This window comes from Pseudomonas sp. SCT (assembly GCF_003864275.1).
GTDB classification, from domain to species: domain Bacteria; phylum Pseudomonadota; class Gammaproteobacteria; order Pseudomonadales; family Pseudomonadaceae; genus Stutzerimonas; species Stutzerimonas stutzeri_AE.
In genome coordinates this window covers 333,700-390,683 of sequence record NZ_BDJA01000004.1, presented here as the reverse complement: position 1 = coordinate 390,683, position 56,984 = coordinate 333,700, and the positions used below count along the sequence as shown (strand labels likewise).

Genomic DNA, 56,984 nt, shown 5'->3' with positions numbered 1-56,984 from the left:
GCGCCATCTTCACCTGACGCCTCGCGCCGCTCGTGACTGCCGAAACGCCCCGTCGATCTGACGGGGCGTTTTCGTTTGCGGGTCCCGCCGTGGCGCGTTTCATGCTTCACTGCAGGCTCGTTACGATTGCATCACGGAGGTAAGCGGTGCCTATTCCCTCGTTCAAGGAGCAGTTCGCGCAGCTCCTCGCGGCACCTTCGGTCAGCTGCACACAGCCCGGCTGGGACCAGAGCAATCGTCCGGTGATCGAGCTGCTCGCGGCCTGGCTCGGTGAGCTGGGCTTTGCCTGCGAGACGCCGGAAGTGGCGCCTGGCAAGTTCAACCTGCTGGCCAGCTACGGCAGCGGTCCGGGCGGTCTGGTGCTGGCCGGGCACAGCGACACCGTGCCGTTCGATGCCGGGCTGTGGACCTCCGATCCGCTCAAGCTGCGCGAGGCCGACGGCCGCTGGTACGGCCTGGGCAGTTGCGACATGAAGGGTTTCTTTGCCCTGATCATCGAGGCAGTGCGGCCGCTGTTGGAGCAGCCGTTCCGCCGTCCGTTGCTGATTCTCGCTACCTGCGATGAAGAGAGCTCGATGTCCGGGGCCCGTGCCCTGGCCGAAGCCGGCCAGCCGCTCGGCCGTGCGGCGGTGATTGGCGAGCCCACCGGCCTGCGCCCGGTGCGTCTGCACAAGGGCATCATGATGGAGCGTATCGACATCCTTGGGCAGAGCGGCCATTCGTCGAATCCGGCCTACGGCCACAGCGCTCTGGAAGCGATGCATGGCGTGATGGGCGAGATGATGACGCTGCGCCGGCAGTGGCAGGGCGAATACGATAATCCGCTGTTCGACGTACCCAAGCCGACGCTCAATTTCGGCTGCATCCATGGCGGCGACAACCCCAACCGTATCTGCGGCCAGTGTTCGCTGGAGTTCGACCTGCGCCCGCTGCCGGGCATGGATCCGCAGCAGCTGCGAACGATCATCCGTCAGCGCCTGCAGCCACTGGCCGAGCAGCACCAGGTGAAGATCGACCTGGCGCCGCTGTTCCCGGCCGTGCCGCCGTTCGAGCAGGCCGCGGAAAGCGAACTGGTGCGCCTCGCCGAGCGCCTGACCGGCCACCGTGCCGAGGCGGTGGCGTTTGCCACCGAAGCGCCTTATCTTCAGCAGCTCGGCTGCGAAACGCTGGTGCTGGGCCCGGGTGACATCGCCTGCGCGCACCAGCCCGACGAGTACCTGCAGCTCGACCGCATCGAGCCGACCCTGCAGCTGCTGCGCCGGATGATCGAGCACTACTGCCTGCAGCCGCAGACCGCCCCGAACTGATTACTTTCAGACGAACAAGACCGCCACGAAGGCTTTTCCATGCACGACTACGTCACCTGGCTTCGCGACTCCTCGCCCTACATCAATTCGCACCGTGACCGCACCTTCGTCGTCATGCTGCCGGGCGATGGCCTGGAGCATGCCAATTTCGCCAACATCGTCCACGACCTGGTGCTGCTGCACAGCCTCGGCGTGCGCCTGGTGCTGGTGTTCGGCTCGCGGCCGCAGATCGAGGCGCGCCTGGCCGCGCGAGGCATCGAGCCACGCTTCCATCGCGATCTGCGCGTCACCGATGCGCCGACCATGGAATGCGTGATCGACGCGGTCGGCCAGCTGCGCATTGCCCTGGAAGCGCGCCTGTCGATGGACATGGCGGCCTCGCCGATGCAGGGCGCGCGGCTGCGCGTGGCTGGTGGCAACTTCGTTACCGCGCGGCCGATCGGCGTGCTCGATGGCGTCGACCTGCACCACACTGGCGAGGTGCGCCGTATCGACCGCAAGGGCATCGGCCGGCTGCTGGACGAGCGCACCATCGTGCTGCTCTCGCCACTGGGTTATTCGCCGACCGGCGAGATCTTCAACCTGGCCTGCGAAGACGTCGCCACCCGTGCGGCCATCGATCTGCAGGCCGACAAGCTGGTGCTATACGGTGCCGAGCCGGGCTTGCTTGACGAAAGCGGCAAGCTGGTCCGCGAACTGCGACCGCAGCAGATTCCGGCCTATGTCGAGCGCCTCGGCAGCCAGTACCAGGCCGAGTTGCTCGATGCCGCTGCGCAGGCCTGCCGCGGCGGTGTGCGGCGCAGTCATGTGGTCAGCTATGCCGATGACGGTGCGCTGCTCAACGAGCTGTTCACCCGCGACGGCGGCGGCACGCTGGTGACCCAGGAGCAGTTCGAACAGCTGCGCGAGGCCACCATCGAGGACGTCGGCGGGCTGATCGACCTGATCACTCCGCTGGAAGAGCAGGGCATTCTGGTGCGGCGTTCGCGCGAGGTGCTGGAGCGGGAAGTCGAGCAGTTCAGCATCGTCGAGCGTGACGGGTTGATCATCGCCTGCGCGGCGCTCTATCCGATCGCCGACTCGGACGCTGGCGAGCTGGCCTGTCTGGCAGTCAATCCCGAGTACCGCCACGGTGGTCGCGGCGACGAGCTGCTCGAACGCATCGAGGAGCGCGCACGCAAGCTCGGGTTGAAGAAACTCATCGTCCTCACCACCCGTACCGCCCACTGGTTCCGCGAGCGCGGCTTCGAGCCGATCAGCGTCGATCGCCTGCCAGCAGCGCGCGCCTCGCTGTACAACTTCCAGCGCAACTCGAAGATCTTCGAGAAGCCGCTCTGAACCGAAGGCGGGGCCCATGGCCCCGCCTTTTTCGTCATCGCAGCGGCAGTTCGACCGTCCCGCTCAGCTGCACCGCGCTCGGTACACGGGAGAAGCTCAGCGTGTACTGCGGATGGAAGCCGTAGAGCATCAGCCCCACCTGATCGCCGTGGTTGAGCCGCGTGCTGACAGCGATCAGCTCGGTCTGCCGGCTGCCAACCCCGCGCAGCGGCAACACCTGATCGTTCAGCAATTCGGTGCGGCCGCTGCCCATGCGCTTCACACCGATGCCGACGAACAGTCGTGGGTCGAGCTTGCCCAGACCCTCCACTTTGAGATCTGCCAGGGGAATGCCTGCCAGAGTCTGTTCGCCGCTGGCCTGGTACAACGGTACGAAGCGCGGTGCCGTGCCGAGTTCGGCGATCAGATGCGGCGGCAGTGTGGTGACCAACTCGGTGAGGATCTTGGTGACCTGATCCGGGCTGCCGGAACCGATGCCGCTCAGCGCACCGAGCAGCACGCGCACCGCGTCTGCCGAGATGCGGCTGAGGACGTCCGACAGCGTCACCGGGTCTAGCTTGCGCAGCAGGTTCAGCACCAGATCGATGGACGGCGGACCGACCAGCAGACTGCCGCTCTGCGCGGCGAAGCGCTGGCCGCCGCGCATGACCTCATCACCTACCACGCCGTGCTCGTTGCCTTGGGTGAAGCAGACCCGCGGCATCTCGATGCGTTGTTGCAGCTTGCGCAGCTTGCCGTCGAGGAAGCCATACGCCAGATCAGCGACCTGATAGTCCTGCTCGCCGCAGCGTACCTGGGCGGCCACCGAGCCGATCTGGCCGATCTGCAGGCCCGGCAGCACGTGGCCGCCGTCGGACATCAGCAGATAGGCATCATTGCCGGCCTCGCGCAGGCAGTTGTAGTTCCACACCGCCTCGTTGCCGTTGAACAGGGTGTCGTTGATGCCCTGAATGATGAAGGCATCCACCCGCGGCGCGTTCGCGCCACAGAATGCCCCGAGACCATGTCCGGCCAGGCGCTGGCGGGTGCTTTCGTCGACGCTGCCGCCCAGCGACTGGGCGTAGGCCTGGGTGACCCAGGGCGCCTGGTCGTTGATCGCGATGGCGCTGAGGAAGGTCAGCCAGAGGGTTTTCGGCACGGTGCCGGGCGTCAGGCTGTAGGACAGGTCATTCCAGGTGATCATCGGGACCAGCGCATCGAAGCGTGGATCGACACTTGCGCCGATCAGCTGGAAGCCGCCGCCGTAGCTCAGGCCGATGCCACCCACCAGCGGATCACCCCGCAGATAGGCCAAGTGGGGCGTCAGCGCGCCCTCGGCCCAGTCGAGCAGGGTCTTGATGTCGCGTCCTTCGATCTGTGGATCCTGAACGTTGGCCCGCCCGCCGCTTTCGCCGAAACCGCGCTGGTCGAAAGTCATGACGAAGTAGCCGTTCTCCCAGGCCTTGCGTGCCGTGGCGGTGAGCGAATCGCTTTCGCTGAGATCGGTGGAACGACTGCCGCCCCAACCATGGCTGTACATCAGCAGCGGCGCGGCCTGGCCTTTGCTCAGTGCGGGCTGGAAGACGGTAACGGCTATCGGGGTGCCATCGAAGGATGTGATGGTCAGGTCGTAGCGCAGGGCCGACAGAGCCGGCCCGCCGCCACTGATCGCACCGGCGATCGGTGGGCTGGCGGCGTCGACGGTTGCAGGCTGGCTCAAACCCAGCAGGCTGCCAAACAGCACGGCAACGGATACGCCACGCAAGCGGCGCAGCATTGATTTCAGAGACATGGATGCACCTCTTTTGTTGTTGTTCTGGCTTGTTCGGTCGATCAGGCAGGCGCGGCGAAACGCAGCGGATGCACGCGTGACCGGGATTTAGAGCGAGGCGGGGCGGGGAAAATTTCGTCGAGCGGCATCGCCGCGCGGGGCAGCCCACGCGGCACTAGAAGCTAGAGCGTCTATGACGCCCTATAAGTCTGGTCGATGATGGCTGGCAGTCAGAGGCTGAGGCTGCGTTGGTATTCGGCGACGAAACTGTCGAAATCCAGCTCGTCCCCGGCTTCCATAGCCGCCTGTCGCTCCAGGGATTGCTGTGCGGCGGCTTCGAACTGCGCCAACTCGGCGGGGCTCGGTGCCCGGCTGCGGAAGTAGTCGGCATGCGCCTGGGTTTGGCGCATGGAGAACTGGCTGAAGCTTTCGCCGCTGCGGCGCAGCTCGTCGAGCACCCGCGCTGACGGCGTCAGGCTGCTGTCGGCGACCTTGGCCCGTTGCTCGGCCAGCGCCGTGGCGTGGCGCGCGTCGCCATGGCTGCGATCGAGGAGAGCGGCGACCTGGGCGATCTCATCAAGCAACTGCTCGGCCCAGTCGCTCAGCTGCACGTTCTCGCCGCAGCGTTGCAGTTCGAGTCCCGGCCGACGACCGTCCTTGACCACTTTGAGGAAATTCTCGGTGGCCACGCTGCATTCGCCGTCGGCCAGGCAGGGACTGTCGTTCAGGGCGCAGAACAGCAGGAAGGCATCGAGGAAATGCGCTTCGCTGGCATCGATGCCCAGCGGCAGGAATGGATTGATGTCCAGGCAGCGTACTTCGATGTACTGGATGCCGCGCGCGCGCAGCGCCTGCAACGGCCGTTCGCCAGTGGCGGTGACGCGTTTCGGGCGAATGTTCGAGTAGTACTCGTTTTCGATCTGCAGCACGTTGGTGTTGAGCTGCTGCCAGTTGCCGGCGGCATCCTTGATGCCCATCGTCTCGTAGGGAGCGTAGGGCGTGGAGACGGCGCGGAAGAGGCTTTCGGTATAGCTGTCCAGATTGTCATAGCAGGGCGTGAGGCCGGCCTGGGCGTTGTTCTGGTAGCCCAGGTCGCTCATGCGCAGGCTGGTGGCGTACGGCAGGTACAGGGTGTCGGCGCCGAGCGTTTCGAGCTGGTGCTGGCGGCCACGCAGGAAGCCGGCATCCAGCGCCGGCGAGGCGCCGAACAGGTACATCAGCAGCCAGCTGTAACGGCGGAAGTTGCGGATCACCGCGATGTAGCGCGTCGAACGGTAGTCCTGCGCCGAACTTGCGTCGCCGTCATCGGCCTGCAACACCGGCCACAGCGCCTCGGGCAGCGAGAAGTTGTAGTGGATGCCGGCGATGCACTGCATGGTCTTGCCGTAGCGCAGGGCCAGGCCCTGGCGGTAGACGTGCTTGAGCCGACCGATGTTGGAGCTGCCGTATTCGGCGATCGGAATGTCCGCCTCGCTCGGTAGCGGGCAGGGCATCGAAGGGCTCCAGAGGAATTCGTCGCCGAGCTTGGCATAGCTGAAGCGGTGGATCGCTTCGAGCTCGGCAAGCGTGTTCTGCGGGTCTTGGTCGGTACCGGTGATGAACTCCAGCAGCGCCTCCGAATAATCGGTGGTGATCTGCGGGTGAGTCAGCGCCGAGCCCAGTGCAGCGGGGTGCGGCGTCATCGCCAGCTGGCCGCGAGCGTCGACGCGCAGGCACTCGCGTTCGATCCCGTGCAGGCATTGGCTGAGCAGTGGCAGGTGGGTGGACTCGGCCAGCAATGCCAGGCGGTGGGAGAGAAGTGCGCTCAACTTGTGGATTCCTTCACGCGACAGTCGCCCCAATATGGGGATGGAAACGCCGCTTCACAAGAGGCGACGTTGCTTCGACCGCTGTCGACGCATGCCGACTCCTTGGGTGGCTAGAGACAGGCGAAGGTCGCCTGGGCCTTGGCGATCAGCTTGTCGCCCTGATGTACCTCGGCTTCCAGCACCTGGGTGCGCCGGCCGCCATGCACCACCCAGGCGCGGCAACGCAGCTCGCCGTCGCTCACCGGGCGGATGTAGTTGACCTTGCATTCGAGCGTGACGCTGTTCGGTGAGCCGTCGCCGAGGCTGTGGCTGGCCTGACCCATGGCGGTGTCGATCAGCGAGAACAACGCGCCACCGTGCAGCTTGCCGTGCAGGTTGCGCAGGCCATCGTGCATGCTCAGGCCGAGCACCGCCTCGCCGTTGCCGACCTGGTGAATCTCCAGGCCGAGCAGGCGGCCGAAGGCGCTGGAGCTGCCCACCGCCTCGACTTGAATGCTCATGCTTACTTCCTCAGCTGCTTGGCGTTGGCGAACAGCGCGGCCATGGCGGCGTTGGCCGGTGCCGGCTTGTCTTCCTTGGCATGGCGCTCGCTGCGCGGTGTGTTGCCCTGCGGCTTGCCGGCGCTGCCGCGCGCCTGGCCACCGCGTGGTCCGTCGGTCTTGGCACCGGGCGTATCGCTCATGCGCATCGACAGGCCGACGCGCTGACGCGGGATGTCCACTTCCATGACCTTGACCTTGACGATGTCACCGGCCTTGACCACCTCGTAGGGGTCCTTGACGAACTTCTCCGACAACGCGCTGATGTGCACCAGACCGTCCTGATGCACGCCGATGTCGACGAAGGCACCGAAGTTGGTCACGTTGGTCACCACGCCTTCGAGCACCATGCCCGGCTCGAGATCGCTGAGCTTCTCGACGCCTTCCTGGAACTCGGCGGTCTTGAATTCGGGGCGCGGGTCGCGGCCGGGTTTTTCCAATTCCTGAAGGATGTCGCTGACGGTCACCAGGCCGAAGCCTTCATCGGTGAACTGCTTGGGGTCTAGACGCTTGAGGAACGCCGAGTCGCCGATCAGCGAGCGGATATCGCGCCCGGTGTCCTGGGCGATGCGCTTGACCAGTGGATAGGTTTCCGGGTGCACCGCCGAGGCGTCCAGCGGGTTCTCGCCATTCATCACGCGGAGGAAGCCGGCGGCCTGCTCGAAGGTCTTCTCGCCCAGGCGCGGCACCTTCTTCAGCTCGCTGCGCGACTTGAACGCGCCGTTGGCATCGCGGAACTGCACGATGTTCTGCGCCAATGTCGAGTTGAGGCCGGAGATGCGCGCCAGCAGCGCGGCGGAAGCGGTATTCACATCGACGCCGACGGCGTTCACGCAATCCTCGACCACTGCATCCAGCGAGCGCGCCAGCTTGAGCTGGGACACGTCGTGCTGGTACTGGCCGACGCCGATGGATTTCGGGTCGATCTTCACCAGCTCGGCCAGCGGGTCCTGCAGGCGGCGGGCGATGGACACGGCGCCACGCAGGGATACGTCCAGATCGGGGAATTCCTTGGCGGCCAGTTCCGAGGCCGAGTACACCGAGGCGCCGGCTTCGCTGACCATGATCTTGGTGAGCTTGAGACCGGGCACTTTCTGGATCAGCTCGCCGGCCAGCTTGTCCGACTCGCGGCTGGCGGTGCCGTTGCCGATGGCGATCAGGTCGACGGCATGCTTGGCGCAGAGCTTGGCGAGGATCGCCAGGGTGCCGTCCCAGTCGTTGCGTGGCGCGTGCGGGTAGACCGTGGCGGTTTCCAGCAGCTTGCCGGTGGCGTCGACCACCGCGACCTTGCAGCCGGTGCGCAGGCCCGGATCGAGCGCCAGCGTCGCGCGCGGGCCGGCCGGGGCGGCCAACAGCAGGTCATGCAGGTTGCGGGCGAAGACGCCGATCGCATCATCCTCGGCCTTGTCGCGCAGCTCGCCGAGCAGATCGGTTTCCAGATGGGTGTAGAGCTTGACCTTCCAGGTCCAGCGCACCACTTCGCCCAGCCACTTGTCGGCGGCGCGGCCCCGGTTGGCGATGCCGAAGCGTTCGCCGATCATGCCTTCGCCGGGGTGCATGCTGCCCGGCGTCTCATCGCCGACCTTGAGGCTGACGCTGAGGATGCCTTCGTTACGGCCACGGAAGATCGCCAGCGCGCGGTGCGAAGGGGTGTTCTTCAGCACTTCGTCATGCTCGAAGTAGTCGCTGAACTTGGCGCCCTCGTTCTCCTTGCCCGGCACCACACGGGCGCTGAGGGTGGCGTTGTGCTTGAGGAAGTCGCGCAGCTTGGCCAGCAGGTCGGCGTCTTCGGCGAAGCGCTCCATGAGGATGTACTTGGCGCCTTCGAGCACGGCCTTCACATCGGCGAAGCCCTTCTCGGCGTCGATGAAGCGCTCGGCTTCCTGCTCTGGTGTGAGGTCCGGGTTGCCGAACAGCGCATCGGCCAGCTCACCGAGACCGGCTTCGAGGGCGATCTGGCCCTTGGTGCGGCGCTTCTGCTTATAAGGCAGGTAGAGGTCTTCGAGGCGGGTCTTGGTGTCGGCGAGGTCGATCTCGCGCTTGAGTTCGGGGGTCAGCTTGCCCTGTTCCTCGATGCTGGCGAGGATCGAGGCGCGGCGCTCGTCCAGCTCGCGCAGGTAGCGCAGACGTTCTTCCAGGTTGCGCAGCTGGGTATCGTCGAGGCTGCCGGTGACTTCCTTGCGGTAACGGGCGATGAAGGGAACGGTGGAGCCTTCGTCGAGCAGCGCCACGGCGGCGGCGACTTGTTGCGGGCGCACGCCCAGCTCGTTGGCGATACGGGAATTGATGCTGTCCATGTGATGTCCTGCGGGCGGAATGACGGCCGGCCGGCCAGAAAAGCGGGCAAGTATAACTGCGCCCGCTTCAACTGGGTCGGTCAGACGGCCGCTTCGTCAGCGGAAGTCCGCGTAGGGCGTCAAGGGTTCGACCGGCAGCGGCAGGTCACCGCGCCAGGGCATCAGGTTGTAGCGCAGGTAGAGCAGCGCGCGGCTGGGGGCGTAGTCCTCGCTTTGCAGCAGGCTGACGCCGCCGCCCAGGACGAAATGATCGGTTAGGCGCCGTTCGAACAATCCCTGCAGTCGATAGCTGATGCCGCGATTGGTCGAGCCTTCGCTTGCGCTATTGGCGATGTCTGGATCGAGCGCTTCCAGCTGGCGTCGGTGCGATCCAAGCGGATAGTCCGGGCCGCCATCGCTTTGCGATACGGACCAGCCGACGCTGCTTTCCAGCAGGACGGACCAATCTTCGTTACGCCAGGCATAGCTCACGGGCACGCTGATGGAGTTGTAGTTCTGCGGGCTCCAGTAACCGCCCTGACCGAGCGTGTAGCCGCTCAGGTCCTTGTCGTAACCGAAGTGGATGAACGTCAGGCCGGTACGCACGCGCTCGCTGGGGCTGTCGACCAGCTTGTAGTAGTAACCGGTCATTGCCGTGGTGCGACTGTTGCGCGCGACATTTTCGCCAAGCAGCCAGTGATAGCCCAGCGAGGCCCAGATGCCATGTGCGCCGCCCTGGTCCCAGCTCAAGCCAAGGCTGCTACCGTTCGCGGTCACCGCGCCCCACTGCTCGCCTGTCATGGGATCCCGGCTGCCGCCATAGGACAGCAGCGAGTTGCTCATCGGTCGGCGCGACGCACTCAGCGACAGGCCCAAAGGCCCGGCGTCGCCCCGGCCGGTGATGCCGCCGTAGAAGTTGTCGATCTCGAAACCCTGGCTCAGGCCCAGATCGGCTTCCCAGCGCTCGTCACGCCAACCGCCTGCCAGCACTGCGGCTTCGGCCTGCTGACGCTTGTCGGCGCATTTGCTGCCGTCGAACGCGCAAGCGCCAAAGGGAGCGTCGCGTTCGAGCGCGCCGGCATCCAGCGCCAGCCGCTCGGCGCGGGCAAAGCTGCGCCCATTTGCTGCCGGCCATTCCACGTGCAGCAGCGTGGTGTCGGTCAGCAGTTCGGAGATGCCCGGGGTGCCGTCGTCGTTGCGCCAGCCGTGGTCATGCAGCAGCGTAACGGTGACATCCTGCTGCCGGTGCAGGTTCGCCACATCGCTGCGCAGGCTGCGGATCAGCCAGTCGTCCGTTTCGTTCTCGCGGGTAGCCTGGGTCAGTTCGGCATTGCTAGCGCCTTCTGGCACCAGTTCAGCATCGGCCATGGCCTTGCGGTAGTAACTCATCGCACGGTCCGGATCGGTCCCGGCCAACAGGCGCGCGGTATCGCGGCGTAGCAGTGGGGCCGGCAGCTCGACCTGAGCCTCAAGGTGTTCGAGCATCTGCAGGGCCTTTGCCACTTCGCCGACGGCCGCCCAGCCATTGGCAAGGCGCCGAACGGCGTTCGGCTGATCGGTGCTGAACTGTGGCGGTGCGTCATGCAGGGCCTGGCTGGCTTCATTCACCTGGCCCGCGGCGAGCAGCAGTTCGATCTGGGCGAGCCGTGCTGCGGAGTTGTCCGGTTCGATGCGTAGCGCGCGTGCCAGATAGGACTGCGCCTCGCTTGGCTCGCCGCGCTCCACCGCCCAGTCGGCCAACAACAGGAGGTCGTCTACCGAATCTCCGAGGCTGCGCAGGCGCTGCTGCATCAGTTCGGTCGCCGCGGTTTCGCGCCCGGCCGCACGCAGCTTGGCTACGCGCGACATGAATTCGCGCCGCTCGACGCGTGTCGCAAGCACGCGGATGTCATCGCTCCAGTCGCTCGTCTTGACCTGCTGCAGGCTGGCCAGGGCCTGGGCATCGCGTTCGGCCGCAGCGAGGTAGAGCGCGTGCGCATAGCGTGTAGTCGGGTCAGCGGGCTTGCGTTCGAGCAAGGCGTCGAAGGTGCTGTCCGCCTCGTAGTAGGCGCCCTGCATACGTAGTGAGTTGGCCAGGCGGTAGGTCAGCCACGGGTCATTCGGATCGAGCTTGCGGGCCTGGCGTAGTGCCTCGATCGCCGCGGGCTGGTCGCCACGCTCCAGTGCCTGGTCGGCTTGCAGCTGATAGCGGGCCAGCAGCAAACCGTTGCGTAGTTCGTTGAATTCCTGGCGCTGGGGCGCTGCGAGGGTTTCGATGAAGTCCAGCGCGCGCTCCGCGGATTCTGCTCGATAGAGGCGCACCAGCCCGCGGATCGCTCCGCCGTTTGCCGGGTCACGCGCAAGCAGGCGCCGATAGGCGATTTCGGCTTCGTCGGTGCGACCTTCGGCTTCGGCGACCTGGGCCAGGCCGAGCGAGGCGAAGGGGCTGTCGGGTTGTTGCCTGAGCGCACGGGTATACAGCGCCGCCGCTTCGCGGGTCCGCTGCTTTTCCAGTGCCTGGTCAGCCTGCTCGAGGGTGAGCCAGTAGCGAGTCGAGCCGATCAGGTCGCTCCACTTGCTCAGGTTGTCGATGTCCGCCTCGTTGTCCTTGGCGCGCTGGAAGTACACCAGGGCTTCCTGGCGATGACCGGGGCGCATGAGGGCAAGGCCCAGGCCGCCAAGCAGTTCAGGATCCTTCGGGTAGCCACGCAACGCGAGGCGGAGTTTGGCTTCGGCGGCTTCGTCCTGCCCCTGATCGAGCAAGCGCAGACCGTCTTGACCGGCCCGCCAGAGCGGGTCGGCGAGCAGGCGCTGTTGCCGCTCCAGGTGTTGCCGGGCGTCACTGGCGAAGCGCCCGTTCGGATAGCGCTCCAGAAACGACTTCCATGCCTTGGGTCCGTTATCGTCGATCTGTCTGGTAGCCAGGTACTCGAACTCCCGCTGTGCCGCGGCGTCGGTCGCCACCGGGTTTCGGCCCAACTCGGCCAGCAATGCCAGCGCCGCCTTGTCCTGCCCATCGGCAAACAGCAGATTCGCCAGCAACTGGCGTAGCTGGGGGTTGCCCGGGTACTCGTCGTCCAGGCGGCGCAACGCATCGATCGCCGACGTGCGCTGCCCTGGCTGGGCGCTGCGCAGGCGCCAGTATTCGACGGCCAGCTCCAGTGTCGGTGGCTGGTCGCCATAGAGGGCTTTGAAGCCCTGCAGCGCGTCACCCGGCCGGCCAGCCAGGGCTGCCAGACGGGCCTGCTGCAGGCGCTGCTGGCCCGCTTCACTGCTCAGCTCTACGAGCATCCGCCCGGTGCGCTCGGCCTCGCTACCGGCAGCGGTCTGCTGCAGGTTCTGCTGCAGCGCCGCCAGCTGCTGCAGGTCTCGCTGGTGCAAGGCAAGCCGCATCTGCGCCAGCGTTGCCTGAGCATGGCTGGGCGCGACACGTTGCAGCCGTGTCAGGGCGTCACGAACCAGCTCGTCACGGTTGACGGCTTCGGCGGCATGTACCTGTGCCAGCAGCCACTGGGCCTGCTCGGCACGATCGGCCGGGATCTCGGCATGGCTCCAGATCGGCAGCAATGCCGCGAGCAGAAGAAGCGGGGGCTTGCGCATGGCGGATTACTCGGCATCGCTCAGGCGGCGCCCGGCAGCCCAGCGCAAGGCCCGCCACAGCACGATGGCGAACAGCACGACACTGGCTGCGGCCAGAAGCGCCAGCAGCACGGGGTGTGCGGAAAGGTGGAACCACAACAGCAGCCACCAGGGCAGCTTGCCCACGTAATAGGGTTCGCCCACGACATGGCTGCTGACGCCGCTGGTGCGAATCAGGGTAACGGCGCCAGCGAAGGCTTCCTGCTTGCCCGAATCGGTCAGCGCATCGCGCAACAGGCCGTAGTCCGTAGGCGTCGAGGCAAGCAGGGCGACGAGACTGCGCTGGGAGTTGAAGGGTGACTGCTGACCGACGACCGCCGCCAGAGGACCGTTGGCGCTCATGCCCAGCTTGCCGCCGGCGGACCGTTCGTCCGTGCCGGCAGCGCCGTGCTGCAACCAGCTGCGTGGCGATTCGAGCAGGAACGGCAGGGAGGCATCGTTGACCAGCTCATTGGGCAGAGGGCCCAGCAGCAACAGGTCGGCGTCGGCCTGCGCCGCAGACTTCCAGTTGTCGGTGATGCGCACGCGGAATGCCGGGTAGCCGGTATGAGAGCCGATCAGAGCAAGGGTATCGAGCAGGGTGCCGACCTGCGCCTCGTCGGGCTGGGCCGAGGTCAGCACCAAGGTCTCGGACAGATCAGCCATCCGGCTGAAGGGGAAGCCGCTGCGCGAGAAGGCCTTCAGGTCCGGCATGGCCATGTAGTGGTGATAGCCCGACAGATCGATCGTCGATTGCTCGTCGATGGCGGCCTGGATGTTGGTCGGCAGGTAGGTCTGGCAGCGATCGCGCTGGGCGTTGCCCAGTTTGCTGGCGAAGTTGAATTCGAAGCGCACCTTGTTGCGCATACCCATCTTCAGCGCAGGCACCAGCAGCTTTTCGCTTTCGGCTGTGGAGTCCGAGGCGAGAACGGTCAGGCGCAGGTTTTCCACGCTGTTGCGGCTGTCGCTGCCCTGCAGGGGGATGCTGCTGATGTACTGATCGTTGACGCTGATGTTCAGGCGGGACTCGTCCGTGGTCACCGGTGGTGTATAGCGATAGCGCGTCTGCAGCGGGATGCCCTGGTTGCGCCAGACGAACAGGTCCGGCGGCAGGTTGACATCCAGTGTGATGGGATAGGGCTGAAGGCCGCTTACCTGCAGTTGCTGCGGGTAGTCGATCAGCTCGGCGAGCTGTACGGCGCGGTCCGTGCGGATCCAGTTGGGGGCGTCGTAAGGCTTGCGTGCCGGCGGTTCGACCTGCTCCAGGCGAACCCGATTTCCGCGCAGCTGGCCGCGATCCAGTGCCAGCGCCGTCGCCGCGACCACCAGATCGTCGTCGTTACGGCCGGTAATCAGCAGCAGCTTGCTGTAGCGGTCCTGCGGATGGTCGATCAGCTCGACGGTCGGCCCTTCCGCTGCTGGATGCTCGGCGAGGAAAGACGGACGACGGTCGTTGGTGGCAAACACCAGCGCTGGTTGCGGACGCTCCTGCGTCGACGGCAGGGCATCGAACAACACCGGAAAGGTCGCGCTTCGCCAGGCGGCCAGGCTGCCGAAATAGGACGAGAGAATGCCTGCGGCCCGCTGCTCGCCAAGGGTCGGCGTGCCGGTGAAGACGACCGGCAGATTGAGCTGCTGGGTGTCGCGCTCGTCGAAGAAGGGCAGCGGGAACCAGGCCAGGTCGCCGGTGACGTCCAGCGCCTGCTCGTGCAGGCTGACCCGGCTCTGACGACCCAGGTTCAGCCACAGGCCGCTGTGCGCGGGGTCTTCGCAGACATCGCTGTAGTGGCCGACGAATTCGATCCGCACCCGGTTGAAATCGCCCAGCAGGTGCGGGTCCAGGGCCAGCTCTTGACGAACACGCTGGCCGACCTGCTCCTGGGTGATCGGCAGCGTGCCCATCAGCTCATCGTTCAGATACACGCGCAGGTGTGACAGCACCGGGATCAGCGCCGGCGATGGCGTGTAGTCCAGGTGCAGGGTGGCGGCGGTGGCTATCCGGTCATGACGCAGGCGGAACTCGACCTGCTCCGCGTTGCGTATGCCAAGCAGCAACTGGTCGCGGGTACGGCCCAGGTCGCTGAAGCTGCGACTGGAGTTCCAGCTCGGCGGCGTGCTGTCGGCGTCGAGGCTCGGCTCAGCGAAGGCGGCAGCGCTGAATGCCCACAGCAGGGCGGTGAGCAGCGTCCGGGAATAGGTTCGGGTGATCATGACGGGGTTACCAGGGATTTAGAGGCTGGAGTACGAGGGCAGTAGCTCAGTAGCCAGGCGGCTAACCGAAGAAACGGGCGAAGGGGTCTGCTCAGGACGCTCGGCAGTTGTTCGTAGAGGCGGTGGTAGCCGCGTCCGCCGATACGCAGCACTTCAATGAAGCTGTGCAGCGGCCGGTCCGTCTCGAAATCCTGGTGGCGGTTCAGCCAGACGTCGGCCCGGGCGAAGGTGCACTGGACCAGGTCGATCTGCTGGGCGAGGTCGAGATTGTCGAGGCGGATGCCCAGGCGCTCGCCGATCTGCCGGGAGGCTCGACCAGGAAACATGAACGAGCGATCCCCGCGCTGAAGGATCAGGGAGACCGGCTGATCCATGTCCACCTTGAGCCCCGCCGGGATCTGCAGGCCCGCACCGCCTTCGGCGAAGTCCAGCAGCGTGCAGGGGTAGGCGTGACCGTTGGCGAGCTTCAGCGAGGCCGGCAGCTGGGCCATGACACGGTGGGCGCGACGTATCTGCCGGACTTCAGATGCGACCGCCACCGCTGCGCCGATGATGAGCAGGTTGTAGATGACCCAGGCGGAGCTGACCAGAACCGTGCCGATTTCGCTGGCCGGGCCGGTGAACAGGCGCCAGACGGCGAATCCGAGACCGGCCACGTTCAAGGCCGCCAGGACCAGGTAGGGGCGCGCGATGCGCCAGTCGAACTGATCGTGATCGATCAGCCCGCCCTTGGCCGTGACGTTGAACTTGCCCTTGCCCGGGTTGAACAGCGCCACCGTGGTGGGCCGCGCGATGTACCAGGCCAGTACCGTCTCGTACACCTCGCCCCAGAACGAATGCCGGTACTCGCCCTGCATTCTGGCACTGGTCAGGCTGGCATGAATCATGTGCGGCAGCACGTAGAGCACGATCATCAGCGCCGGCGCGTAGATGATGTAGGCGTGCAGCAGGAGAAACGCGAGCGGTGCCGTCAGGTAGATCAACCTGGGCAGGCCCGCGAGAAAATGCAGCATCGCATTGGCGTAGCAGAGGCGCTGGAAGATCGTCAGGCCTGGACCGAGCAGCGGGTTGTCGGTGCGGAAAATCTGCGCCATGCCGCGCGCCCAGCGTATCCGCTGGCCGATATGCGCCGACAGGCTTTCGGTGGCCAGCCCCGCCGCCTGTGGCGTGCCCAGATAGGCTGAGTTCCATCCGGCACGATGCAGGCGCAGCGCCGTGTGGGCATCTTCGGTGACGGTTTCCACCGCGAACCCGCCGATGCTTTCCACTGCGTCGCGGCGCAGCACGGCGCAGGATCCGCAGAAGAACGACGCGTTCCACATGTCGTTGCCGTTCTGCACTAGGCCGTAGAACAGCTCGCCTTCGTTGGGCTTGCGACGGAATGAGCCCAGGTTGCGTTCGAACGGATCGGGTGAGAAGAAGTGGTGCGGCGTCTGTACCAGCGCCAGCTTCGGATCGCGCAGGAACCATCCGGTGGTGACCTGGAGAAAGGAGCGCACGGGTATGTGGTCGCAATCGAAGATGGCGATCAGCTCGCTGTGGGTCACGGTCAGCGCATGGTTGAGGTTGCCTGCCTTGGCGTGCTTGTTGTCCGGGCGGACGATGTAGCCCACGCCGACTTCCTCGGCGAACTGCTTGAAACTGTCCCGGCGGCCGTCATCGCAGATGTAAACGTTCAGCTTGTCGCGTGGCCAGTCCAGGCCCAGTGCCGCGAGCACCGTGGTGCGCACGACCGAGAGATCTTCGTTGTAGGTCGGGATGAAAAGGTCGACCGACTGCCAGCTGCCGCTGTCTTCCGGCAGCGGGGCGGGTTTGCGATCCAGCGGCCAGCAGGTCTGCACGTAGCCGAGGATCAGGACGATCCAGGAGTAGGTCTCCGCCACGAGCAGGGTGATGCCGCACGCCAGGTCGAAATAGGAATCCCAATGCAGCGTGGCGGTGTAACGCCACCACAGGTAGCGGCAGGAAATGATGGCTGACAGCACGATCAGCATCAGCACCGCGAAGCGCCCGGGGACGCGCCGGACCAGCAGGGCCAGGCCCCAGAGCAGGAGCACGAAGGTGACCTGCGCGGTATAGCCGAACGGTTCGGTGATACAGAGAATGCCAAGTAGTATGGCCAGTGCGCCGATGGCGATGTTGAACGCATAGCGGACGGGTTTCGATAGGCTGGAAAGCCAGCGCTCGGCCCGTCCGACGCGCGCTTCGGCATTGCGCAAGCCAGGCAGGTCGAACGTCCGCCTGTGCCGCAGGCGCGGCGGCCTGGGCAGCTGCTGCGCGACGCTGCGCAGTCGCTGCCAGGTCGAGCGGAGTCGATCGCCCAGCGAGCGCGCCGGCGCGGACCGGGGCGCGCGGGCGACGAGCAGCCAGATGCTCTGGATGACGATCCGCAGTGGGTCGCCGGCGGTGGGCCGCTTGCCCGCGACGTGCGGATACAGCCTGCTGCGCTCGGCCATGACCCACTGCCAGCCAGGGGCATCCAGGCGCAGCAGCAACCAGGCTGCCATGTAGGCGATCAGCCAGCTCAGCGCGGCAATCGGGCTGGCACCGCGCCGATAGCGGATGTACTGGTAGTAGGTCAGCGGGTTGGGCATATCAGCACTTCGCTCGCTGGGCCAGACACCATAGCGCCAGGCTGCGCAGGTCGCTGGCGGCGAGGCTTTTCGGTGCGTAATGACCTATCGGCAGCTTGTGCGCCAGGGCTTCCGGCAGCGCTTCGTCTTCGTGGATCAGGTGCGGTTGCCGGTTGCTCTTGGGCTGGCTGCGCCAGAGCAGCAGCAGATCGCGCTGCAGCTGGCTGGCCGGATTGAAGCGGTTGATCAGCAGGAGATCCGCATCCGGGCGTGGGCGCTGTTGCAGCAGCACGTGGCACCCGGGGTCGGGTGTAGCCAGATCGATCAGCACGTCGGCCCGATTCGCTTCCGACACAACTGCGCGATGGCCCGGCAGCCGCTGCGGCAGGTCGAACAGCACCCAGTCGTAGTTGTGTGCCACCAAGCCACAACGCTGCGCCCAGCAGGTCGAATCCACGCAGAGCTGGCCTTCAATCCGGGAAATCTCCGCCCCGCCAAGCTCGCCGTACGGCAACAGGTGCAGGTCCGGAAGCAGTTCCAGGGCGGTCTCGTGCCAGGGCGCTGCCTTCAATTGCGCGCGTGCCCAGCCGGCGGCGTGCGCAACGTCGACATTGAAATGCAGGCGCAGCATGTTGTCCGGGCTGAGATCGACCAGCAGTACCCGCTCGCCCTGTTCATGCAGGGCGATGCCGAGGCCGGCCAGCAGCGAGGTGGCGCCGATTCCGCCGCGCACGCCGCGCAGCACGAGCTGCTTCATGCCGGACGCCTGCTGGCCACGGCCACACTGGCGTTCTCGAGCGAGACGCTGTCGAGCGCGCTGTTCAGGTGCGCAACGACGGAAAGCTCGCTCAGCAGCGGCCAGCGCTGAACGGCCTTGTCCAGTGCCAGCGACGCGGAGATGTCCTGATAGTCGAGCTTCGGCATGCCCAGGTGGCGTTTCAGGTTGTCGACATCGTCTTGTTGCGACGGCAGGACCAGCGATTCCATAAGCGAGCTACTCGAACCGGTTTGGATAAGGAAGCCAGATGGTCTGGCCGCTGAGACGTACGTACGGTTTTCCTGCGCGCTCGATCACCTGTGCGCCGGCCGTTTCGGAGACCAGCTCGGTCTGCGGCAGGTCAGCTACCAGCGCGTCCAGGTCTGGGGTGCTGCCCTGCTGACGGGCGGCGTAGAGCCGGGAAACCAGCTCGGAAAGCGCGAGGAAGCTCGTTGGCTGCTGGATGTGCAGGGGCTGCGTGCCGTGGGGGGCGTCCATCCCGATCAGTTTCAGGCCGACGGGCACCTGGGTGATCGATGGCCGGGGGATCTCGCGCATGCCGGCGATCTGCATGCGGTCACCATGCAACGCCGCTCCGTGTTCGGGTACCAGCAGCAAGGCGACCGGCCGACCGCTGCGCTCCAGCTCGTCGATGAAACGGTTGAGGTCATCCAGCAGGCGCTGTGCGCGGGGCCGGTACGCCGCCGATTGGGCATTGCCATCCGCTCCGACGATGCGGTTCCCGTCGTGCAGGCTGATGCTGTTGTAGAAGAGGCTGACCTGGGGTTCCGGCAATGCCTGACGGCGCTGCCACCAGCCGTTGAGCACGTCGAAATCCCCGGCGATCGGCGAGCCGTCGAAGCCTGCCAGCGCACGCGCGAATTTCTGGCTTGCCAGCACCGGCTGGGGCATGCCCTGGGCTTCGATTTCACCGGCGAAGCCGTCGAACTTGCCGTTGTGGTTCATCAGGGTTTCGGCGTGGAAACCCAGGTTGGCCAGGTTCTGGAACAGCAGGCATTGTTCCGGCGCGGGTTCGTACAGGGCCTGGTGTCGGGGCTGACCGCAGCTGGCGCGCAGCAGCCGGATAGCTGCCGGCCCGCTGTAGGAGGTGGCGGAGTTGAAGCGGTCGAAGATGACGTCCATGCGTTTGAGCAGAGCGTTGTCGCGCAACTCGACCGCGTCCAGGTCGTCCCAGGCCAACGAGCAGACATTGATGAACAGCACGTCGAACGCCGCGGTTTGCTCGCTGCGCAGGGGGAACTGCGTCTGCCGCGTGGCCTCGGTGCGGAAAAAATTCTCCAGCCAGGTATCCAGCGCCACGTTGTCCTGAACCGGCGGCGCGTCGTTGCCTTGTGCGGACGCCACGGCGGGGGCGGCGTCTGCGCGCGGTGGTGATGCTAGCAGCGGAATGCTGCCCAGGTTCAGCCAGATCAGGCCGGCCAGGCAGATCGTGGACAGGCGAATCCAGTTCGCCATGTAGCTGTAGCCAATCACCAGCAAGGCGCAAAGGCCGAGCACGGTCCAGTCGACGAAGCGTCCGGCTAGCTCCACGAGATAGGCGGGGGAAAAATCCAGCACCCCCGGTTGCGCCAGCAACCGGTCGAACGGGGGGAGCCAGGTGTCGTGGTACAGCAGCGCGATACCCACGGGAATCGCGATCAGCTGCCGCACGACGCGCCACGGGGAGCCCGGAACGGGCGCGACCAGAAACGCCGCGAACACCAGATTCGGCAGTGCCTGGAAATTCAGCAGGCCAAGGCCCAGCAACAGGAACTTCAGCAGGAAATACAGATTCCACACACCCAGGCCCGGCCAGCGGGTAACCGGGGGCGCGGGTACGATCAGCCGCTCCGGCGCATTCATGGCAAGTCTCCCGATCCAGTGGAACGACGGCGTATCGCTGCCCTTTTCAGGTAGCGGGGCGGAAGCATTCGATCGAATGCACGCAGCGCCGTGGGGCCGTACCGGGTCAGCAACCAGCCGATACCGATGCCGATCGCCAGGAACAGACTGGCGACCTCGAGGAGCTGCTCGAGCGTCATGGATGCGTCACCAGCGAAAGGGTCAGGGGGCGTGGTTGAAGCTGTCGACCCGGCGCCGGTTCGTTGACAAGCGTCTCGTTGCCGGGCAATGACAAGCTTTCGCCATGGAAACCGGGGCTGGACAGAGGCTCGAGATCTGCCAGCTGTTCGAGGCCAAGGAACAGCTCCTGCCAGGTGACGCCAAAGATGTTGTCCAGCGCCGCCTCGAGCGACTCAGCGCGGCAGGCGAAAAGAAAAAGATACAGCGCTTTGTCGACGATGCAGGCGATGTCGCCGTTACGCCGCAGATGAGCCTGGCCAAGCACCTGCTCCAGGCTCAGGCCGGGTACGGGTTGCAGCCGAACCAGCTGATGGATGATCTCGCCCGTTGCGCTGCCGAGCCACATTTCCCGGGCGGCTTCGGCGAAGCTGCGAGGGCTCAGCTGGCCACGCAGGGGTAGCGGTTTTAGCTTGTCGAGGCTGGCGTCAATGTCGCTGAGCTGGCGCTGCCAGATATGCCCCTGAGCGCTCTCGATCATCGTCAGGAAGCGCGGCAAAGAAGTACCGAAAGGAACGACCAGCGACGCGCCGCCAGCCAGCAGCAGCTGTTCGTCCCGATAGCGCAGGCAGGGCGCCGTTTCCCGGATGACCAGCTTCAGTTGGTTGCCGCAGGTACGACGCAACCGATTGAGCTGATGGGCCAGCTCGTCGACCTGCTCGTTATCGGTGATCGCGAAGATGATGCTCGCTGCCCTGGCGGTTTCGGCATGCGCCAGTAGGGCCGCTCTGCTCTCGAACAGGCGCCACTGCGTGGATAGGTTGTGCACCCCTTCCAGCACGCTGCGTTCCGCATAGAAACGTCCCTGATCGGGGTGCTCGAGCACCTCGCCGAGCTCTCCGCCCGATAACTGGAACCCGTCCGTCTGGTGGCGGAGGGCGAATTGGCGGGCACTGGTCATCCCGCGCTCGCTTTGCCAGTGATGCATATACAGACGGGTCCCGGACGGCGTCTGAGTAAGCGAGGCGAAACCGGCCAGGCAATGGCTGAGTCGGAGCAAGCGCTCGCTCAGGGCGTCGCTGACACCGTCGCTGACGATCAGCAGTGTCGCGCGACGCTCGAGCAGCCAGGCGCCGATCTGCGTCAGCCAGCTTGAGAGGCGCGGCCCTGCAAGGCGCTCCCAGGCCTGGATGGGAAGGTTGAGCAGGATGTACCGGGCGCGCATGTTGCCCGAGCGATCCAGTTCGGAATCCAGGCGCTGCAGCGTCGCTTCGAAGTGGCCCGGCGTCAGGGTCAGAACCAACAGTTCGCCAGGGCCCGCGTCAGCCGGCAGATCGGCCAGGACGTGTTGCTGACGGCCAGCATCCGCTATCATCGCGGCCCGCTTGCTGGCTTCCATGTTCCCGATGGCTTGCCGGGTCAGCAGTGCCGCATCGCTCGCTTTTTCCGCCATGATCCAATGCAGGCGTCCTTCATTGAGCGCGAAAATCGGCCATTCGATACCGTCCAGTCCGAGCGGGGTCGGGAGCTGCCGGTTTGGGCGAAAGAGAAGCAAGAGTCACCTACGGTGGTTTCGGGCGCGACCTGTAGCGTCCTGAACAGTGTTTCGGCTAGGCGCTTGCACGCTTTAAACCGCCACACGACTGTTCGTCGGAAACCGAATCGTCCTTGATTGATATCAATATGATATCAAGAATGTCCAGCATTCGACAGTGGGTGTCGATGACCGGTCATGAGCCGGATGGGCAGTTCCTAACGAGCGGGTGAGAGATGAAAGTCGAAGCGACCAACGAGGCGTCTGCCTTCAAGAGCAAGCCAGGTTTCGGACGCATCGCCAAGGCGGTCGGCTATTCCTTTGCCGGCCTCGCCGCGGCCTGGCGGCATGAAGCGGCCTTTCGTCAGCTGGCTCTGCTTGCCTGCGTGCTCATACCCGTCGCCTTCATGGCTGGCAGCACGCCTGTGGAGCGCGCCCTGCTGGTCCTGCCGGTGCTGATGTCGCTCGCCATCGAGCTGGTCAATTCTGCCATTGAGGCGGTGGTCGATCGGGTGTCGCTGGAAATCCATCCCCTGTCCAAACGCGCGAAGGATCTGGGCAGTGCGGCTCAGCTTGTCGGACTGGTTTCCATTGCCGTCGTCTGGCTTGCCGTGCTGCTCTGAAGCCTGCGAGGCGCCCGGAGCGAGACGGTTGCGAGAAAAATCTGCTAACAATGGCTCGCAGTAGGGCCGATCCACACTGCGCAATAATGCGCCGTCGACCATCCGGGAGTTCCCATGAGCAGCACTGCGCAAGCCAACGAAGGCGAAAAGATCCTCATCGTCGATGACGATGCCCGTCTGCGGCGTCTGCTCGAGCGTTTTCTCGATGAGCAGGGTTACCGCGTCCGTACCGTGGAAAACACCGAGCAGATGGACCGCCTGCTCAGCCGCGAGCTGTTCCAGTTGGTGGTGCTCGATCTGATGATGCCGGGCGAGGACGGTTTGTCCGCCTGCCGTCGGTTGCGCGAGGGCAACAATCAGATCCCGATCATCATGCTCACCGCCAAGGGCGACGAAGCCAGCCGTATTCAGGGGCTGGAGCAGGGCGCCGATGATTACCTGGCCAAGCCGTTCAACCCTCGCGAGCTGCTGGCGCGCATCCGTGCGGTGCTGCGTCGGCAGGCGCCGCAGGTGCCCGGCGCGCCGGCCAGCGAAGACGAGACCGTCACCTTCGGCGAGTACGAGCTGTCGCTGGCCACCCGCGAACTGAAGAAGGGCAACGAGGTGCACATGCTCACCACCGGCGAGTTCGCCGTGCTCAAGGCGCTGGTGCAGCACGCCCGTGAGCCGCTGACCCGGGACAAGCTGATGAATCTTGCCCGTGGCCGCGAGTGGGATGCGCTGGAGCGTTCTATCGACGTGCAGATTTCCCGCCTGCGCCGGCTGATCGAGCCGGACCCGTCCAAGCCGCGCTACATCCAGACCGTCTGGGGTGTCGGCTACGTGTTCGTGCCGGACGGCAACAAGTGAGTCGACCACGGCATGTCGCAGGCTCCGGGCGCGTTCGGCGCCTTGCCCGCAGCCTGAGGCGTGCCGCGGCTTTTTCATGAAGACTCCGCTCTGGTTCCCACAAAGCTTCTTCGCCCGCACCCTGTGGATGGTGCTGATCGTGGTGCTGTTCTCCAAGGTCCTGACGCTGGTCTATCTGATGACCAACGAGGACGTGCTGGTGGACCGCCAGTACAGCCACGGCGCGGCGCTGACGCTGCGCGCCTACTGGGCCGCCGATCTCGAGGACCGCGATCGCATCGGCCGCGCCGCCGGCCTGCTGCCGGTGGCCGAGCAGAACGTGCCGCGCAGCGAATATCACTGGCCCTACACCGAAATCTTCCAGCGGCAGATGCGCGACGAGCTGGGCGACGACACCGAGGTGCGCGTGCGTATCCAGCCATCCACGGCGATCTGGGTGCGCGCGCCAAACCTCGGCCCGGACTGGGTGCAGGTGCCGCTCTATGCCTATCCGCTGCGCGGCCAGCGCATCTGGAGCGTGCTCGGCTGGTTCCTCGGTATCGGCCTGCTGTCCACCGGCGCGGCCTGGATCTTCGTCAGCCAGCTCAACCTGCCGCTCAAGCGGCTGGTCTTCGCTGCACGGCAGATCGGCAAGGGCCGACGGGTGCGGCTGCCGATCAGTGACACGCCGAGCGAGATGACCGAGGTCTATCGCGCCTTCAACCAGATGGCCGAGGACGTCGAGCAGGCCGGCCGCGAGCGCGAGCTGATGCTCGCCGGCGTGTCCCACGACCTGCGCACGCCGCTGACGCGCTTGCGCCTGTCGCTGGAGCTGATGAGCAGCGACGACGAGCTGACCGAGGACATGATCCGCGATGTCGAGGATATGAACGCCATCCTCGACCAGTTCCTCGCCTTCGTGCGCGACGGCAGCGACGAGCCGGTGGAAACCACCGACCTCGGCGAGCTGATCCGCGAAGTGGTGGCACCCTACAATCAGCAGCAGGAAACCGTGCGGCTGTGCGTCGAGCCGATGCCGCCGTTCGCCCTGCGCCGGGTGTCGATCAAGCGTCTGCTGGTCAATCTGATCGAGAACGCCCTGCGCTACGCCGGTGGTGGGGTGGAGGTGGCAGCCTATGTCTCTGGCGACCAGCACGCGCCGTACGTGGTGCTCAGCGTGCTGGACCGCGGCCCGGGGGTCGATCCGGCCGAGCTGGAAGGCATCTTCAATCCTTTCATTCGCGGCGATCGTGCCCGTGGCGGGCAGGGCGCCGGGCTGGGGTTGGCGATCGTCAAGCGCATCGCCTCGCAGCACGGCGGCATCGTCGAACTGCGCAACCGCGAGGGCGGCGGTCTGGAGGCCCGGGTCAGCCTGCCGCTGGGCTTGCTGTTGCCGCGCGATGCGGTGCAGGGCAAGCCGGCGGAATAGCCGGCTCTCAGGGCTGCTCGATCAGCCCTTGCCCTTGGTGCGGGTCAGGTGCGGGCCGCCGTTCTTTTCCAGGTACTGGATGATCAGCCCGGCGACGTCCTTGCCGGTGGTTTCCTCGATGCCGGCCAGGCCCGGCGAGGAGTTCACTTCCATCACCAGCGGGCCGTGGTTGGAACGCAGGATGTCGACGCCGGCGACGTTCAGGCCCATCACCTTGGCCGCGCGGATGGCGGTCATGCGTTCTTCCGGGGTGATCTTGATCAGGCTGGCGGAGCCCCCGCGGTGCAGGTTGGAGCGGAATTCGCCGGGCTTGGCCTGGCGTTTCATCGCGGCGATGACCTTGTCGCCGACCACGAAGCAGCGGATATCGGCGCCGCCGGCTTCCTTGATGTACTCCTGCACCATGATGTCCTGCTTCAGGCCCATGAACGCTTCGATCACCGACTCGGCGGCTTTCTCGGTTTCGCAGAGCACCACGCCGATGCCCTGGGTGCCTTCGAGCACCTTGATCACCAGCGGCGCGCCATTGACCATGCGGATCAGGTCGGGGATGTCATCCGGCGAGTGGGCGAAGCCGGTCACCGGCAGACCGACGCCACGTCGCGATAGCAATTGCAGCGCGCGCAGCTTGTCGCGCGAGCGAGCGATGGCGACCGATTCGTTGAGCGGGAACACACCCTGCATCTCGAACTGGCGCAGTACGGCGCAGCCATAGAAGGTCACCGAGGCGCCGATGCGCGGGATCACCGCGTCGAAGCCCTCCAGCGGCTTGCCGCGGTAGTGGATCTGCGGCTTGTGGCTGGCAATGTTCATGTACGCGCGCAGCGTATCGATCACCACCACCTCATGGCCCCGTTGCTGACCGGCTTCGACCAGGCGTCGGGTGGAATACAGGCGCGGATTGCGCGACAGCACGGCGATTTTCATTGGGCACCGGAGGAAGTGAGGATCTGGGGTTTGTCCTGGATATAGGTTCGCGACGGATCGATCAGCCATTGCCCGTCGATCAGTGCCTTCGAGCCGAGCAGCAGCCGGTAGCGCATGGTCTTGCGGCAGGTGAGGGTGAACTCCACCGGCCACACGTGGCTGCCGAGCGCCAGCAAAGTGCGCACCACGTAGCGTGTCTGCACCTGGCCGTTGGAACTCTTGATCAGCTTGCGGGTGACCAGCGGCGCCTCGCAGCGATGACGGCGCTGCACCAGCGTGCCCAGATGCGCGGTGAAGCGAACCCAGCGCTGCCCGTCGCGTTCGAATTCGCTGATCTCGGTAGCATGCAGTGCCGAGGTACTGGCGCCGGTATCGACCTTCGCGCGCAGGCCCACCACACCGAGATCCGGCAGGGCGATCCACTCACGCAGACCGATCACGGTATGGGGGTCGAGTCTCTTCAATGGGAGCGTCCGAAGATTTTGCCGGCATTCTAGTCGGCGCGCATGACATCTGCATCCGTCTGTAACACCCTAGAACGACGTGTAGGAGATAGAGCTGGACGATGGCTGAAAAAGACGACGACAAGGTGCGCCTGGACAAGTGGTTGTGGGCCGCGCGCTTCTTCAAGACCCGCGCCTTGGCCAAGGCTGCCATCGAGGGTGGCAAGGTGCACTGTCGCGGCGAGCGCTGCAAGCCCAGCAAGGAGCCCAAGCTAGGCGACGAGCTGGTGATTCGCATCGGTTTTGACGAGCGCACGGTGGTCATTCGTGCGCTGTCCGCTGTTCGCCGCGGCGCGCCCGAGGCGCAGACGCTCTATGAGGAAACGCCACAAAGCCTGGCGGCGCGCGAGAACGCGGCGGCCCAGCGCAAGGCAGGTGCGCTGGGCATGCAGACGGATGGCCGGCCGAGCAAGAAGCAGCGCCGGCAGATCCAGCTGCTGCGCGACTTCAAACCTGGCTAGTCACGCAGCACAGCCATCCGTCGTAGCAGCGGTAGTTTGCCGGCAAGCTGCATCGGCGGACGGACGATCCATTGCAGCAGTGCCGCGATGTGCGCGGCGACCGGCGTGCAGTAACCCCAGCCGAGTGCCAGCGCGGCGATCAGCAGGCCGCCGACGAAGTCATCGCTGAACCAGTGCGCGCCGGCGACCAGGCGCGGCAGCATGAACAGCAGCGTGACGCCTAGTATCACGGCCAGCCGGCTGCCACGGGCGAACAGCGCCATGAACAGCCCCCAGATCAGCAACACCGAGGCGTGGTCGCCAGGGAAGCTGCGGCTGGAGCGATCCTTGAGCTCGAACACTCGCTCGAGCAGCGGGAAGTGATCGCTCAGGTGGTAGGCGCCAGGGATCTCGAGCGAAGGGCTGGCGTGCTGCCAGCCGAAGTGGCTGGCCAGTTTGGTCACCAGCACACGGATGACCAGCAGTACCAGCAACAAGCCGATAAAGGTGAACAGCGCCGGGCGCAGTTGGTGTTGGGCAAACAGCCAATCGCGGCGAATCAGCAAGGTCAACAGCAGCGCACCGACGAGAATGTCGAACACGCGAATACTGCTCAGCGCCCACAGCCAGTCCCACCATCCGACGGCCCCCAGCGAGCCGTTGAGCAGCCGAAACACTGCGTGGTCGACTGCATCCCATAGCGCCCGAGTGGTCGGCCATAGCCAGCTGAGCAACAGCAGCCCGGCAAATAGCTGCGAGACCAGCAATGGCAGCGGCCGCCAGCGGGCCTGCGGGGTATTCATGGACATGGCTAATTTCCACCGCGGATTTCGATGGCGCGCGATGGTAGTGCGCGTCATTGCGCCTGTCCTGGCCATCTGCCAGCCGTTCAGCCGCGGTTCAGCTTCGCCGTGTTCGGGGCAGCCACCCGGCGGCCGCCCTTGGTCCGCGCTGGCTTTGCGCCTAAAATCGCCGCTTCCTCCGCCGTTTCCTGCGAGCCCCGGCATGTCCGACCAGACCCAGCGTTTTCTCTTCGATGATTCCGATGTTCGCGGCGAGATCGCCACGCTAGACCACAGCTTCCAGCATGTCCTGGCCAAGCACAGCTACCCGGAACCCGTCGCCCAGCTGCTCGGCGAATTGCTGGCTGCCGCTGCGTTGCTGGTCGGCACGCTCAAATTCGACGGGCTGCTGATTCTCCAGGCCCGCTCCAGCGGTGCCGTGCCGCTGCTGATGGTCGAGTGTTCCAGCGCCCGTGATGTGCGCGGCATCGCCCGCTACCATGCCGAGCAGATCCAGGCGGGCGCTACCCTGGGCGAGCTGATGCCCGAAGGCATGCTGGCGATCACCGTCGACCCCGCCAATGGTCAGCGCTATCAAGGCATCGTCGATCTGGATGGCATCAATCTGGCTGAGTGCCTGACCAACTACTTCGCCACTTCCGAACAACTGCCGACGCGCTTCTGGCTGAACGCCGACAGCCGTCGCGCCTGTGGCTTGCTGTTGCAGCAGCTGCCGGCCGACCGCATCAAGGATGCCGAGGAGCGCGACGCCAGCTGGCAGCACCTGCGTACCCTGGCTGATACCCTTACCGCAGAAGAGTTGCTCGGGCTAGATGGCGAGACGGTGTTGCACCGTCTGTATCACGAAGAGCAGCTGCGTCTGTTCGATGCACTGCCGATCCGTTTCCGCTGCAGCTGTTCGCGCGAGCGTTCGGCTCGTGCATTGATCAGCCTGGGTGAGGAAGATGCGCAGCAGCTCGTCACCGAGCAGGGCGGGGCGGTGACTATCGATTGCCAGTTCTGCAACGAGAAATATACCTACGACGCCGCCGATGTGGCTCAGCTGTTCGCCGGCGGTGGCAGCGACAGCCCATCGGATACTCGTCACTGACTTCATCGGCTGCGCGGCAGTCGGCCGTTCGATACGGTGGGTAGCGAGGCGAGGATGGATCAGTAGCCAGGCAATGAACTATTTGGCCATCACGGCCTCATACCCAGCGCGGCGCATTATCTGGCATAATCGCGCGCACTTTTTTCGATGTAGTTCGCTCTTTGGCGGGCTACAACAGCATGGAGGAATCGGCCCAGGGCCGACGGGAACACTCATGACGCAAGCCACCAACGCCGTGTACACCGACATCAGCACCGCTCAACTGATTGAAGAAGCCGTCAAGCGCGGAGAGGGCGAACTGTCCGCCAATGGCTCTCTGGTGGTGAAGACCGGGCACCGCACGGGTCGTTCTCCGGCTGACCGCTTTATCGTCGAAGAGCCCAGCACCCAGCACAAGATCGCCTGGGGCCCGATCAACCGTCCGTTCCCGGCTGGCAACTTCGAAGCGCTGTGGAATCGCGTCGAAGCCTACGTCGCCGAGCGTGACAGCTTCGTTTCCCATGTCCATGTCGGCGCCGATCCCGAGCACTACCTGCCGGTCAAGATGACCACCGAGACCGCCTGGCACAACCTGTTCGGCCGTTGCCTGTTCATCACCCCCGAGCAGTTCAATCAGGCCAGCCTGAGCGAGTGGCGCATTCTCAACGCACCGTTCTTCCAGTGCGTTCCCGAGCGTGACGGCACCAATTCCGATGGCTGCGTGATCATCAACTTCGCCGAGAAGAAAGTGCTGATCGCCGGCATGCAGTACGCCGGTGAAATGAAGAAAGCCATGTTCTCCGTGCAGAACTTCCTGCTGCCGGACGTCGACGTGCTGCCGATGCACTGCGCGGCCAACATCGGCGAAGACGGCGACACCACACTGTTCTTCGGCCTGTCCGGCACCGGCAAGACCACCCTGTCGGCGGACGAAAGCCGCTACCTGATCGGTGACGACGAGCATGGCTGGGGCGTTGGCCGCGTGTTCAACATCGAGGGCGGTTGCTACGCCAAGTGCATCGATCTGTCCGAGAAGAACGAGCCGGTAATCTGGAAGGCCATCAAGTTCGGCGCCGTGCTGGAGAACGTGGTGCTCGACGAGCGTACCCGTCTGCCTGACTACGCCGATGCCAGCCTGACCCAGAACAGCCGCGCCGCCTACCCGCTGCAGCACGTCGAGAAGCGCTCCGAGAAGAACCTCGGCGGTGAGCCGAATGCGGTCATCTTCCTGACCTGCGACCTGACCGGCGTACTGCCGCCGGTGTCGATCCTGAACAACGAGCAGGCTGCCTACCACTTCCTCTCCGGCTACACCGCGCTGGTCGGCTCCACCGAGATGGGTTCGGGCAGCGGTATCAAGTCGACCTTCTCCACCTGCTTCGGCGCGCCGTTCTTCCCGCGTCCGGCTGGCGAGTATGCCGAGCTGCTGATCAAGCGTATCAACGGCTTCGGCTCCAAGGTCTACCTGGTCAACACCGGCTGGACCGGCGGTGGCTACGGCGTTGGCAAGCGCTTCAACATTCCGACCACCCGTGCGGTGATCGCTGCGATCCAGAGCGGTGCGCTGATCGGTGCCGAGACCGAGCATCTGCCGATCATCAACCTGGACGTGCCGAAGGCCGTCGCCGGCGTCGACACCCAGCTGCTGAACCCGCGCAACACCTGGGCCGACAAGAGCGCCTACGATCAGGCCGCAAAGGAACTGGCAGCCAAGTTCGTCGAGAACTTCAAGAAGTTCGACGTCTCCGACGCCATCCGCAACGCCGGCCCGCAGCTCTAAGCTGCCCGCCGCGTCCTTGAAAAAGCCGCCTTCGGGCGGCTTTTTCGTTTGCGTCAGGTGCGCCTCGGATCAAATGGGTCGATGATTCTTATCGGTTTAGGCGCATGGATTCGATCGATTGGCACCCTTAGCATGGCGCCACTGTTTTTCTATGAGGGGCACCGCCATGAATACCGAAGAAGCCATCCGCAGCCGTCGCGCCGTCAAGGCCTACGACCCGAGCTTTCAGCTGAGCCGTGAAGAAAAGGACGAGCTGCTGCAGCTGGCGCTGCTGGCACCGTCTGCCTTCAACCTGCAACACGTACGACTGGTCGAAGTTAGCGACCCGGCACTGCGTGCGCAGATTCGCGAAGTGGGCTGGAACCAGGCGCAGATGACCGACGCCTCGATGCTGGTGGTGATCTGCGCCCAGATCGATAGCTGGGAAAAGGATGTCCGCCGCGTCTGGGACGGTGCACCAAGCGAGGTGCAGGATTTCATGGCCGGCGCCATTGACGCCTATTACCGTGGCAAACCGCAGGTCCAGCGTGACGAAACCATGCGCAGCTGCGGGCTGATGGCGCAGACCTTGATGCTCGCCGCGCGGGCCAAGGGCCTCGACTCGTGCCCCATGGATGGCTTCGATTTCGATGCGGTCGGCAAACTGATCAACCTGCCAGACAACCATGTGATCGCCTTGATGGTCGCGGTGGGCAAGCGTGCCGCCGAGCCCAAGCCGCGCATCGGCAAGCTGCCATTCGATGAAGTAGTGATCCGCGATCGCTTCTGACGCTCTACCGAGTCCGACACGCGCCTGCGTTGGGCCCGGCGCCTCAGTCGCGCTCGGGCCCGCTGCGTTTCCGCCCGGCTCGGCTGGTGATCAGTTCTGATATCTGCAGGCTTCTGCCAGCGTCCGGTAAGCCAGCTTGCGCTCGGCTCCGGTCGAATCGCGATAGGTCATCACCGCGTCGGTTACTTCGCAGTACGGAGTCGGCTTGAGCTCCAGCGAAAGGACCGCGGCGACGTCCAGCTGGGTGCCGTAGGTATAGGGCGTGGCTTTGACGTCATTGGCCTGGGCGAGAGAGGAAAGCAGCAGGGCAGTGGCGATAAGGGATGTACGCATGGCAGGGCATCCTGTTCTAGTCATAGGTCCGTCCTGTTCACGTGCCTGATCACCTGATCGGGCGCGCTTGTGCTTGTTCTCAGGAGCCCGGCCATCGTAGGACTAGGTAGCCACCTAACGGTAATTGTCGATTCCAATCCTGCCGATTGACTGAAATGGCTCGCCGCTTCGCTGCGACCAGTCCTTCTCGCACGCCGATCCCGGTGTTTCCAGACGGCTGGCCCCACTTGTTGGTCGCTTTGCAGTACCGTCTCCCTCCTTTTGCTACCTTCCGGCCTCCAGTCAAAGGAGTGACTCCGCATGATCGAGCAGACCCTCGTCCAGACATTCGGCTACGACCGCTTCCGTACCGGCCAGGAGCAGGCCATTCGCGCTGTGGTGGCCGGCCGCTCGGTGGCGGCGATCTTTCCAACCGGCTCCGGAAAATCCCTGTGCTACCAGCTGCCGGCGCTGCTGTTGCCGCATCTGACCCTGGTGGTCTCACCCTTGTTGGCACTGATGCAGGACCAGCTGGCGTTCCTGCACCGGCACGGCATTGCCGCCGCCAGCATCGACTCGGCGCAGAGCCGCGAGCAGGCCAGCGAGACCATGGCGCGCGCCAAGTCCGGCGAGCTGAAGATCCTGATGATTTCGGTGGAGCGGTTGAAGAACGAGCGCTTTCGCAATTTCATCAGCCAGGTGCCGATCTCGCTGCTGGTAGTGGACGAGGCGCACTGCATCTCCGAGTGGGGGCACAACTTCCGGCCGGATTACCTCAAGCTCCCCGACTACCAGCGTCAGTTCAACATTCCCCAGGTGCTGCTGCTGACCGCCACGGCGACGCCGCCGGTGATCGCCGACATGCAGGGCAAATTCGCGATTGCCGCGGATGACGTGGTCACCACCGGCTTCTACCGGCCCAACCTCAATCTGCTGGTGGAGCCGGTCAGCGGCTTCAACAAGCAGCGCCGGCTGGTGGAATGGCTGGGCGACAAGAGCGGCCAGCCCACCATCGTCTACGTCACCCAGCAGAAGACCGCCGAACAGATTGCCGAGCACTTGGCGCAGCGCGGTTTTCCGGCCAGCGCCTATCACGCGGGTATGGCGCACGAGCTGCGCGAATCGATCCAGCGCCGCTTCATGGCCGGCGAGCTGAACTGCATCGTCGCCACCATCGCCTTCGGCATGGGCATCGACAAGGCGGACATCCGCAACGTGGTGCACTACGACCTGCCCAAGTCGGTGGAGAACTACAGCCAGGAGATCGGCCGAGCCGGGCGCGACGGACAGCCGTCCGACTGCCTGGTACTGGCCAATCGCGACAGCCTCAGCGTGCTGCAGAACTTCGTCTACGGCGATACGCCGGAGCGCGAGGGCATCCGCTGTGTGCTCGACGAGCTGCTGCAGGCCGGCGCCGGCGGGCAGTGGGAGCTGATGCTCAATCAGCTATCGGACCAGAGCAATATTCGCCAGCTGCCGCTGAAAACCCTGCTGGTGCAACTGGAGCTGCGCGGCATCATCGCGCCACGCTTCGCCTACTTCGCCGAATACCGCTTCAAGTACCTGCTCGAACCCGAGGCGCTGGTGGCGAAGTTCGAAGGCGAGCGGCGGCAGTTCGTCGAGGCCATCGTGCACAGCTCGGCGCGGGCACGGACCTGGTGCACGCTGGATTTCGACGCGCTTTATCAGCAACACGGCGCCGACCGCGCGCGGGTGGTCAAGGCGTTGGAGTACTTCCAGGAAAAGGGCTGGATCGAGCTGGAGAGCAAGCAGATGACCGAGGTCTATGCGCTGCTCGACACGGGCTTCGATGCCGAAGCTCTGAGCGCCGAGCTGCACGCCTATTTCAAGCAGCACGAAGCCAGTGAAATCACCCGCATCGACAACATGCTGGCGCTGTTCGAATCCGCCGAATGCCTGAGCCAGCGGCTGGCCGCCTATTTCGGTGATCGCCAGGCACCACAGCACTGCGGGCATTGCTCGGTCTGTCGTGGACAGGTCGCGCACCTGCCGGAACCGCCGACGCTGGCGCCACTGGATCAAACGGACCTGGCCGGCCGCTGCGTCGAATTCAGTCAGCGCTACATGCAGCTAAAGGGCAGCGCGCCCAGCACCGAATGCCTGACACGTTTTCTCTGCGGCATCAGCGTACCGGTGTTCACCAGGCTCAAGGCGCGGCAGCTCCCTGGTTTCGCCTCGCTGGAGGCCTATCCCTACGCCGAGGTTCGCGCGCGGCTGACGCGGTAGCCATCGTCTCAGCGTGCGGTCAGGCCGATCAGTCGGTCAGCGACGCCCTTGGTCTGGCGTGAGGTGCCGGCGGTGAGGTTGCTCGAATTTTCCAGCGCATCGAGCAGTCCGGTCAGCGAGCCGACACCGGCCGACTGGGTCTCGATGTGTTGCGCCACCGCCCGAATCTCGCTGGCCAGGCGGTCGATATCGGTGCCGATTTCCTCGGCGTTCTTGCCGGTGATCTCGGCCAGTTTGCGCACTTCGTCGGCGACCACCGCAAAGCCGCGGCCCATCTCGCCTGCACGCGCAGCCTCGATAGCCGCATTGAGTGCCAGCAGATTGGTCTGCCCGGCGATCTGCTGGATGGTCTGCACCACCGACTGGATGCGCTGGCTTGACTGCGCCAGATCGCGGGCGCTGCTGACCACCTCGTCGGCCTGATGGACCATCTGCTTGACCGAGCTGCCGGCCTGTTCGATGACGGTGCCCTGCTGGTTGATGTTCAGCGTCAGGTCGTCCATCGAGCCGTGCAGCTCGTTGGCGCACTGGCTCAGCTGCTCGGACATGGACTGCCGTTCATGGTCGGCCTGGGACAGCACCTGGCCAAGGTCGGCCAAACCACGGAACACCGGGCGGATGTGTTCGTCGAGGCCGTTGATGTCCACCGCGCTGCTGTAGTCCTGGCGCTTAAACTGCTCGATCTGCTTGACCACCACCTGGCTCAGGCCGGTGAGCTTCTTGATCTGCCGGCGCAGGAAGAACGCCTTGAACTCACCGTGGTAGGCGATGAAGTTGTCGGTGTATTCGTCGTGGAAGTCGTCCTTGCCGTTGGTGCGGAAGAAGAACACCGCGGTCAGCGTCTGGTTGAGATTGAGGCCGAGGATCTCGCCGAAGGTCGAGTAACCAGCCACCGGCACGTCATCGAACACTGGGTCCATGCCGCCCAGTGCTTGCTCGTTGTTCAGCCGGCGCAGGATGCAGTCGTTGAGGATGCCCACCAGCGGCTTGCCGGGCTTGTTGCGCATGAACTGCTGATAGTCACGGCGGGTGGTTTCGGCCAGCGGCGTGCGCTTGACCATGATCAGCTCCTCCCCCGGCGCGACATCGCAGAACAGGTGCACGCGCTCGTTGGCGAAGTCGATCTGCGAGATCGAACGAACAAACACCTCCTGGCCGACGCGGATGGCGAACGAGTAGTCGGCCAGCCGTTGCTCGAGCTCCTGTGGCGCACACTTGAGCGCCTCGCAGAGGGCCTGCACCATCGTGCGAATGTTGCCGCGGGCGTCGACCACCTGGCTGATGTAGCGGTCTTCCAGGGAGGCGCTGAGCACGTTCAGGCTCAGCGCCGTCGGCTCGAAGTTCTGACTCTTGAACACGCCGAAGCGCACATCGCGTGCGCACTTGAGGAAGACGATCAGCGCATGGTTCTGGTAGCTGCGCTTGCCGTCATGCAGCTGGGTTTTCTGGAAATCCAGCTTGCCACCGGCCGAGCCGCCGACGAACAGGCAGGGGAACCGCCCGGATTCGTACAGCGCCTCCATGAAGAATGATTCCGATGCGGACAGGCCGTCGAAGAAGATGTTCGCCAGGGTGTCGCGATAGTCGATCTTCATCGACACCTGCACGCGTTTGATCGAGGCGGTCAGGCGCGCGATGCGTTCGCCCATGGATAGCCGTTGGCCCTGCCCGCGAATGTCCTCGCACTCCAGCGGCACCAGGATGATCTCGGCCGCCGCGATGACGCTCGCATCGAACAGCTGTAGCACCACGCCATCCCACTGCCCGCTGGTGGCGCAATACAGCTGGCGACTCTCGCTCGAAAGCTCGCCGGCGGTACTGCACAAACTTATCGTCGCGCGCGGAAAACGCTGCCGCAGCTGCTGGGCCACCGAATCGATGTCGACATGGGGTGAGACGAAGCCGGCGATATAGGTCGGCTCGAAGCGGAGCCCGGCCAATTCTGCTGCCAGCTGCCGAGCACTGACGTGCAGACCGAGAACACCTTCGCCGGCACCGGTGCCGGCCTTGAGACGGGAAAACAGGGACATGGTCATCACTCTCATGCTGGTCGGCGGGTAGCGCAGCGTCGCGCGTGGTCTATCGGATAGAAGAGCTATCGGCAGCGACCGGCAGTGCAGCAATACCGTCTGGCGCCTTGCCGCAGGAAAGAAGACCGTAGCGAGTGTCAGCCGGCGTGACCATGCCTCAATGGTTGCTGTACGAAAGTAGGGGCTGGAGGACGCGACGCCACTGCGCAGCGCAGTCGAGTACACATGCAGCCTGCCGCGCCCCATGTCAGCAACATCAGGAAAAGGGTTAGCCGTCGCGCCCGCAACCGATTGCTGCAGCCAGGGCCATACTCGTTGGGCTCATGCCGTTAGGCTGCCCATCGACTTGGTTACAGGAGGACGCCCATGTATCGCCGTCGTCAGTTTCTGCAAGGTTCGGCCGTCTGCATGGCCATTGCGGCGCTCGGTCCGTTGTTGCCGGCGCTCAGCTTTGCCGCGCAGGGCGTGCTGAGGAGAACTATCCCCAGCAGTGGTGAGGCGCTTCCGGTCATCGGACTTGGCACCTCGATCACCCACAACACGAGCCTGGACGACCCGCAGATGGAGCGCCTGCTCGAGGTGTTGCGCGTGCTGGTCGAGGGCGGTGCCTCGCTGATCGACACCGCGCCGAGCTACGGTAATGCCGAGCGTGTCGTCGGCGAGTTGGTCAAGCGTCACAGCCAGCGCGACAAGGTCTTTCTTGCCAGCAAGGTATCGTCGACCGGGCGTGAGCGCGGCATGGCGCAGATCGAGGCGAGCTTCCAGGCACTGCAGACCGACACCATCGACCTGATCCAGGTGCACAACCTGCAGGACACCAGCACCCAGCTCGGCCTGCTGCGTGAACTCAAGCAGGAAGGGCGGGTGCGCTACATCGGCGTGACGCATTATCTGGAGTCCGCCCATGACCGTCTGCTGGAAACGCTGAAGCAGGAGCCGGTCGATTTCGTCCAGTTCAACTACTCGGTCAGCGAGCGCAACGCCGAGAAACAGTTGCTGCCGTACTGTGCCGACAACGGCATCGCCACGCTGATCAACCGGCCGTTCACCCGTGGCAACCTGCTCTCCCGCGTCAAGGACAAGCCGCTGCCGGCCTGGGCTGCGGAGATCGATGCCAGCTCATGGGCGCAGCTGCTGCTCAAGTTCATCCTCGCCGAGCCGGCGGTGACGGCGGTCATTCCAGCCACCTCGAACCCGCGCTACATGGCCGACAACCTTCTAGCGGGGCAAGGCCGGCTGCCGGATCAGCGCCAGCGGCAACTGATCGTCGAAGCGTTCCGCTGAGCCTGACCTCTAGTCAGCTGTTGGAGGGCGCATGCTCGCATCGCTAGCCACACGCGCCGCCGCCCTGATCAATGCCCGTCCCGGCGAACTGCGCGCGGCGCTGGCCGGTTTCGGCCTGTTCTTCTGCCTGTTTGCCGGCTATTTCATGCTGCGGCCGATTCGCGAGTCGATGGGCATTCAGGGCGGCGTCGAGAACCTGCAGTGGCTGTTCACCGCGACCTTCTTCGCCATGCTGGTGGCGGTGCCTCTGTTCGCCTGGCTCAACTCTCGCGTGGCGCGTATCCATTACATCGACTGGGTCTACGGCTTCTTCTGCCTCAACCTGCTGTTTTTTGCCGGATTGTTCTTCCTGCTGCGCGACAGCATCTGGCTGGCGCGCGTGTTCTACGTGTGGATATCGGTCTACAACCTGTTCGTGGTGTCGGTGGCCTGGAGCCTGATGGCCGACGTGTTTGACGCGCCCCAGGCACGCCGGCTGTTCGCTTTCATCGCGGCCGGCGCCAGCGTGGGCGGGCTGGTCGGTCCAGCGCTGAGTGCCTTGCTGGTGGGCGTACTCGGGCAGTTCGGGCTGATGCTGCTGGCCGCGCTGCTGCTGGCCGTCGCGGTGGCGATCAAGCACTACCTGATGGCGTGGCGCGAACTGCTGGGTGCCGGGCGGCCCGGTGCCGAGCATGCGGAAAGTCCGAACCGCCCGGTTGCCGGCAATCCATTCAGTGGCCTGACCCGCGTGCTGGGCTCGGGCTACCTGCTTGGCGTAGCCGCATTCGTGCTGCTGCTGACCACCGCGAGTACCTTTCTCTACTTCGAGCAGGCACGGCTGGTGGCTGAGCTGTTTCCTGATCGCGCCGAGCAGGTACGCGTGTTTGGTGCGATCGATTTCGTGGTGCAGGCCGGCGCGCTGTTATCCCAGCTGTTCATCACCGGCCGGGTCGCCCAGCGCTTGGGTGTCCGTGTGCTGCTCGCCGCGGTGCCGGCGCTGGTCTGCCTGGGCTTCATCGGCTTGGCACTGGCACCGACCTTTGCCGTACTGGCCGCGCTGATGATCGTCCGCCGCATCGGTGAGTACGCCTTCGTTCGCCCCGGTCGGGAAATGCTCTTCGCGCCGTTGGATGCCGAGAGCAAGTACAAGGCGAAGAACTTCATCGATACGGTGGTCTACCGCGGCGGCGATGCCTTGAGCGGCTGGGCCAAGAGCCTGCTCGACAGCCTCGGGCATGGCGCCTGGCTGGTTGCCCTGGTCGGTGCCATATGCGCAGCAGTGTGGGGGGCGGTGGGCTGGTTCCTCGGCGGGCGAGCGGACCTGGCCAGCAAGCGAACCGACACGACTCGTCAGGCCGCTTGATGGCACAATGCCGTCTCTTTGCTTTCTAGACAGGACGTCAACATGCGCGCCGCGCCGCTGCCCGTACTTTTCGCCATGCTTTTCATGACCGGCTGCAGTATCAAGCAGACCGTCACTCCCGCCAATCTATCGGCTGAGCTCGCGCCCGAGATCTGCACGATACCGGCTGTCGGGCTCCGTGCTGGCTTCAATACCACCTATCAGCAACTTCTTCGGGACAAGGGCTTCAAGACCCGTCAGCTTGCCGCGGGCAGCAGCCCGACTCGTTGTCCGTTAAGTACGACCTATACCGGTACGTGGCGTTGGGACCTGCTGTTGTATATGAGCTATGCCGACATTCGTGTCTATGAAAATGGCCGCCAGGTCGGTCAGGCCGAGTATGACGCTCGCTGGGGCAGCGGCCGACCAGACAAATTCATCAGCGCCGAGGACAAGATCGCGGAACTGACCCATCAACTGTTTCCCAGCGGAGCCCAGAGCCTCGGTGTCGTTGCAGAGAAGACTGTCGATGCGCCGCTGAGCAAAGATGCCTATCTGCAGCATCAACTCAAGCAGCTGATGAACGAGAACCTTCCATACGATCAATACCAGCAGCGCTATCGCGCGCTGATGCAGGAATGAAGGACTTAGACGCGTCCCTGGCGACCAGCCAGTCGACTCGCCAAGTCCGGCAACCGGACGAAGCAGCTGAACCTCGTCGGCGCGCACGCCTCGAACCCTAGTAGGTACGTCATCTATCAGGAGTAGTCGTATGCATGTTCAGGTCAATAGCAACCATATTCCCGGCAGCGTCGAGCTGCACGAGTGGGTCGGTACGACCGTAGAGGATCGGCTCGAGCGCTTCGACGATTTCCTTACTCGGGTCGAGGTCCATATCAGCGACGAGAACGCGCAGAAGGCCGGCGCCGATGACAAGCGTTGCCAGATCGAGGCGCGGCCCAAGGGGCATCAGGCCGTGTCGGTGACGCACAAGGCCGAGTCGCTGCAGCTTGCGGTCGACGGCGCAGCGGACAAGATGCAGCATGCGCTGGAGCATCTGGTGGGCAAGCTGGACACCCGCGTGCTGTCCAGTGGAGAGCTGAACGATCCGCTGCTCGACGAGCAGCCGCAGGCCGTCAAGGATGCGATGCTCGAAGAAGAGTTCCTGGAAAAGCAGGACGAGCTGGACAAGTGATGGCCTCGCCCCGGCTGTTTGCCGGGGCGATTCATTTCAAATTCTCCTGCCAACATCCTCTCCGAGCCGTAGCGGAAGCAAGCCCGCATGGCCAGCTCGTTTCCTATTCGGTTGACACTCATGCAGATCATTCTCGTGCGGCACGGCAGACCCGACCATGGCGCCGCGCGTTGGAGCACGCCCAGAGGCATGAAGACCTGGGTCGAGCGCTACAACGCTGCCGCTGTCGTCGCTGCCGAGCGCCCGGACCGTCTGGTCGCGCTGGCCGGCTCTGTTGGCATCGTGGTCTGCAGCTCCCTGCAGCGCTGCATCGAATCGCGCGCGTATCTGGAATGCGACTGCTGCGAGCTGCCTGATCCGCTGTTCGCCGAGCCGCACCTGCCGTATCCGGACTGGGGTTTGCCGTTGTTGCCTTCACGGTTCTGGCGCCTGGCGTTTCGTTCGGCCTGGTTCCTCGGCTTTGCCAGCCATACCGAGCACATTCGGGAGTCCACCAGGCGTGCCAGCGCAGCGGCAGATCGCTTGATCGGACTGGCCGAGACCAATGAAAGCGTGCTGCTGATGGGGCACAGGGTCATGAATGCGTTGATCGCCCGCCAGCTTCGCCAGCGCGGCTGGCGTGGTCCCGCGTTGCCGCTGCTCACCGGCTACTGGCAGCCGAGCCGTTACACCAAGGCGTAGCGCCTGACCCTCATCTTGGCGTCCATGCCCGTAACCACCTTTCGTCATCGAGAAGCGCTTTGGCTTGCTAGATGAAACGTTTCAGCTACCTTGTGCAGGAGCTCATAACAACAAAGGGAATCTCCATGAAACGTTTGCAGCTTCTTTTGGGCCTGGGCGTTTGCCTGGCCACTCCGGCCATGGCCTGGGAACAGGTGCTGATCGACCACGACAAACCTGCGCAAAACTGGCGTGTCACCAGCGAGGAGCTGGGCATCGATTCGCCGATGCCGTTCTCGGTCAGCATGCGTACGTTGCACGGCGGTCGTCAGGAAGGGGTCAGCCTGATCGAAATCGATAACGGCACGATGCAAATTACCGTTGTCCCCACGCGCGGCATGAACGTGCTGGAGGCTGTAGCGGGAGAGGTGCGCCTGGGCTGGGATTCTCCGGTCGACGAGGTGGTCAACCCGGCCTTCATCGAACTCAACGGGCGCGGCGGTCTGGGCTGGCTGGAAGGTTTCAACGAGCTGGTCACCCGTTGTGGCTTCGAATGGGTCGGCCATCCCGGTGAGGACAACGGCGAACTGCTCACGCTGCATGGCCGTGCGGCCAACATTCCGGCCTCGCGCGTGGTGCTGCAGATCGACGAAAAACCGCCCTATGCCATTCGCCTACGGGGCGAGTTGCAGGAAAAGGCCTTCAAGAAGCTCGATTTCGCGGTTCTCACCGAACTCAGCACCGAGCCGGGCCGCGCGGGTTTCTCGCTGCACGACACGCTGACCAATCAGGGTGATTACGCCAAGGAGTACCAGGCGCTGTACCACACCAATTTCGGTACGCCGCTGCTGGAGGAGGGTGCGCGCTTCGTTGCGCCGGTTAAACAGGTCTCACCCTTCAACCCCCGGGCGGCGAAGGAGCTGGGTGACTGGCAGCGCTACCGCGGGCCGACCAGGGACTACGACGAGACGGTGTTCAACGTGGTGCCTTACGCGGACGCGCAAGGTGAGACCCTGACCATGCTGCATAATCGTGCAGGCAGCCTGGGCGTCAGCGTCGGCTTCAATACTGGCGAGCTGCCGGTGTTCTCGCTATGGAAAAACACCGATACCGAGCGGCAGGGCTACGTGACCGGGCTGGAGCCGGGTACCAGCTATTCCTACAACCGCCGTTATCAGCGGCCGCTCGGGCTGGTGCCGACGATCGAGCCGGGCGAGCAGAAGCACTTCCGGGTGAACTATGAACTGCTGGTCGACAGCGCCGCAGTGGACAAGGCACGCAAACGGATCGAAGCGTTGCAGGCCGGGCGCGATACGGAGACACGCAAGGCCCCGTTGGTTGATCTCAACAAGGACTAATACGCCCTCAGCCGGACCTTCATCCTGCCGGTCCCTCGTCGGGGGATCGGGTGCCAGGAAAAATCTACGCGAATGGCTGTCGATGGCTCTACTGCAGGGGTCCCGGCGCTGCTGAAGAGCCGATAGCCAGTGCGCAAGGGCATCGTGGTGCATAGGTGTAGCGAAAGGCTTACAAGGCGGTGCGACGTTCTCCACTTCTGCCAAGCGCGGCATGTAGTTAATCTACACCCACTCTGAAGCGCAGGAAGCGCTCAGGATCAGGAAGATCGACCATTGCCAGGACGGCACTCGAAGGGACTTCGGAAAGGTCAGAAAAAACCCGCTTCGGCGGGTTTTTGCTTTTTGGCCGTGTCACGTGCGTAAGCGCGGCTGGGCTTGTCCAGTTCCCACTGTTGATCGGCCACTTATCATCCTTTCAATCAGCCGAACCCATCGCCGTGCCTTTTATCACGGACGAAAAAAAGCCCCGCCGAAGCGGGGCTTTTTTATATCAGGCGTCTTAGCAGACTTGAACCTGATCGGCCTGCATTCCTTTCTGGCCTTTGGTAGCCATGAAAGAAACCGCTTGGCCTTCGCTCAGGCTTTTGAAGCCTGTGCTTTCGATTGAACGATAATGGACGAAAAGATCTTCGCTACCATTGGCCGGCGTAATAAAGCCGAAACCTTTTTCATCGTTGAACCACTTAACTGTGCCATTTTGACGAGTAGACATGAGTATCTCCAGGGTGTTTTTAAGGCTGCAGCGCTGAAGCATTCAGGGCCGAGACTGAGAAGCGAGAATCAAAACGAACCGAGGAGATGAAACAGAGAAACATCATGCCGGGTGTCGAAGTGTTAATTGCGAAGCAGTGGGGCGAATATACGCGCATATAATTATATGTACAGACTTTTCTCAAGATTAAACAGCTGTGAATCTGTTTTCTCAGACGGTCGAGCTTAATTAACTGTTATTTATCAATGCTATTGAGTTGGTGCGGCAATTATTCAGATAGCTTGAAATAAGTATCAGCATCTGGAACACGGCTTGCCGAAATACAAGCCCAAGCGCGGAGTACCCCACCGGCGACTCCGCCGCACCAGCTAGCCGATGTCCGGAACGGTGTCTGACGTCGCTATGGCAAAAGGCTTACAAGAATCCCAGTTTTCGGCTCTTTAGCGTCTGCATCGATGTGATTAATCTAGCCCCACTCTGATGTGCAGGACGCGCTCAGGATCAGGATGATCGACCACGCCAGGAAGGCAGCCGGAAGGATTCGGAATGGTCAGAAAGAACCCGCTTCGGCGGGTTTTTTGTTGCCCGGCGCGAAATGCGCCAAGCGCAGGTCGAGATACGGCGGCGGATGGCCGCTCGACAACATCAGGCTTCGTCGAGCAGGCCGCGGATCTTGCTCAGCAGGTCAGCGGCTTCGAACGGCTTGAGCACGAGGTCCATGCGCTCGTCGATAAAGCCTTCGCGGCTGGCGGCGTTTTCCGCATAGCCGGTGATGAGAATCACCGGCAGCCCCGGCCTGGCCCGGCGTGCCCATTGCGCAAGTTGCCGCCCGGAGAGGCGAGGCAGTCCGACATCGGTGAGCAGCAGCTCGATCGAGGTGTCGGCCTCCAGCAGCGCCTGGGCCGTTTCAACATCGCCCGCCTGGCTGCAGCGATAACCCGCCTCGATCAGCGTTTCCGCGACCAGCATGCGCACGCTGGGCATGTCTTCAACCACCAGCACATGCTCATGGCCCGCCAGGCGGGCCGACGAGTCAGCCCCGATGGGCGACGCGACTATTGCCTCGCCGCTGGCGGCGGGTAGCAGCAGGGTGACTTCGGTGCCGACACCGAGCGTGCTGCGAATGCTCGCATCGCCCCCCGATTGCAAGGCGAAGCCGTAGATGCTCGACAGCCCGAGTCCGGTACCGCGCCCTTGCGGCTTCGTAGTGAAAAAGGGGTCGAACACCTTATCCAGAACGCCCGGCTCGATGCCCGTACCGTCATCGCCCACGCATAGACCGATATAGCGGCCAGCGGCCAGCTCCTGCGTCTGGCTGCCATCCGAGAGGAACGTGCTGATGCGGATATGTCCGCCTTCAGGCAGCGCGTCACGCGCGTTGATCACCAGGTTGAGCAGCGCACTTTCGAACTGGCTGACGTCCACACGGGCGACGGCGGGCTCGTCGGTGAAATCGAAGGTGAGCGTGATGCGCTCGCCAATCGTGCGGCGCAACAGATCTTCCAGCGAACGGATGCGCTCGTTGATGTTCAGTGCGCGGGCATCCAGCGGCTGTTTGCGGGCGAATGCCAGCAGGCGGTTGGTCAGCGACGCTGCACTGCGCGCCGAGCTGAGCGAGGCATCGGCGAATCGCAGTACGCTGTCGGCGCGACCTTCGATGATGCGCTGCTTCATCAGCTCGATACCGGTGATGATGCCGGTGAGCAGGTTGTTGAAATCGTGGGCGATACCACCGGTGAGCTTGCCCAGGGCGTCCATCTTCTGCGCCTGCAGCAGCTGCTCCTCGGTGCGCGCGCGCTCGGCCACTTCATGAGCGAGCTTGCTCGTGGTATTGGCGATTTCCTGACGCTGGGCGCGCTCGCGGTGGCGTTGCTCAGTCACGTCCTCGACGAATACCAGCCCGAGACCCGGCGTGCGGTAAGGGGATATCTGCCATTCGGTTTCACGCGTTTCGCCATTGACCCGCATCTGCAGCGGCGTGCGCCAGCGCTCGCCGGCTTGCAGATGCGCGCGCAGTTCGGCGACCAGCGCTTCCTGGCCGGGTGCGAAGACTTCGCTCAACAGCGCGGCGGCAGGGCTGGCAGCGCCGATCAGCAGTTCGAACGCGTGATTGCATTCGTGTAGCCCCAGATCGGCGTCGAGCACGGCGATGGGAGCGGCAACGTGGATGAAAATCTCGCGGAAGCGCGCTTCGCTGTCGCGCAAGGCACGCTCGGTGTCACGTACCCGCAGCAGTGTGCGCAGGGTCGCCAGCAGCACATCGGGATCGACCGGGTGGATCAGGTAGGCATCGCCGCCGGCATCGAGGCCGGTAATGATGTCGTTGGTCTCGATGGAGGCGGCAGAGACATGAATCAGCGGCAGCAGCGCGGTGTTCGGATCGGCGCGCAGTTGGCGGGCGATGTCGAAGCCGCTCATGTCCGGCAGGTTGACGTCGAGGATCAGCGCATCGGCACCGGCGACCAGCGCCAAGCCTTCGCTGCCGGTACCTGCTTCCAGTACCTGATAGCCGTGGCGCTCCAGCACCCGGCGCATCGCGTAGCGCGTGGTCGCGTTGTCATCGACGATCAGCAGACGGCTGTCACGCTCCATCGGGCTCCTCCGCCTGGATGGCAAACGGGATGATCACATAGAACTCGGAACCCTTGCCCGGCGTGCTTTCCACGCCGACCCGACCGCCGAGCAATTCGGCAAAGCGTTTGCACAGCGCCAGGCCAAGGCCGGTACCACGCAGGCGCTTCTGCAGCGGCGAGTCGACCTGGGCGAAATCTTCAAAGAGGCGGTCGTGCAGTTCGGCGGCGATGCCGATGCCGGTGTCGCTGACGGCGAACCGCACCTGCTGCGGATTCTCCATTCGCGCCGACACGCGCACTTCGCCCTGCGGAGTGAATTTCAGGGCATTGGAGATGAAGTTACGCAGGATCTGCGCGAGCTTCTTGTCGTCTGTGTAGAAGCGCGGCAGGCCTACCGGTTCCTCGAAGATAAGGTCCACCGGCGAGCCCTCGACGATCGGGCGAAACATCCCGCGCAATGCCGAGAACAGGTCGAGCATGTCGAACCAGGCCGGCGAAATGCTCACGCGACCGGCCTCGATCTTCGCCAGATCGAGCAGATCGTCGACCATCTCGCTCAGCTCGCTGGCGGCCGAGCTGACGAAGCGCACCTGCTTGTGCTGCTCCGGGCTCAGCGGGCCGTCCAGCTCGTCGCTGAGCAGACGGGTGATGCTGAGTATGGATCCCAGTGGCGTGCGGAACTCGTGGCTCATGTACGACAGGAAACGGCTTTTCAGTTCCGAAGCCTGGCGCAGCTGATCGGCCTGGGTGTCGAGCTCGGCATAGAGCGCCAGCACGCCCTGGTTGGTTTCCTCGAGCTCGGCACGCAGCAACTCGTTTTCCTGACGCAACAGTTCGATGCGGGCTGCATCGCCGGTTTCCGGGAGCATAGGGTCAGCCACGAGCGGCCTCCAGGTTGAGAGCCAGTACGGTCACGTCGTCGCGGCCGCGGCAGAAGTCGCGCTGCAACAGCGTGGCGATGATGGCCGGATGTCGGTGTACCAGGCCGGGATAGTCGCGCAGATTCCAGCGCGACTGCAGTCCGTCGCTGTATAGCACCAGCAGCAGCGCATCGCCCCGCGGGTAGTCGAAGACATGCGCTTTGCGAAAGCGCACGCCGACGATGCCAGGGTGCGAAGCCAGGCCGCGTGAGCCGTCGTTGCCGATCAGACTGGCGCCGATATTACCGATGCCGGCGAAACTGAGTGCCTGCCGCTGGCTGTCGAACTGCGCAATAGCCGCAGCGCCACCACGGCTGCCATTCATGGCGCGGTGCATGCTGTCGAACAGCGCGGACGGTGAAGCGAATGGATTCTCGCCAAAGGCGGTTGCACCGGTGCGTGCCGCCTGTTGCGCAAGCTCTCCGTGGCCGATGCCATCGATCACCAGCACACTGCAGCGTTGCTCGTCGAAGGCCAGGCGCCAGTCGTCGCCACATGCGCTTTCACCAGGAAACGGCTGCTGGCTGACGCCGTAGCGCCACCGCGGTGGTTGCACCGTGCGTGGGAACAGCTGGGCCAGCACAACCGAGCCGCGGGCATCGGCATAGGCATCGAACACCTGGGCCTGCCGTGCCAGGGCACCGAGACCGATGCCCTGGGTGCCACAGGTTGAATAGCCGTCGGCCAGGCATTGATTGAGATCGAAGCCGGGCCCGCGATCCACTGCGATGATCTCGACCCCGACGCCATCCTGGCCCTGAACCGCGCGCAGATGCAGCTCACCGCGTCCGGCATGCTTGAGCACGTTGCTCGCCAGCTCGGTGACCAGCAGGGCGACCCGCCCGGCATCGGTTTCATCGAAGCCGTGTTGCTCGGCCAGGCGCTGGGCGAACCGGCGCGCATGACCGATCTGGCTGTTGTCTTCGATCAGCAGGACCTGGGTGACGCTTCCCTGAACGTTCATGTCCACCGCGTGATGGTGATACGGGTGCCCACGCCGACCGTGCTGTCGAGTTCGAACTCGTCGACCAGCCGCTTGGCCCCCGTCAGGCCGAGGCCAAGCCCGCTGCCCGACGTCCAGCCATCGGTCATGGCCAGCTTGATGTCGGCGATGCCCGGGCCCTCGTCGCGGAAGGTCAGGCGCACGCCGACGCGGGTGCCGTCCTCGATCAGCTGCCAGTCCATGTCGCCACCGCCCCCGTAGACCACGGTGTTACGCGCCAGCTCGCTGACTGCGGTGACCAGCTTGGTCTGGTCGATCAGGCGCATCGCGCATTCCTGAGTCAGCTTGCGCACGGTCTGCCGCGCCAGCACGACGTCCTGTTCGAGGCGCACCGGCTGGCTGCCGCTGCTGCGCACGATCATTGCGCGGCCACGCGGGCACGCAGCAACTGCATGCCGCGCTCGACGTTCAGCGCGGTGCTGACCCCGGGCAGCTCGAGACCGAGCTCGACCAGGGTGATCGCCACGGCTGGCTGCATGCCGACTACCACAGTCTCGGCATCCATGATCCGCGAGAGGCCGGAGATGGTGCCGATCATGCGGCCGATAAAGGAGTCGACCATGTCCAGCGCGGAAATGTCGATCAGCACGGCCTTTGCCGAGGTCGCACTGATGCGCTCGGCCAGGTCGTCCTGCAGGGTCAGCGCCAGCTGGTCGTGCATGTCGACCTGGATGGTGACGAGCAGAAACTCGCCCATCCGCAGAATGGGTATGCGATCCATTAGACGGCCTTCGTCACGGTGAGGCCCGAACGGCGCAGGGCCAGGGCGAGAGCATCAGCCAGGTTGGCCTTGGTGACGATACCCTGCAGGTCCAGGCCAAGGTGCACGATGGTTTGCGCGATCTGCGGGCGTACACCGCTGATGATGCAGTCGGCGCCCATCAGGCGAATCGCGGTGACCGTCTTCAGCAGGTGCTGGGCGACCAGGGTGTCGACCGTCGGCACGCCGGTGATATCGATGATGGCGATTTCCGATCCGGTATCGACGATGCGCTGCAGCAGCGACTCCATCACCACTTGGGTGCGCTGCGAGTCGAGGGTGCCGATCATCGGCAGGGCGAGTACGCCGTCCCACAGCTTGACCACCGGGGTCGACAGCTCCAGCAGCTCTTCCTGCTGGCGCTTGATCACCTCTTCGCGGGACTTTTGGAAGGTGCGCACGGTGTACAGTCCGAGGCTGTCGATCAGCTCGGACACCGCCCACAGCTGCTCGGCGAATACCGCCGGCTCGTTGGCGTATTCGCTCTGCAGCAGGGTCATCAGCGGACGCTTGATGGCGAAGATGAAGCCGGCGGTCTGTTGCGAATCCATGCCGAGCAGCGCGCGGCTGCGCGAAAGCTTTTCCAGATACAGGCGCATGCCGTCCCAGGCCGGGCCGTTGATGTCGGCCGAGCCGTCTGCCGTTCCGCTGATCAGCTGGCGGATCAGATCAACGGTCTGCTGGGCCAGTTCTTCCGGTTTGACGTTGTGATAGCCGCCCAGATTCTGCAGGTCGGACTTCCAGCTGCTGAGCAGTTCTGACTGATTGCGAGTGATGGTGTCGAGGGTGCGTTGCAGCAGGGCCGCCATAGGTCTAGCTCCAGATTTGATTTGATCGTCCATGTTCACCATGGCGCATTAGCAAGAGTAGATATCCGCCTTGCTGGGTTGTTCCGCGCAGCGGGCGAAGCTCGGTTGCTTTGCGGGTATTTCCGACAAAGAAGCTGGGAGATGGTAGCAAATAGGTATTAACCGCAGCACATTCGATTCGATGTGCTCACTCAGGCGGGTGCCACGGCATCGATCTGCTGGATCAGCCATTGCAGTGCGGCGTCGTTCTGCCGTTGCGCGACGCTGACGATATCCAAGGCGAAGGTGCCGAGATCGAACGGCAGATCGAAGGTCTGCAGGGGCAGCAGGGTGGCGAAATAGCGCGCCAGCTGGGTCGGCAATACCGCGGCGAGGTCGCTGCTGGCGACGATATGGGCGGCCTGCAGGTAATTCGGTGTGGTGTAGACCACCTTGCGTTCAAGCCCCTGAGCTTCCAGCCATTGATCGACCATTCCGCGAGTCTGGCCGCCATGCACCCACAGATGACGCAGGCGCAGAAAGGCATCCAGATCCAGCCCCGCCTTGACCAGTGGATGCTCACGCCGCAGCGCTACCTGCAATGTCTCGCTGGCCCAGCGGCGTACATGAAAGCGCGAGGGCACATCGAGAAAGCGGCCGAGCACCAGGTCGACCTCGCCGTTGTCCAGCGCTTCGACCGGTAGCGTCGGCGTCAGGTGCTGGATCGCCAGCTGGATGCCGGGCGCATGCTCGGCCAGCCGCCGCATCAGTGCCGGCATGCAGACCAGCTCGACATAGTCGGTCACCGCGATGCGGAAACGCTGATGGCTGCGCGCCGGATCGAAGGCCTCGCCGGCGATCAGACTGTGTTCGATCTGCTGCAGCGCATGGCGGATCGGTGCTTCCAGTGCCAGCGCCCTTGGCGTCGGCTGCATGGCGCGGCCGGCGCGCACCAGCAACGGGTCGTCGAGCAGTTCGCGCAGGCGATTGAGCGCGTTGCTGACCGCTGGCTGGCTGAGCGACAGGCGCTCGGCGGCACGCGAAACGTTGCGCTCGCGCAGCAGGGCATCCAGCACGCGGAGCAGGTTGAGGTCGAAGTTGTAGATATTCATTCGGTGAATCCGAAACATCACAAGACTAAATTTCAAAAATAGTAGCGTCTTCGTCTATGGTTGGTCTCCAGTTTTTCCAGCCTTGCAACGAGGACAGCTGCAATGAGCCAAACCCGCTTCGATATCCAGACCGCCGCCGTGATCGGCGCGGGCACCATGGGCCGCGGTATCGTCATGAGCCTGGCCAACGCCGGCGTGCAGGTGCGCTGGCTGGACAACAATCCCGAGATGCTGGAACAGGCGCTGGGTACGGTGGCTGACACCTATGCGCATAACGTGCGCCAGGGCCGGATCGACGAGGCTCAGGCGGCTGCACGACGTGCCTGTATCAGCAAGGCGGCGGATTACCAGGCACTGGCCGATGTCGACCTGGTGATCGAGGCGGTCTACGAGAACCTCGAACTGAAGCAGAAGATTTTCCGCGAGCTGGACGGCATCGTGAAGCCGGCCGGCATCCTCGCCAGCAACACCTCGGCGCTGGACCTCGACGCCATTGCCGCCGTCACCAAGCGTCCGGAGCAGGTCGTGGGCCTGCACTTCTTCAGCCCGGCGCACATCATGAAGCTGCTGGAGATCGTCCGCGGCGCGAAGACTTCGAAAGCGGTGCTCGACGCGTCCACTGAGCTCGGCAAGCGCATGGGCAAGGTCAGCGTGATCGCCGGCAACTGTCAGGGCTTTATCGGCAACCGCATGCTCGCCACCTATGTGCGCGAGGCGCGGATGATGCTGCTCGAAGGCGCCTATCCACATCAGGTCGACGCTGCGCTGCAGGGCTTCGGTTTTGCCATGGGGCCGTTCCGCATGTACGACGTGGTCGGCATCGATCTGGAGTGGCGCGCTCGTGAGCTGGCTGGCAAGGGCCAGGATGAAGTGGAAGTGCAGGTCGACAATCGCCTCTGCGAGCTCGGCCGCTTCGGCCAGAAGTCGCGCATGGGCTACTACCGCTATGCCGAGGGCAGCCGTCAGGCCGAGCATGACCCCGAAGTGGATGCGCTGGTGCAGCGCGAGTCCGAGCGGCTCGGCTTTCAGCGTCGCGAGATCGGCAGTGAAGAAATCCTCGAGCGCTGCCTGCTGGCGCTGGTCAACGAGGGTGCGAAGATCCTCGAGGAAGGCATGGCCGAGTCCAGCGCCGATATCGACACCGTCTACCTCTACGGTTACGGCTTCCCGGCCGAAGTTGGCGGCCCGATGACCTGGGCCGATCGCCAGGGTCTGCCGGCCATTCGTGATCGCCTCAACGCGCTGGCCGAGCGCCACGGTGCGCACTGGCAGCCAGCCGAGCTGATCGACAGCCTGGCCACGCTCGGCGGCCGTTTCGCCGACCACAAGAAGGAGGCTTGAGCATGGAATACAAGGCTCCCCTGCGTGACATGCGCTTCGTGTTGCACGAGCTATTCGATGCCACGGCCCATTGCGAATTGCTCGGCAATGGCCTGGATCGCGAGCTGATCGACGGCGTGCTGGAAGAAGCCGCGCGCTACACCGGCGGCGAGATCGCGCCGCTCAATCGCAACAGCGACGAAGAGGGCGTGACCCTGGAAAACGGCGAAGTCCGCACCCCGCAGGGCTTCGTCGAGGCGTACAGGCAGTACGTCGACAACGGCTGGGCGAGCATGACCGGGCCGACCGAGTACGGCGGCCAGGGTTTTCCGCAATTGGTCGCCTGCAACTTCCACGAAATGCTGATGGGCGCGTCGCTGTCCTTCCGCATCTACTCCGGCCTGACCGAGGGCGCGGTGCTGGCGCTGTACAAGCACGGCAGCGACGAGTTGAAGAACGCCTATCTGGAGAAGCTGGTCAGCGGCAGCTGGAGCGGCACCATGTGCCTCACCGAGCCGCAGGCGGGCACCGACCTGGCGCTGCTGCGCACCCGGGCGGAGCCGCAAGCGGACGGCAGCTACAAGGTCAGCGGCAGCAAGATCTTCATCTCCGGCGGCGAGCACGATATGAGCGAGAACATCGTGCATCTGGTGCTGGCACGCCTGCCGGATGCACCGGCCGGGGTGAAAGGCATCAGCCTGCTCTTGGTGCCCAAGTTCATCGCCAATGCCGACGGTACGCTGGGCGAGCGTAACGCCCTGAGCTGCGGCGCCGTCGAGCACAAGATGGGCATCAAGGGCGCGGCTACCTGCGTGATGAACTTCGACGGCGCCACCGGCTGGGTCGTCGGCGCGCCCAACCAGGGCCTGGCGTGCATGTTCACCATGATGAATGACGCGCGTTTCCAGGTCGGGCTGCAGGGCCTCGGGATCGCCGAGCAGGCGTATCAGGGCTCGCTGGCCTACGCCCGCGAGCGTTTGCAATCGCGCGGACTGGCTGGCGTGCAGCACCCGGACAAACCGGCCGACCCGATCATCGTGCACCCCGATGTGCGGCGCATGCTGCTCACCCAGAAGACGCTGGTAGAAGGCAGCCGCATGCTGGCGGCTTACTGCGCCCGGCAGCTGGATCTCGAACATGGCCATCCCGAGCCGAGCCATCGCAAGGCTGCGAGCACGCGTGCGGCGTTGCTGATCCCCATCGTCAAGGCCTTCTTCACCGACATGGGCCAGGAAGTCGCGAGCCTGGGCGTGCAGGTCTACGGCGGCCACGGCTATATCCGCGAGTGGGGCATGGAGCAGCTGATGCGCGACAGCCGCATCACCCAGCTCTACGAGGGCACCAACGGCATCCAGGCGCTGGACTACATCCGTCGCAAGCTGCTCGGCGATGGCGGTGCAGAGCTTTCGGCGCTGCAGGCGGAATTCAGCGAAATCTGTGATCGGCAGATCGACCGCCCGGCGCTGCATGACATGGCCAGCAAGGTGCAGGCGCGGATCGGCGAGTGGCGCGAGCTGACTGCCGAGATCATCGCTGCCACCGGCCGCGATCCGCAGGAGATCGGCGCGGTGTCGGTGGATTTCCTGCAGTACTCGGCCTATGTCCTGTTGGCCGGGCTGTGGCTGCAGGCAGCCGGTCGTGCGCAGGACGCGCTCGAGCAGGGCAGCGCTGAAGAGGCGTTCTACCAGGCCAAGCTGGCCAGTGCGGACTTCTACCTGCGCCGCGTACTGCCGCGGGCGAGTGCGCATCGGGAAGCGATTCAGGGTGGGGCCGCGTGCCTGATGGCGCTGCCGGAAAGCGATTTCGCGTTTTGAGCTAATCCGATCACAGGAGGCACCGATGCATCCGTTCAGCTTTGCCACAACCGCGCAATTGATCTGCGAGCCCGGCTCTTCCCGCCGTTTGGCCGGTCTATGCAAGGAGCGCGGCGCGCGTTCCGTACTGGTCGTCACCGATCCGGGGATTACCCGTTTCGGCCTGCTCAATGAGGTGCTGCCTGGCTTCGAAAACGAAGGCCTGGCAGTTGCGATCTACGACCAGGTAATCGCCGATCCGCCGGAGCACATCGTCATGGCGGCGGTGGAGCAGGCCAGGGCACTGGAAGCCGATCTGATCATCGGCTTCGGTGGCGGCAGCTCGATGGACGTCGCCAAGCTGGTCGCCTTGCTGGCGCATCCGAGCTGCGCGCAGTCGCTGCAGGACATCTACGGCGTCGGCAATGCCAAGGGCCGGCGGCTGCCGCTGATCCAGGTGCCAACCACCGCCGGCACCGGCTCCGAGGTGACGCAGATCGCCATCATCACCACTGGCGAAACCACCAAGATGGGTGTGGTATCGCCACTGCTGCTGCCAGATCTGGCGCTGCTCGATGCCGACCTCACCCTTGGCCTGCCCCCAGCGGTGACCGCAGCCACCGGTATCGATGCCATGGTGCACGCCATCGAGGCCTACACCAGTGCGTTGAAGAAGAACCCCATGTCCGATCTGCTGGCCCGCGAGGCGCTGCGCCTGCTGGCCGCCAACCTCGATGAGGCGGTGCATAACGGCAGCAACCGCGAGGCGCGCCAGGCGATGCTGCTCGGCGCATGCCTGGCCGGGCAGGCATTCGCCAACGCGCCGGTGGCGGCTGTGCATGCGCTGGCCTATCCATTGGGCGGCAACTTCCATATCCCGCATGGTCTGTCGAACGCGCTGGTGCTGCCGCAGGTGCTGCGCTTCAACGTCAGCGCGGCGAGCACGCATTATGGCGAGCTGGCGCCGATCATCCTCGGCGACCGGCTGCGCACGGGTGACCCGTCGACCTACGCCGAACAGCTGATCGAGGAGTTCGAGCAGATGAGCGCCCGCGTCGGCCTGCCGACCCGCCTGCGCGACGCCGGTGTGCCGGAGGCGATGCTGCCGCAGCTGGCCAAGGAAGCGATGCTGCAACAGCGCCTGTTGGTCAACAATCCGCGTGAAGTGACTGAGGCCGATGCGCTGGCGATCTACCAGGCCGCCTATTGAGCGGCTGTCCATCAATCTGCGCACCTGGAGACCACCATGCCCGAGCAGCCCAAGCACCTGCGCCGTGATTACAAGCATTTCCAGCCGATCACTACGCGCTGGCATGACAACGATATCTACGGCCACGTGAACAACGTCGTCTATTACGGCTTTTTCGACACGGCGGTGAACAACTACCTGATCCAGCAGGGCGGACTGGATATCCGAGATGGCGACATCGTCGGCTTCGTGGTCAGTTCGGCCTGCGATTACTTCGCCTCGATCGCCTACCCGGACCTCATCGAGGTCGGCGTACGGGTGGCGAAGCTCGGTAACTCCTCGGTGCAGTACGAGCTGGCAATCTTCCGCGAGGGCGAGCAGGAGGCCAGTGCGGCGGGGCGCTTCGTGCATGTGTTCGTCGAGCGGGCAAGCAATCGGCCGACGCCGATTCCGGGCCGCTTGCGTGCGGCGCTGGAGGCGTTGGCGTAGGGGTCATCCTGACGGTCGATGCGTGACAAGCAAATCGCCCGGAGGCGGCAGGGCCGAATCCGGGCGATGGGTGTGGCTTCGCTTTCAGCAGGTCGCTGTGCGCTGATGGCTCAAGCGCTTAATGGTGCTTGTGGCGATGCTTGTAGTGCCCCTTGGCCTTGCCGGGCGGGCCATAGTAATGGCTATCGCGATAGCGGCGGTCGCCGCGGTAGCGGTCATCATCGTCGCCGTAGGCATTACCGATTGCGCCACCGGCACCACCACCCACAGCCGCGCCGATCAGGCCGCCGGTACTACCGCCTACTTTCTGGCCAATGACATTGCCGCCGGCTGCGCCCAGACCGCCGCCGATCGCCGCTTCGGTGCGGCTGCGTTTGTCTGCGCCGACCATGCCGCCGGCTGCGCCGCCGACACCGGCACCGATGGTGGCACCGGTAGAGCCACCCAGATGTTCTCCAACTACGGAGCCCAGCGCGCCGCCGAGCGCACCGCCGACGGCTGCTTCGGTGTTGCTACCGGCAACGGCAACACCGCTCAGCAGGCTGGCAGACAACAGGAAAATCGAGGCGTACTTCATGGTGTGATCCCATATGAGGAATTGCGCCGTGATCCTTACTCGCCGCTTCGCTTCCGGCAAGGGCTTCCCGATGAAATGCGTGATGCAGTTCCTGTTTGTTAACTAATTGATTTTACGGCGGAACTTTCATTTGTTTGGGCTGTCTCGATCTGCTTGGGGCCCGCTAGACGACAGCTGTAAGTGCTCGTTGCGGCTCGACCGTTCAGCGAGCATTGAGTGTCGGCACTGCCGGGCTGTAGACGCGTGGCGGGCTGTGGTGCGGCAGGTGGATGAGATTCAGGTTGTGCCGCTGTGCCCACTTGGCGGCGAGGCCGGTGGGGGACGACAGGCTCACCAGAGTCGGAATGCCGGCTCGCTGTACCTTGTGCACCAATTCCAGACTGCAGCGGCTGGTGACGATGGCCAGGCCGCCCTCCGCAGCTTGATTCGCGCGGGCCAGGGCGCCGATCAGCTTGTCCAGCGCGTTATGTCGGCCAATGTCCTCACGGCCCAGACGGATCTCGCCATTGGCATCCATGAACAGCGCAGCGTGGACGGCACCGCAGTCTCGACCCAATGGCTGAAACTCGCCGATACGTTGCCGTAGGTCCTGCAGCCAGTGCGAAGGCGGCAACGCTGACGGCGCCAGCGCCGGCAACCTGGGTAATGCCTGTTCAAGCGCCTCGACGCCGCAAAGCCCGCAGCTGCTGTTGCCGGGCAGCTGGCGGCGTTGTTGCTTTAGCCGCCAGAAGGCGCGACTGGCGATGTCGACCTCGGCGCGACGGGCGCTGCCGCAACCATGCACGCGGATGTCATAGATGTCGTCGAGGCTGTCGACGAAGCCGTTGGCCAGGCTGAAACCCACCACGAAATCCTCGAGGTCGGCCGGGGAAATCATCATCACCGCCTGGCTGAGGCCGTTATAGGCAATGGCCAGCGCGCATTCTTCGGCAAGATCGACCGAGCGCTGCTCGGGCTCGTCGATTGGCTGATAGCAATAGCGCTGGCTGGCGCCGGCGGGCGATTGCACGGCACCGGCGAAGGCAGCGGTCAGGCGAGACGGAGCATTCATCGGCAGCTGGGTTCCTGAATGGTGCAGGGCCGGTGCGCTGGGGCAGTCCGGCGGATAGGGTTATGACCCCATCCGGCCGCGGACGATTCACCGTTGGTCGTTCTCCATCAGCATGTCGCAGACGCGCTTGGCCAGGGCATCCAGATTGAATGGCTTGCTGATCATGTCCATGCCCGGTTCGAGGAAGTCCGAGCTGGCCGCCTGCTTGGCATAACCCGTCATGAACAGCACCGGCAGGCCAGGGCGCTGCTGCCGCGCGGCATCGGCGAGCTGGCGGCCGTTCATGCCTGGCAGGCCGACATCGGTGACCAGCATATCCACGGCCGCGCTGCTTTCGAGGATGCGTATCGCCGCATTGCCGTCGGCAGCCTCCAGCGCCTGGTAGCCGAGCATCTCCAGGACGTCGATCACCAGCAGGCGCACCGCTGGATCATCTTCGACTACCAGGACCGTTTCGCCCTGCTTGGCTCGCAGCGGGCCTTCGATCTCTTTAGCCGGTAGCGCTGCGACGCCCTCTTCTTCATACACCGGCAGGTAGAGGCTGACCTGGGTGCCTTCGCCGGGTTCGCTGGCGATCTGAATATGGCCGCCCGCCTGCCGAGTGAAGCCGTAGACCATGGACAGGCCGAGCCCGGTCCCCTGCCCGATGGGCTTGGTGGTGAAGAACGGCTCGAAGACACTGGCGAGTACCTTGGCGCTCATTCCGCAGCCGCTGTCGGTCAGGCGGAGGATGACATAGCGACCAGCGGCCAGATCACCCACCTCGCCTTGGCTGTACAGCTCGACGTTGCGGGTTTCCAGCAGCAGGCTGCCGCCGTCTGGCATGGCGTCACGGGCATTGATCACCAGGTTGAGCAGGGCGCTTTCCAACTGGTTTTCGTCGCTGGAGACCGGCCAAAGGCCCTGCTGCAGGCGATTATCGATGTGGATGTGGCGACCCAGGGTGCGGCTGAGCAGGTCGTGCATCGATTCGATCAGCTGGTTCAGCTCGACCCGCTTTAGGTTCAAGGGCTGGCGCCGGGCAAAGGCGAGCAGGCGGTGCGTGAGCGCTGCAGCGCGATTGGCCGAGGTCACCGCGGCATCGATGAAGCGCTGGGTCTCGCCATGGCGCCCGGACTGGATATAGCGCTGGATCAGGTCAAGCCCGCCGATTATGCCGGTCAGCATGTTGTTGAAGTCATGGGCGATGCCGCCGGTCAGTTGGCCCACCGCCTCCATCTTCTGCGCCTGACGCAGCGCCTCCTGCGCCTGCTCGCGGCTGGCCATTTCCTTGAGCAGGCGCTCGTAGACTTCCGCCAGCGCCTGAGTGCGCTCCTGGATGCGGCTCTCCAGCGTCTCGTTGAGTTCGCGCAGGGCCTGTTCGGCACGCCAGCGTTCGGTTACGTCCAGCGCCATGACGAAGAAACCGAG

48 protein-coding genes and 1 pseudogene (2 of these 49 only partly in view) are annotated in these 56,984 nt (G+C 64.4%); 21 read left to right on the top strand and 28 right to left on the bottom strand.

Annotated features, from left to right (window positions below; genetic code table 11):
* The 3 genes from BHD08_RS12970 to argA form a co-directional block, all read left to right on the top strand.
* A protein-coding gene (locus BHD08_RS12970; protein WP_015278653.1) for an inorganic phosphate transporter crosses the window boundary here: on the top strand, positions 1-17 show its end. 1,249 nt of this gene lie to the left of the window's left edge; only the last 17 of its 1,266 coding nucleotides appear in the window; the start codon falls outside the window, past its left edge; the stop codon is at positions 15-17.
* 129 nt (positions 18-146) lie between these two features.
* Positions 147-1,307, top strand: coding sequence for an acetylornithine deacetylase (gene argE, locus BHD08_RS12965; RefSeq protein ID WP_015278652.1), 1,161 nt, complete (start codon positions 147-149; stop codon positions 1,305-1,307).
* A 39-nt stretch (positions 1,308-1,346) separates the two neighbouring features.
* Positions 1,347-2,645, top strand: coding sequence for an amino-acid N-acetyltransferase (gene argA / locus BHD08_RS12960; RefSeq protein ID WP_015278651.1), 1,299 nt, complete (start codon positions 1,347-1,349; stop codon positions 2,643-2,645).
* A gap of 34 nt (positions 2,646-2,679) precedes the next feature.
* On the opposite strand, the gene BHD08_RS12955 is transcribed toward argA, so the two are convergent.
* From BHD08_RS12955 to bcsE, 12 genes are all read right to left on the bottom strand, one after another.
* The gene (locus tag BHD08_RS12955) at positions 2,680-4,416 is read right to left on the bottom strand and encodes a CocE/NonD family hydrolase (protein ID WP_015278650.1); all 1,737 of its coding nucleotides are present in this window, start codon (positions 4,414-4,416) and stop codon (positions 2,680-2,682) included.
* Between the two features lie 209 nt (positions 4,417-4,625).
* Entirely contained in the window at positions 4,626-6,203 is a 1,578-nt protein-coding gene (gene gshA, locus BHD08_RS12950; RefSeq protein WP_015278649.1) for a glutamate--cysteine ligase, read from the bottom strand.
* 110 nt (positions 6,204-6,313) lie between these two features.
* Entirely contained in the window at positions 6,314-6,703 is a 390-nt protein-coding gene (locus BHD08_RS12945; RefSeq protein WP_015278648.1) for a PaaI family thioesterase, read from the bottom strand.
* Between the two features lie 2 nt (positions 6,704-6,705).
* Positions 6,706-9,039 (bottom strand): Tex family protein, encoded by a 2,334-nt coding sequence (locus tag BHD08_RS12940; protein WP_015278647.1) that lies wholly within the window; start codon positions 9,037-9,039, stop codon positions 6,706-6,708.
* Positions 9,040-9,135: 96 nt separating this feature from the next.
* Positions 9,136-12,597 carry a cellulose synthase complex outer membrane protein BcsC gene (gene bcsC, locus BHD08_RS12935; RefSeq protein WP_125022703.1) on the bottom strand — a complete coding sequence of 1,154 codons (3,462 nt, stop codon included), beginning with the start codon at positions 12,595-12,597 and terminating at the stop codon, positions 9,136-9,138.
* A gap of 6 nt (positions 12,598-12,603) precedes the next feature.
* Positions 12,604-14,826, bottom strand: coding sequence for a cellulose biosynthesis cyclic di-GMP-binding regulatory protein BcsB (gene bcsB / locus BHD08_RS12930; RefSeq protein ID WP_125022701.1), 2,223 nt, complete (start codon positions 14,824-14,826; stop codon positions 12,604-12,606).
* Complete coding sequence (gene bcsA, locus BHD08_RS12925) at positions 14,823-17,420, bottom strand: UDP-forming cellulose synthase catalytic subunit (protein ID WP_125022699.1); 2,598 nt, start codon at positions 17,418-17,420, stop codon at positions 14,823-14,825. Before bcsA ends, bcsB begins: the two co-directional genes overlap by 4 nt.
* A 1-nt stretch (position 17,421) precedes the next feature.
* Complete coding sequence (gene bcsQ / locus BHD08_RS12920) at positions 17,422-18,156, bottom strand: cellulose biosynthesis protein BcsQ (protein ID WP_125022696.1); 735 nt, start codon at positions 18,154-18,156, stop codon at positions 17,422-17,424.
* Positions 18,153-18,386 carry a cellulose biosynthesis protein BcsR gene (gene bcsR / locus BHD08_RS12915; protein ID WP_125022694.1) on the bottom strand — a complete coding sequence of 78 codons (234 nt, stop codon included), beginning with the start codon at positions 18,384-18,386 and terminating at the stop codon, positions 18,153-18,155. Before bcsR ends, bcsQ begins: the two co-directional genes overlap by 4 nt.
* Positions 18,387-18,393: 7 nt before the next feature.
* Complete coding sequence (bcsG, locus tag BHD08_RS12910; protein WP_125022691.1) at positions 18,394-20,019, bottom strand: cellulose biosynthesis protein BcsG; 1,626 nt, start codon at positions 20,017-20,019, stop codon at positions 18,394-18,396.
* Positions 20,016-20,198 (bottom strand): cellulose biosynthesis protein BcsF, encoded by a 183-nt coding sequence (gene bcsF, locus BHD08_RS12905; protein WP_125022689.1) that lies wholly within the window; start codon positions 20,196-20,198, stop codon positions 20,016-20,018. The genes bcsG and bcsF overlap by 4 nt, the downstream gene beginning before the upstream one ends.
* Positions 20,195-21,730, bottom strand: a complete 1,536-nt coding sequence (bcsE, locus tag BHD08_RS12900) for a cellulose biosynthesis protein BcsE (RefSeq protein ID WP_125022687.1) — start codon at positions 21,728-21,730, stop codon at positions 20,195-20,197. The genes bcsF and bcsE overlap by 4 nt, the downstream gene beginning before the upstream one ends.
* A gap of 215 nt (positions 21,731-21,945) precedes the next feature.
* Here bcsE and BHD08_RS12895 point away from each other — a divergent pair, with 215 nt between their 5' ends.
* The 3 genes from BHD08_RS12895 (at position 21,946) to BHD08_RS12885 (ending at position 24,589) form a co-directional block, all read left to right on the top strand.
* Complete coding sequence (locus BHD08_RS12895) at positions 21,946-22,332, top strand: diacylglycerol kinase (protein ID WP_125022685.1); 387 nt, start codon at positions 21,946-21,948, stop codon at positions 22,330-22,332.
* A 114-nt stretch (positions 22,333-22,446) separates the two neighbouring features.
* Entirely contained in the window at positions 22,447-23,181 is a 735-nt protein-coding gene (ompR, locus tag BHD08_RS12890) for a two-component system response regulator OmpR (protein ID WP_015278646.1), read from the top strand.
* A gap of 76 nt (positions 23,182-23,257) precedes the next feature.
* A complete protein-coding gene (locus BHD08_RS12885; RefSeq protein WP_015278645.1) occupies positions 23,258-24,589 on the top strand; it encodes an ATP-binding protein in 1,332 nt (443 codons plus the stop codon).
* 21 nt (positions 24,590-24,610) lie between these two features.
* Here BHD08_RS12885 and rimK read toward each other — a convergent pair whose 3' ends face one another.
* Positions 24,611-25,516 carry a 30S ribosomal protein S6--L-glutamate ligase gene (rimK, locus tag BHD08_RS12880; protein WP_015278644.1) on the bottom strand — a complete coding sequence of 302 codons (906 nt, stop codon included), beginning with the start codon at positions 25,514-25,516 and terminating at the stop codon, positions 24,611-24,613.
* Positions 25,513-25,980, bottom strand: a complete 468-nt coding sequence (locus tag BHD08_RS12875) for an ATP-dependent zinc protease (protein ID WP_015278643.1) — start codon at positions 25,978-25,980, stop codon at positions 25,513-25,515. Before BHD08_RS12875 ends, rimK begins: the two co-directional genes overlap by 4 nt.
* Positions 25,981-26,081: 101 nt before the next feature.
* Here BHD08_RS12875 and BHD08_RS12870 point away from each other — a divergent pair, with 101 nt between their 5' ends.
* Positions 26,082-26,480 carry an RNA-binding S4 domain-containing protein gene (locus BHD08_RS12870; RefSeq protein WP_015278642.1) on the top strand — a complete coding sequence of 133 codons (399 nt, stop codon included), beginning with the start codon at positions 26,082-26,084 and terminating at the stop codon, positions 26,478-26,480.
* Here BHD08_RS12870 and BHD08_RS12865 read toward each other — a convergent pair.
* Positions 26,477-27,268 carry a phosphatase PAP2 family protein gene (locus BHD08_RS12865; RefSeq protein WP_015278641.1) on the bottom strand — a complete coding sequence of 264 codons (792 nt, stop codon included), beginning with the start codon at positions 27,266-27,268 and terminating at the stop codon, positions 26,477-26,479. The genes BHD08_RS12870 and BHD08_RS12865 overlap by 4 nt on opposite strands.
* A gap of 196 nt (positions 27,269-27,464) precedes the next feature.
* Here BHD08_RS12865 and hslO point away from each other — a divergent pair, with 196 nt between their 5' ends.
* The 3 genes from hslO (at position 27,465) to BHD08_RS12850 (ending at position 30,880) form a co-directional block, all read left to right on the top strand.
* Entirely contained in the window at positions 27,465-28,352 is an 888-nt protein-coding gene (gene hslO / locus BHD08_RS12860; RefSeq protein WP_015278640.1) for an Hsp33 family molecular chaperone HslO, read from the top strand.
* 214 nt (positions 28,353-28,566) lie between these two features.
* Complete coding sequence (locus BHD08_RS12855; RefSeq protein WP_015278639.1) at positions 28,567-30,111, top strand: phosphoenolpyruvate carboxykinase; 1,545 nt, start codon at positions 28,567-28,569, stop codon at positions 30,109-30,111.
* Between the two features lie 166 nt (positions 30,112-30,277).
* Positions 30,278-30,880: a nitroreductase family protein gene (locus BHD08_RS12850; protein WP_015278638.1), complete on the top strand. Its 603-nt coding sequence runs from the start codon at positions 30,278-30,280 to the stop codon at positions 30,878-30,880.
* Between the two features lie 90 nt (positions 30,881-30,970).
* On the opposite strand, the gene BHD08_RS12845 is transcribed toward BHD08_RS12850, so the two are convergent.
* Complete coding sequence (locus tag BHD08_RS12845; RefSeq protein ID WP_015278637.1) at positions 30,971-31,213, bottom strand: DUF2790 domain-containing protein; 243 nt, start codon at positions 31,211-31,213, stop codon at positions 30,971-30,973.
* Between the two features lie 300 nt (positions 31,214-31,513).
* Between BHD08_RS12845 and BHD08_RS12840 the strand changes: the two genes are divergently transcribed.
* Positions 31,514-33,439, top strand: a complete 1,926-nt coding sequence (locus tag BHD08_RS12840) for an ATP-dependent DNA helicase RecQ (RefSeq protein ID WP_015278636.1) — start codon at positions 31,514-31,516, stop codon at positions 33,437-33,439.
* Between the two features lie 8 nt (positions 33,440-33,447).
* Here BHD08_RS12840 and BHD08_RS12835 read toward each other — a convergent pair whose 3' ends face one another.
* On the bottom strand, positions 33,448-35,469 hold the full coding sequence (locus BHD08_RS12835) for an FIST N-terminal domain-containing protein (RefSeq protein ID WP_015278635.1): 2,022 nt from the start codon (positions 35,467-35,469) through the stop codon (positions 33,448-33,450).
* 366 nt (positions 35,470-35,835) lie between these two features.
* Here BHD08_RS12835 and BHD08_RS12830 point away from each other — a divergent pair, with 366 nt between their 5' ends.
* The 6 genes from BHD08_RS12830 (at position 35,836) to BHD08_RS12805 (ending at position 41,287) form a co-directional block, all read left to right on the top strand.
* The gene (locus tag BHD08_RS12830; RefSeq protein ID WP_015278634.1) at positions 35,836-36,753 is read left to right on the top strand and encodes an aldo/keto reductase; all 918 of its coding nucleotides are present in this window, start codon (positions 35,836-35,838) and stop codon (positions 36,751-36,753) included.
* Between the two features lie 31 nt (positions 36,754-36,784).
* Positions 36,785-38,095, top strand: a complete 1,311-nt coding sequence (locus tag BHD08_RS12825; RefSeq protein WP_015278633.1) for an NTP/NDP exchange transporter — start codon at positions 36,785-36,787, stop codon at positions 38,093-38,095.
* 42 nt (positions 38,096-38,137) lie between these two features.
* A complete protein-coding gene (locus BHD08_RS12820) occupies positions 38,138-38,716 on the top strand; it encodes an Sbal_3080 family lipoprotein (RefSeq protein WP_015278632.1) in 579 nt (192 codons plus the stop codon).
* A 130-nt stretch (positions 38,717-38,846) separates the two neighbouring features.
* A complete protein-coding gene (locus tag BHD08_RS12815; protein ID WP_125022683.1) occupies positions 38,847-39,269 on the top strand; it encodes an HPF/RaiA family ribosome-associated protein in 423 nt (140 codons plus the stop codon).
* A gap of 120 nt (positions 39,270-39,389) precedes the next feature.
* Positions 39,390-39,950, top strand: a complete 561-nt coding sequence (locus tag BHD08_RS12810; RefSeq protein WP_125022681.1) for a phosphoglycerate mutase family protein — start codon at positions 39,390-39,392, stop codon at positions 39,948-39,950.
* A gap of 125 nt (positions 39,951-40,075) precedes the next feature.
* Positions 40,076-41,287 carry an aldose 1-epimerase family protein gene (locus tag BHD08_RS12805; protein WP_015278629.1) on the top strand — a complete coding sequence of 404 codons (1,212 nt, stop codon included), beginning with the start codon at positions 40,076-40,078 and terminating at the stop codon, positions 41,285-41,287.
* A gap of 499 nt (positions 41,288-41,786) precedes the next feature.
* Here the strand turns inward: BHD08_RS12805 and BHD08_RS12800 are convergent, their stop codons facing one another.
* The 8 genes from BHD08_RS12800 to BHD08_RS12765 all read right to left on the bottom strand — a co-directional run bounded on the left by BHD08_RS12800 (position 41,787) and on the right by BHD08_RS12765 (position 49,155).
* Positions 41,787-41,999, bottom strand: coding sequence for a cold-shock protein (locus BHD08_RS12800; protein ID WP_015278628.1), 213 nt, complete (start codon positions 41,997-41,999; stop codon positions 41,787-41,789).
* A 645-nt stretch (positions 42,000-42,644) separates the two neighbouring features.
* A complete protein-coding gene (locus BHD08_RS12795) occupies positions 42,645-44,591 on the bottom strand; it encodes a response regulator (protein ID WP_015278627.1) in 1,947 nt (648 codons plus the stop codon).
* Complete coding sequence (locus tag BHD08_RS12790) at positions 44,581-45,453, bottom strand: sensor histidine kinase KdpD (RefSeq protein ID WP_015278626.1); 873 nt, start codon at positions 45,451-45,453, stop codon at positions 44,581-44,583. Before BHD08_RS12790 ends, BHD08_RS12795 begins: the two co-directional genes overlap by 11 nt.
* Positions 45,446-46,456, bottom strand: a complete 1,011-nt coding sequence (locus BHD08_RS12785; RefSeq protein ID WP_125022679.1) for an ATP-binding protein — start codon at positions 46,454-46,456, stop codon at positions 45,446-45,448. The genes BHD08_RS12790 and BHD08_RS12785 overlap by 8 nt, the downstream gene beginning before the upstream one ends.
* Positions 46,453-46,857 (bottom strand): ATP-binding protein, encoded by a 405-nt coding sequence (locus BHD08_RS12780; protein ID WP_015278624.1) that lies wholly within the window; start codon positions 46,855-46,857, stop codon positions 46,453-46,455. Before BHD08_RS12780 ends, BHD08_RS12785 begins: the two co-directional genes overlap by 4 nt.
* A complete protein-coding gene (locus tag BHD08_RS12775) occupies positions 46,854-47,216 on the bottom strand; it encodes an STAS domain-containing protein (RefSeq protein ID WP_015278623.1) in 363 nt (120 codons plus the stop codon). The genes BHD08_RS12780 and BHD08_RS12775 overlap by 4 nt, the downstream gene beginning before the upstream one ends.
* Positions 47,216-48,064 carry an STAS domain-containing protein gene (locus BHD08_RS12770; protein ID WP_015278622.1) on the bottom strand — a complete coding sequence of 283 codons (849 nt, stop codon included), beginning with the start codon at positions 48,062-48,064 and terminating at the stop codon, positions 47,216-47,218. The genes BHD08_RS12775 and BHD08_RS12770 overlap by 1 nt, the downstream gene beginning before the upstream one ends.
* Positions 48,065-48,255: 191 nt before the next feature.
* Positions 48,256-49,155, bottom strand: a complete 900-nt coding sequence (locus tag BHD08_RS12765) for a LysR family transcriptional regulator (protein WP_015278621.1) — start codon at positions 49,153-49,155, stop codon at positions 48,256-48,258.
* A 102-nt stretch (positions 49,156-49,257) separates the two neighbouring features.
* On the opposite strand from BHD08_RS12765, the gene BHD08_RS12760 reads away from it, so the two are divergent.
* From BHD08_RS12760 to BHD08_RS12745, 4 genes are read left to right on the top strand one after another with little or no spacing between them, the layout of a single operon-like run.
* Complete coding sequence (locus BHD08_RS12760; RefSeq protein WP_125022677.1) at positions 49,258-50,496, top strand: 3-hydroxyacyl-CoA dehydrogenase; 1,239 nt, start codon at positions 49,258-49,260, stop codon at positions 50,494-50,496.
* A gap of 2 nt (positions 50,497-50,498) precedes the next feature.
* Positions 50,499-52,289, top strand: a complete 1,791-nt coding sequence (locus BHD08_RS12755; protein ID WP_015278619.1) for an acyl-CoA dehydrogenase C-terminal domain-containing protein — start codon at positions 50,499-50,501, stop codon at positions 52,287-52,289.
* Between the two features lie 25 nt (positions 52,290-52,314).
* Positions 52,315-53,478: an iron-containing alcohol dehydrogenase gene (locus BHD08_RS12750; protein ID WP_125022675.1), complete on the top strand. Its 1,164-nt coding sequence runs from the start codon at positions 52,315-52,317 to the stop codon at positions 53,476-53,478.
* Positions 53,479-53,514: 36 nt separating this feature from the next.
* Positions 53,515-53,946: a thioesterase family protein gene (locus BHD08_RS12745; RefSeq protein WP_015278617.1), complete on the top strand. Its 432-nt coding sequence runs from the start codon at positions 53,515-53,517 to the stop codon at positions 53,944-53,946.
* A gap of 118 nt (positions 53,947-54,064) precedes the next feature.
* On the opposite strand, the gene BHD08_RS12740 is transcribed toward BHD08_RS12745, so the two are convergent.
* The 3 genes and pseudogenes from BHD08_RS12740 to BHD08_RS12730 form a co-directional block, all read right to left on the bottom strand.
* A complete protein-coding gene (locus BHD08_RS12740) occupies positions 54,065-54,523 on the bottom strand; it encodes a hypothetical protein (protein ID WP_015278616.1) in 459 nt (152 codons plus the stop codon).
* Positions 54,524-54,725: 202 nt separating this feature from the next.
* The gene (gene fdhD / locus BHD08_RS12735; protein WP_015278615.1) at positions 54,726-55,574 is read right to left on the bottom strand and encodes a formate dehydrogenase accessory sulfurtransferase FdhD; all 849 of its coding nucleotides are present in this window, start codon (positions 55,572-55,574) and stop codon (positions 54,726-54,728) included.
* An 87-nt stretch (positions 55,575-55,661) separates the two neighbouring features.
* Positions 55,662-56,984: pseudogene (locus BHD08_RS12730) on the bottom strand (PAS domain-containing protein) (it continues 1,240 nt past the right edge of the window).

Excerpts from the sequence above, each read along its gene's own strand:
- argA (WP_015278651.1), top strand. The coding sequence starts at position 1,347 with ATGCACGACTACGTCACCTGGCTTCGCGACTCCTCGCCCTACATCAAT.
- BHD08_RS12955 (WP_015278650.1), bottom strand. The coding sequence starts at position 4,416 with ATGTCTCTGAAATCAATGCTGCGCCGCTTGCGTGGCGTATCCGTTGCC.
- BHD08_RS12945 (WP_015278648.1), bottom strand. The coding sequence starts at position 6,703 with ATGAGCATTCAAGTCGAGGCGGTGGGCAGCTCCAGCGCCTTCGGCCGC.
- BHD08_RS12940 (WP_015278647.1), bottom strand. The coding sequence starts at position 9,039 with ATGGACAGCATCAATTCCCGTATCGCCAACGAGCTGGGCGTGCGCCCG.
- bcsC (WP_125022703.1), bottom strand. The coding sequence starts at position 12,597 with ATGCGCAAGCCCCCGCTTCTTCTGCTCGCGGCATTGCTGCCGATCTGG.
- bcsB (WP_125022701.1), bottom strand. The coding sequence starts at position 14,826 with ATGATCACCCGAACCTATTCCCGGACGCTGCTCACCGCCCTGCTGTGG.
- bcsA (WP_125022699.1), bottom strand. The coding sequence starts at position 17,420 with ATGCCCAACCCGCTGACCTACTACCAGTACATCCGCTATCGGCGCGGT.
- bcsQ (WP_125022696.1), bottom strand. The coding sequence starts at position 18,156 with ATGAAGCAGCTCGTGCTGCGCGGCGTGCGCGGCGGAATCGGCGCCACC.
- bcsR (WP_125022694.1), bottom strand. The coding sequence starts at position 18,386 with ATGGAATCGCTGGTCCTGCCGTCGCAACAAGACGATGTCGACAACCTG.
- bcsG (WP_125022691.1), bottom strand. The coding sequence starts at position 20,019 with ATGAATGCGCCGGAGCGGCTGATCGTACCCGCGCCCCCGGTTACCCGC.
- bcsF (WP_125022689.1), bottom strand. The coding sequence starts at position 20,198 with ATGACGCTCGAGCAGCTCCTCGAGGTCGCCAGTCTGTTCCTGGCGATC.
- BHD08_RS12895 (WP_125022685.1), top strand. The coding sequence starts at position 21,946 with ATGAAAGTCGAAGCGACCAACGAGGCGTCTGCCTTCAAGAGCAAGCCA.
- ompR (WP_015278646.1), top strand. The coding sequence starts at position 22,447 with ATGAGCAGCACTGCGCAAGCCAACGAAGGCGAAAAGATCCTCATCGTC.
- BHD08_RS12885 (WP_015278645.1), top strand. The coding sequence starts at position 23,258 with ATGAAGACTCCGCTCTGGTTCCCACAAAGCTTCTTCGCCCGCACCCTG.
- rimK (WP_015278644.1), bottom strand. The coding sequence starts at position 25,516 with ATGAAAATCGCCGTGCTGTCGCGCAATCCGCGCCTGTATTCCACCCGA.
- BHD08_RS12870 (WP_015278642.1), top strand. The coding sequence starts at position 26,082 with ATGGCTGAAAAAGACGACGACAAGGTGCGCCTGGACAAGTGGTTGTGG.
- BHD08_RS12865 (WP_015278641.1), bottom strand. The coding sequence starts at position 27,268 with ATGTCCATGAATACCCCGCAGGCCCGCTGGCGGCCGCTGCCATTGCTG.
- hslO (WP_015278640.1), top strand. The coding sequence starts at position 27,465 with ATGTCCGACCAGACCCAGCGTTTTCTCTTCGATGATTCCGATGTTCGC.
- BHD08_RS12855 (WP_015278639.1), top strand. The coding sequence starts at position 28,567 with ATGACGCAAGCCACCAACGCCGTGTACACCGACATCAGCACCGCTCAA.
- BHD08_RS12850 (WP_015278638.1), top strand. The coding sequence starts at position 30,278 with ATGAATACCGAAGAAGCCATCCGCAGCCGTCGCGCCGTCAAGGCCTAC.
- BHD08_RS12845 (WP_015278637.1), bottom strand. The coding sequence starts at position 31,213 with ATGCGTACATCCCTTATCGCCACTGCCCTGCTGCTTTCCTCTCTCGCC.
- BHD08_RS12840 (WP_015278636.1), top strand. The coding sequence starts at position 31,514 with ATGATCGAGCAGACCCTCGTCCAGACATTCGGCTACGACCGCTTCCGT.
- BHD08_RS12835 (WP_015278635.1), bottom strand. The coding sequence starts at position 35,469 with ATGTCCCTGTTTTCCCGTCTCAAGGCCGGCACCGGTGCCGGCGAAGGT.
- BHD08_RS12830 (WP_015278634.1), top strand. The coding sequence starts at position 35,836 with ATGTATCGCCGTCGTCAGTTTCTGCAAGGTTCGGCCGTCTGCATGGCC.
- BHD08_RS12825 (WP_015278633.1), top strand. The coding sequence starts at position 36,785 with ATGCTCGCATCGCTAGCCACACGCGCCGCCGCCCTGATCAATGCCCGT.
- BHD08_RS12820 (WP_015278632.1), top strand. The coding sequence starts at position 38,138 with ATGCGCGCCGCGCCGCTGCCCGTACTTTTCGCCATGCTTTTCATGACC.
- BHD08_RS12815 (WP_125022683.1), top strand. The coding sequence starts at position 38,847 with ATGCATGTTCAGGTCAATAGCAACCATATTCCCGGCAGCGTCGAGCTG.
- BHD08_RS12810 (WP_125022681.1), top strand. The coding sequence starts at position 39,390 with ATGCAGATCATTCTCGTGCGGCACGGCAGACCCGACCATGGCGCCGCG.
- BHD08_RS12805 (WP_015278629.1), top strand. The coding sequence starts at position 40,076 with ATGAAACGTTTGCAGCTTCTTTTGGGCCTGGGCGTTTGCCTGGCCACT.
- BHD08_RS12800 (WP_015278628.1), bottom strand. The coding sequence starts at position 41,999 with ATGTCTACTCGTCAAAATGGCACAGTTAAGTGGTTCAACGATGAAAAA.
- BHD08_RS12795 (WP_015278627.1), bottom strand. The coding sequence starts at position 44,591 with ATGGAGCGTGACAGCCGTCTGCTGATCGTCGATGACAACGCGACCACG.
- BHD08_RS12785 (WP_125022679.1), bottom strand. The coding sequence starts at position 46,456 with ATGAACGTTCAGGGAAGCGTCACCCAGGTCCTGCTGATCGAAGACAAC.
- BHD08_RS12780 (WP_015278624.1), bottom strand. The coding sequence starts at position 46,857 with ATGATCGTGCGCAGCAGCGGCAGCCAGCCGGTGCGCCTCGAACAGGAC.
- BHD08_RS12775 (WP_015278623.1), bottom strand. The coding sequence starts at position 47,216 with ATGGATCGCATACCCATTCTGCGGATGGGCGAGTTTCTGCTCGTCACC.
- BHD08_RS12770 (WP_015278622.1), bottom strand. The coding sequence starts at position 48,064 with ATGGCGGCCCTGCTGCAACGCACCCTCGACACCATCACTCGCAATCAG.
- BHD08_RS12765 (WP_015278621.1), bottom strand. The coding sequence starts at position 49,155 with ATGAATATCTACAACTTCGACCTCAACCTGCTCCGCGTGCTGGATGCC.
- BHD08_RS12760 (WP_125022677.1), top strand. The coding sequence starts at position 49,258 with ATGAGCCAAACCCGCTTCGATATCCAGACCGCCGCCGTGATCGGCGCG.
- BHD08_RS12755 (WP_015278619.1), top strand. The coding sequence starts at position 50,499 with ATGGAATACAAGGCTCCCCTGCGTGACATGCGCTTCGTGTTGCACGAG.
- BHD08_RS12750 (WP_125022675.1), top strand. The coding sequence starts at position 52,315 with ATGCATCCGTTCAGCTTTGCCACAACCGCGCAATTGATCTGCGAGCCC.
- BHD08_RS12745 (WP_015278617.1), top strand. The coding sequence starts at position 53,515 with ATGCCCGAGCAGCCCAAGCACCTGCGCCGTGATTACAAGCATTTCCAG.
- BHD08_RS12740 (WP_015278616.1), bottom strand. The coding sequence starts at position 54,523 with ATGAAGTACGCCTCGATTTTCCTGTTGTCTGCCAGCCTGCTGAGCGGT.
- fdhD (WP_015278615.1), bottom strand. The coding sequence starts at position 55,574 with ATGAATGCTCCGTCTCGCCTGACCGCTGCCTTCGCCGGTGCCGTGCAA.